This window comes from Micromonospora sp. NPDC048898 (assembly GCF_043198035.1).
In the GTDB taxonomy this organism is placed as follows: Bacteria; Actinomycetota; Actinomycetes; order Mycobacteriales; family Micromonosporaceae; genus Micromonospora.
The window spans coordinates 134,193-188,503 of record NZ_JBICUF010000014.1 but is presented as its reverse complement, the minus strand read 5'-3'; the positions used below and the strand labels follow the sequence as shown (position 1 = coordinate 188,503).

The window sequence follows — 54,311 nt, the reverse complement described above, 5'->3', positions numbered from 1 at the left end:
GTGATCCGGCAGAAGTCCCAGGGCAACCCTCTCGCCGCCGGTCTGATCGCGTTTGGGGTCGGCTGGTTGGCGTCGTCGCTGATCCCGGCCTCCCACCGCGAGCAGCAGGCCGCGACGCAGCTCAAGGAGCGGGTCGGCGAGCACAGTGGCGCGGTGAAGGAGAAGCTGGGGGAGGTGGCCAACGAGCTCAAGGAAGAGCTGCGTGAGCCCGCCCAGCAGGCCGCCCAGTCGGTGCGGTCCACCGCTCAGGACGCCGTGCACGCGGTCAAGGACGACACCAGGTCGGCCGCGTCCGACGTCAAGGACCAGGCCCAGCAGGCCCGACACCAGGTCAGCCCCTAACTCCACCCGCACGAACCCCGACGACAGCTCGCGGCCACCATCCCGGTGCCCGCGAGCTGTCGCCCCCCATCCCCAACCCCGCTTCCGCTCCCGCCCCGCCGATCTTGCAGTTTCTGTCGCGGGTTTGTCCTATTGCGGGACGTCTTGTCGCGACAGGAAGTGCAAGATCGCGCGGGTTGGGGGGTGGTGTGGGGCGGGGTTGGCAGCTCGGCGGATGCGGGTGTCGCCGTAGCGGACGCCGCCACGCAGGAACCGCTGGGCTAGGGCCAGCCAGCCGCACGCCCCGCGCTCCAGCAGCCAGAGTGGGGCCGCCAGGGCGGTGGTTGGCGGAAACACCCGGTCGCCGCCGGCGCGACGACGACCCGCCTCGGCCAGGGCGACCACCCCGGCCGCCGCGCCGAGCAGCAGCCGGGGCCGGCGCGACGCGACCGCCGCCGCCAGCCCCGGCAGGACCGCGAGCGCGGTCAGCAGGCGAGCCGGCTGGGCCAGGTCGTCGTACGCCTGGCGGACCCGTTGGCCACGGAAGTGCGCGGCGTCCGGCGGTAGGCGGCGGACGTACAACCAGGCCGGCCTGGCCTCGACGCCGCCGTACCCGCGCACCGTACGGATCAGCTCCAGGTTCTCGAAGAGCACGTCCGGGTCGTACCCGCCCATGGCGAGGAAGGTGCCGCGCCGCACCGCGAGGGTGCCCGGGTAGTCGTCCCCGAGCGCTCGGTTGAGCAGCGTCCGACCGGTGTCCCACCAGGCGTGCCAGGGCAGCGGGTCGAAGTAGTTCTGCGGTCGCACGAGGTCGACCCGGCCCAGCAGCCGGTGCACGGCGGTCAGCCCGGTCTCGTCGTACCGGACGTCGTCGTCGGCGATCACCACGTGCTCGTGGTCCGCCGCGCGGACGCCGGTGCGTACGCCGATCACCTTGCCGTTGAGCCCACGCTCGCCGGGGTCGGGCGGGACGTGCCGGACCAGCCCCCGCCAGGCGTCGGCGTGCCGCGCGAACAGGTCCGGTGCGGAGCCGTCGACCACGATCACCTCGACCCGTTCGGCCAGCCACCGCAGGTAGCCGGTCAACTCGGCCAGATCGCTGTCCGCGTGCCAGCGAAGCGGCAGCACGTACGTCATCGGCAGGTGGACCGGCGACGTGCCGGCGCGGTCGTGGCCCGCCCGGCATACGGCGCGCCGGGCGTCACCAGCTGGGCTGAACAGGGACATCGCTGGACCTCCTCGGCGGGACCGCGGTGCACCGGTGGCTGAACAGCACCTGCCCACATCCGCGCCGGTCACACCGATGGCCGGGGACGCGGGCGGCGCTCAGGCGGCGCTCCGGACGTTGGTGAGGGTCAGACCGAGGGGCGGCAACGCCGGCATCCGGTGCAGGTCCAGGGCCAGGTCCTGGACGGGTACGTCGTAGCGCATGGTGCCGGTCAGGTTGGCGACCGCCCGTTTCATCAGGTCGATGGTGATCCACTCGCCCGCGCAACGGTGCCCCGCCCAGTGCTCACCGCCGCCCTGCGGGATCAACTCGAACGGGTCCACGTGTCGGCCGGCGAACCGCTCCGGGCGGAACAACTCCGGCTCCGGCCAGAGGGTCGGGTGGTGGTTGGTGCCGTACAGGTCGAGCAGCACCCGTCGCCCCCGGGGAAAGTGGTGGCCCTGCCAGTCGAAGGAACGCCGGACCCGGGCCGCCGCGATCGGGAAGAACGGGTAGTAGCGGCGTACTTCCTGGACGAAGTTCTCGGTGGCCTCGTCGTCGTCGCGGACCCGTTTCCGCCAGCCCGGATGGTCGTGCAGGGCGAGCGCCGCGAACGCGATGTACTGGTCCACGGCCACCACCGGCCGCAGCACGTTGAGCAACTCCACCGCCGCGACCCGGCGGGGGAGCAGCCGGTCCTGCCGGTCCCGGTGCTCGGCGATCACCGCCAGGGCGCTGCCGGGCGGCGCCGGGAAGAGACCGACCCGGGTCCGTTCGATCAGGTCGGCGAGCCAGCGTTCGGTGCGGCGGCGGGCGAGTCGTCCCCGCCAGTGTGGGAGGCCGACCACCGCCGGAGCCTCGATCATGGCGTGCAGCTCGGCGGCGCGCCGCTCGACCTGTGCCGTGGGCAGCGGCACCCCGGCCCAGGCGCAGACCACCCGGGTCAGCAGGCGGCCCAGCTCGTCGTAGAGCGGCAGCGGACCGCCGGCCTCCCAGGCGGGGATCCGCGCCTGCCACTCGTCGTCGAAGAGCCGACCGAGCTGCCGGATGGCGGTCGGCGTCATGATCGACATGAACATGGCCTTGCGGTCGGCGTGCTCCGACCCGTCCAGCCCCTGCACGCCACGTCGACCGGTGAGGGTCCGCTGCACCCGTAGCGGCATCGCGGTCGCCCGTTGGAAGCGTTCGTTGTCGTAGAACAACACCGCCGCCGGCCGGCCGCGCAGACAGATCGTCGGTGCGAGCAGGATCCGGGTCTGGAAGACGTCGCTGCCGTACCGCTCGCAGCGTGCACCGATGAACCGGTAACCGGCGCGGAGCAACGCCAGGGTGCTGTCCGGGCTGCGGTCGGCCGGCATGGTCGCCATCAGGTCTCCTCACACGCGGGCGCGGCCGGTCACCCCGGCCAACTCCGTCTACCCCCGTCGCCGCCGCTGAATCCCCGCGCCGGCTGGCCCCTCCCAGGAGCGGCGGAACCTGGTTAGCTGCTGGTGGGGCAACCACGGGGAGGGCGGATGCGCGACAACAGATCGCCGCGCTGGCGGCAGGGGCGAGCGGCCGGGGCACCGGGCGCGGGCCGCGACGAGCGGTCACTGATCGGGCCGCCCCGACGGCCGGCCCGACCACACCGGTTCTTCACCGTGCACCTGGGCTTCACCGCACCGGACGCGGCCGACGCCCGTGAGCTGGCCGTGGCGTACGCGGAGGCGTTGACGCTGCTCCGCCCGGAGGTGGCGCTCGGGGCGGCGGCCCTGTCGCCGGCCGATGCCTGGCAGCGGGCCGTGCGGCTGTTCTGCGGGGCGGTCGGCCCGGACGGCGAGCGCTGCGTCGACGTGGCCGATCATCCGGGCTTCCACCACGCCCCGGGTCCAGGCGGTCTCGGCTGGGGTGACGGCGATGGGTGACCGCTGCTCGCCGCGGCGCACCGACCGCGGTCAGCGCGGGCGACGACGGCGAGCGGCACGCCCGACCACAACAGGTGTCGCCGTGCCGGTGCCCGGATCACCGGCACCGGCACGACGACAGCGCGCGGCCGATCAGTCCAGATCGAACTCGCCGTCCTGGGCGCCGGCGACGAACGCGTCCCACTCGGCCTGGGTGAAGACCAACACCGGCCCGTCGGGCTCGGCCGAGTTGCGCATGCCGATCAGGTCGTCGACGAAGGCGACCTCGACGGCGCTGTCGGAGGTGTCCCCTTCGGCCCGCTGCCAGACCGCCCGAGAGAGGTCGAAGTCGCCCTTGGGGTGCTGCGCCATGGTTCTTTCCTCCAGTGCCGAGGGTCGTGTGGTGACCGAGTGTCGATCCCCATCGGGCAGGATAAGCGGATGCCGAGCCTGACCCGTGTAGAGGCGACCGCGCGTGGCGCGGCGATTACTGTCGAGTCCTATCAGGTGGACCTCGACCTGACCGGCGGCCCGGAGCTGTTCCGCTCCCGCGTCGCGATCCGCTTCCGGGCGGCCACCGACGCCACCGCGACCTTCGCCGAGGTCAAGCCCGCCAAACTGCTGGCGGTACGCCTCAACGACCGCGACCTCGACCCCGCGCTGTTGGCCGACAACCGGCTGCCGCTCACCGGCCTGGCCGAGGAGAACACCCTCGTCGTCGAGGCAGAGATGGCGTATTCCAACGCCGGGGAGGGGATGCACCGCTTCGTCGACCCGGCCGACGGCGAGACATACCTCTACGCGGTGAGCTTCCTCGACAACGTGCAACGCATCTTCGCCGCGTTCGACCAGCCCGACCTCAAGGCTCCCGTCACCCTCTCGGTGACCGCCCCACCAGAGTGGACGGTCTCCAGCAACGCCGAGGTGGCTGCCACTCCGGCACCGGGTCGTTGGGAGTTCGCCCCGAGCGCGCCGCTGGCCACATACTTCTTCTCGCTGATCGCCGGGCCCTACCACGTGCGGCGGGCCGAGCACGACGGCGTGCCACTGGGCATCTACTGCCGCCGGTCGCTCGCCGAGCACCTGGATGCCGACGCCGAGGAAATCTTCACCATCACCCGGCAGTGCCTGGACCGGTTCCACCAGCTCTTCACCGAGCGCTACCCGTTCGGCAAGTACGACCAGGCGTTCGTGCCGGAATTCAACGCCGGCGCCATGGAAAACCCGGGCATCGTCACCTTCCGCGACGACTACGTGTTCCGCTCGGCGGTCACCGACACGGAGCGCGAGCAGCGGGCCACCACCATCGCCCACGAGATGGCGCACATGTGGTTCGGTGACCTGGTCACCATGCGCTGGTGGGACGACCTGTGGTTGAACGAGTCCTTCGCGGAATACCTCGGCACCCGGGTCACCGCCGAGGCGACCCGCTTCGGCCAGGCATGGACGACCTTCGCGATGCGCCGCAAGGCCTGGGGGTACGCGGCCGACCAGCGCCCCTCCACCCACCCGGTCGCCCCGGAGGAGGTCACCGACGCCGACGAGGGCCTGCTCAACTTCGACGGCATCTCGTACGCCAAGGGCGCCAGCGTGCTGCGGCAGTTGGTCGCGTGGCTCGGTGACGAGGCGTTCCTCGCCGGCCTGAACGCGCACTTCGCCGAGCACCGCTTCGGCAACGCCACCCTCGCCGACCTGCTGGTCAGCCTCTCCACCGCCAGCGGCCGGGACCTGTCCGGCTGGGCCGAGGTGTGGTTGCGCCGGCCGCAGGTCAACACGCTGCGCGCCGAGGTCACCGTCGACGCCGACGGCCGCTACTCCGACGTGGCCGTGGTGCAGACCGCGCCGGAGTCCCACCCGGTGCTGCGCCCGCACCGGATCGGCGTGGGCCGCTACTCGGTGGACGGCTCCGTGCGCCGCGACGACGTCGACATCGACCCCGCGGCCGACGGCGGCCGGACCGTGTTGGGGGCCCTGGCGGGCACTCCGGCCGCCCAGCTGTTGCTGCTCAACGACGGTGATCTCACCTTCGCCAAGGTGCGCCTCGACCCGGCGTCGGCGGATGCCGTCGCGCGGATGCTGCCCGGCCTGGCCGACCCGCTCACCCGGGCGATCCTCTGGGGTGAGGCACTGGACGCCGCGACAGACGGGGAGCGGCCGGTCGGCGGCGTGGTCGATCTGATGGCCGCCGCGCTGCCCACCGAGACCGAGGTGATCATCGCGGAGGACGTGCTCACCCTCAGCCGGTCGCTGGTGGACCGTTACCTCGACCCGCTGACCCGGTCCGCGGCGCTGGCCCGGGTCGCCGAGGCGTGCCAGCGGTTGCTCGACGGCGCGCCGACGGGGGAGTCGTTGCAGTTGGCCGCCGCACGGGGGTGGATCGCCGCGACCACCGACGCGGACCTGCTCGTCGGCTGGCTCGCCGGCCGTGACGTGCCGGCCGGGCTGCGGGTCGACGCGGAGCTGCGCTGGGCGGTGTTGCGCCGGTTGGTGGTGCTGGGTGCCGCCGGCGAGGCGGAAATCGCCGTCGAGGCGGCCGCCGACAACAGCTCCACGGGTGCCGAACGGGCCGCCCGCTGCCGGGCAGCCCTGCCCGACCCGGCCGCGAAGCAGGCGGCCTGGGAGATCATCGTGCGGTCCACCGAGCTGTCCAACCGCCTGCTGGAAGCGACCGCCGAGGGGTTCTGGCAACCCGAGCAGGCCGAGCTGACCGCCGCGTACGTCGAGCGGTACTTCACGGACATGCCGGCCGCCGCGCGTCGGCGTACCCCGTGGACGGCCGACCGGGTCGCGAAGCTGGCGTTTCCCCGCTACGCCGTGGCGCAGCCGACCCGGGAGGCGGCCGCGGCGCTGCTGGCCCGCGACGACCTGACCCCCGGCCTGCGCCGGGTGGTCACCGACGCCGACGACGACCTGCGCCGCGCGCTTGTCGCCCGGACAGCGGTGGCCGCCGCCGCGGCGTAGCCCACTCGACCTCACGAATATCGCGGGGTCCGGCACCTGTGGCTCAGCGCGCCGCGGGCTCCACCGGCCTTGATCGACTCGGTTTCCTTGAAGTCGCGGTGTCCTGGCCGGTTTGACGCACCGATTTCCTGAAAGGCGAGTTGACCATCGCTGCCAGCGGGCGCCGTTTCGGCATGTCGCGGTGTCTTCGGGGGTCGGGGTGGGGCGCTCGCCCGGGTCGGGGTGGGGCGCTCGCCCGGGTCGGGGTGGTCGGTCCCGGCGGTCGGCCTACGATCATCGGGTGGAGGAAGATATCCGGCGGATCGGGATCATGGGTGGCACCTTCGACCCGATCCACCACGGGCACCTCGTCGCGGCCAGTGAGGTGGCGGACCGGTTCGGCCTGGACGAGGTGGTCTTCGTTCCGACCGGGCAGCCGTGGCAGAAGGCCGACGAACCGGTCAGCCCGGCCGAGGACCGTTACCTGATGACTGTCATCGCCACCGCTTCCAACCCCCGCTTCCAGGTCAGCCGGGTCGACATCGACCGCCGTGGGCCGACCTACACCGTCGACACCCTGCGCGACCTCCAGGCCGAGTACGGCCCCAAGGTGCAGTTGTTCTTCATCACCGGCGCGGACGCCCTGCAGCGCATCCTGTCCTGGAAGGATCTGGACGAGATCTTCGAGCTGGCCCATTTCATCGGGGTGACGCGGCCCGGTTTCCCGCTGACCGACAAGCACCTCCCGGCGGACACTGTCAGCCTGATCCAGGTGCCCGCGATGTCCATCTCGTCTACGGACTGCCGCGCCCGGGTGGCCCGGGGCGAGCCGGTCTGGTATTTGGTGCCCGACGGTGTGGTGCAGTACATCGCCAAGCGAAGCCTCTATCAGGGCTGACCACGCCGGATTCCGGCCGGTTTGTACATTTAACCGACCAGAACTGCACGGTCGGGGCGTTGCCGGGTATGAGACGCTTGGAGGATCGCACGGTTGATCGAAGGAGAACGGTGACAGTTTCCGAACGCGCTCACGAGCTGGCAATCGCGGCCGCCCAGGCCGCCGCCGACAAGAAGGCGCAGGACATCACGATCATCGACGTCGGCGACCAGCTCGCCATCACCGACGCGTTCGTGCTCGCCGCCGCCCCCAACGAGCGTCAGGTGCTGGCCATCGTGGACGCCATCGAGGAGAGCCTGCTCGAGCTGCCGGACAAGGCCAAGCCGGTGCGGCGCGAGGGCGAGCGGGGTGGCCGCTGGGTGCTGCTCGACTACGTCGACATCGTGGTGCACGTGCAGCACACCGAGGAGCGCGAGTTCTACGGGCTCGACCGCCTCTGGAAGGACTGCCCCACCATCCCGTTCGTCGACCGCGACCTGGTCGAGGCCGACGCCAGCGGGTCGTCCGCCGCCGCCGAATGACCCGACTGATCGTCTGGCGGCACGGCAACACCGACTGGAACGCCGCCAACCGCGTCCAGGGGCAGACCGACGTACCCCTCAACGAGCTGGGTCGCGACCAGGCCCGCGCCGCCGCCCCGCTGCTCGCGGCGCTGCGGCCCGACGCGATCGTGGCCAGCGACCTGAGCCGCGCCACGGAGACCGCCGCGGCGCTCGCCGCGCTGACCGGGCTTCCGGTTCGCACCGACGCCCGGCTGCGCGAGCGGCACTTCGGCCAGTGGCAGGGGCTGCACCTCACCGAGGTCGCCGAGCGTTTCCCGGAGGAGTACGCGCGGTGGCGGGCCGGCGACCCCGACCCGGGCGCCGATCTCGAACCCTTGCACGATCTCGGCGAGCGGGTCGGTGCCGCCCTGCGGGAGGCAGCCGAAGCGGCCCCCGGCGGCACCGTGGTGATCGCCACTCACGGCGGCGGCTCCCGGCAGGGCATCGGTCGCCTGCTCGGCTGGGACACCACCGTGCTGCGCACCATCGGTTCGCTGGCCAACTGCCACTGGAGCGAGCTGCGGCACGATGACCGCGCGCCGACCGTCGGGCGCCCACAGGACGTCAGTGGCTGGCAGTTGCGGGCGCACAACGTCGGCCTGGTCACCGCCCCGGTCGCCGTCGACGCGATCTGAGCGCTCGCGCCTCGGCGTTCAGCGCCTCGATCGGCTAGCGTGCCGGGCATGCCCGTCGCGGTTGTCATCGACTCCACCGCCTACCTTCCGCCCGAGCTGGTGCAGGCGCACCGGCTGACCGTCGTCCCGTTGACCGTCGTGCTCAACGGCGCGGAAGGGCTGGAGGGGGTGGAGACCCAGCCGGCCGACGCGACCCTGGCACTGAGCGCCCGCCGGGTCACGGCGACCACCTCCCGGCCGGCACCCGAGCAGTTCGCGCGGACGTACCGTCAGGTGCTCGACACCGGCGCCGACGGGATCGTCTCGGTGCACCTCTCCGCCGCGCTGTCCGGCACGGTGGAGGCGGCCCGGCTGGCCGCCGCGGACGTGGACGGCCGCGTGGAGGTGGTGGACAGCCGCTCGGCGGGCATGGGGCTGGGCTTTCCGGCCATCGCCGCCGCCACCGCCGCCGAGGCCGGCGCCGACCTTGCCGGTGTACGCGACGCGGCGCTCGCCGCCATCGCCCGCACCACCGTCTGGTTCTACGTCGACACGTTGGAGTTCCTCCGCCGGGGTGGCCGGATCAACGCGGCCGAGGCGCTGTTCGGCACCGCCCTGTCCGTCAAACCGATCATGCACATGCCGGACGGGACGATCGTGCTCCGCGAGAAGGTCCGTACCGCCAGCCGGGGAGTGGCCCGCCTCGTGGACCTGGCCGTCGAGGCGGCCGGCGACGACGACGTGGATCTCGGGGTGCACCACCTGGCCGCGCCGCAACGGGCCGAGGCGCTGCGCACCGCGCTGACCGAACGGCTCGGTGGCCGGCTGCACGACACGTACGTCTCCGAAGCGGGCGCGGTCGTCGCCGCGCACGCCGGGCCGGGCCTGGCCTGCGTGGTCGTCCACCGTCGACCGGAGGGCTGAGGGGTGCCCACGTCGTCGTGTGTGGTGACCGGCGGTGGTCGCGGTGTCGGCCGGGCCGTGGCGGAACGCCTGGTGGCGACCGGTGCCACAGTCGTCGTGTTGGAGCGCGACGCGGACGCCGCCGACTGGCTGGCCGGGCATCCCGCCGCCGACCGACTCGTCGCGGTGTTCGGTGACGCCGCCGACGAGCGGGTGGCCGAGCACGCCGCCGAGCTGGCCGAACGCGCGGCGCCCCTGACCGGTTGGGTGAACAACGCGGCGGTCTTCCGCGACGCCGCGCTGCACTCGGCGTCGGCCGACACGGTCCTGGACCTGATCGGGCTGAACCTGCGCCCGGCCGTGGTGGGCGCCGCGGTTGCCGTCCGCCGGTTCCTGGCCCGCGCCGCCGGCGGCGCGATCGTGAACGTCTCGTCGCACCAGGCCCGCCGGCCCGTGTCGGGTGCCCTGTCGTACGCGACGGCGAAGGCCGCCGTGGAAGGGCTGACCCGGGCACTTGCCGTCGAGTACGGGAAGTACGGCATCCGCGCCAACGCGGTCGCGCTCGGCTCGATCGCCACCGAGCGGCACACCGAGTTCCTGGCCGCGCAGGAGCCCACCCAGGCCCAGTGGATCGACGCCGAGCTGACTCGGCTGCACCCGGTGGGCCGGATTGGGCGGGTCGACGAGGTGGCCGAGGCCGTCGCGTACCTGCTGTCACCGGCGGCGAGCTTCGTCAACGGGGCGATCCTGCCGGTGGACGGGGGGCGAGCCGTGCTCGGCCTCGACCCGGAGGCCCGCTGACAACCGGTCGTTCGTGTTAGCCTCCGTGCGCGCCCCAGATGGGCCTACCCCCCGGAGGTTCTGGCTACTTCAGCCACCACGCCGAGATCGACGCGTTGTGCGCGTCTCTCGTGCGGGATCCGGGGCGTCGGTGCCCTCGGGGCGTCGTCATCGGTGTGGCTGGGTGAACGCTGTGGGCTTCCGGTCGGGTCAACGGATCGACCGGGAAGAAGACGGTACGCATGACAGTCACGTTCAACCACACGATCATCGCCAGCAAGGACAAGAACGCGTCGGCCGCGTTCTACCGGGAGCTGTTCGAGCTGCCGGAGGCGCCGTCGTGGGGGCCGTTCGTCAACATCCTGCTGGACGGGGGTGTGCTGCTCCAGTTCGCCGAGCCACCGGTGGAGATCCAGATGCAGCACTACGCGTTTCTGGTCGACGACGAGCTGTTCACCCGGTGCCTGGCGTTCGTCGAGGGGCGCGGCATCACCTACTGGGCTGACCCGCAGCTCAAGCGGGAAGGGGAGACCAACACCGAGCACGGTGGACGGGGCTTCTACTTCTTCGACCCGGCCGGCCACGCGATCGAGATCATCACCCGGCCGTACCTGTAGGGGCGGCCTGCGTCGTTCGTCAGGGCGGGCGTCGGCTCCGGTTGCTCTGTCCACCGGGGCCGGCGCCACCCGGGTTCCGCTGGAACGCTTCGTCGGGCTCCCCGCTGTGGCCGCGTGACCGTGACTACTGGAGGATTTCGATAAGTCGGGTCAGGTCCGTCATCTCGTGTGCGACGGGTGTGTCGTCCGGGCGGGTGTGCCCGCGGTGGTTGATCCACACCGCTTGGATGCCGGCGGCGTGCGCCCCGTACACGTCGGCGCTCGTGGAGTCGCCCACGTGCAGCACGTCGTCCGCACCCAGGTTCAGCGCGGCGAGCGCTCGGGTGAACATGTCCCGGTCCGGTTTGTAGGCGCGGACGTCCTCGCTTGTCACAACGGCGGTGAAGGTCAGGCCGTGGTGCGCCATTGCCGCGTCCAGGTCGGCGCGGTCGACGTCCGACACGACGCAGATGGGCACCGTGACCCGGGAGAGGAACTCCCGGGTCCCTGGACGTAGCGGCGGCGACCGCCAGTACGTGAACTGCGCCGCGCACAGTTCGGCCGGGTCACCGGCGCAGCCCACCTCAGCCATCACCCTGGCCAGGCTGCGCATCGCGCAGTGTCGCAGCGTCCGGAACTGTGGGCCGGTGGCGACCGCCTCGTACTCCCGCGCCCACACATCCATGACCTCGCGTCCAGCGACGGATGTTGAGGCGCCGGCGGCCACCTGGTCAGCTATCGCCTGCATGATCGCGTCGTCGTCTTCGACCACAGTGCCGTAGAAGTCCAGCAACAGGCCCTTGATCACCATCGCAGCGTAGTTGTCGCCGCGGCCGGAGGGTTCGGCGAGGTCAGTGGCTGCTGGTGGCGAGCCGGATCCCAGCAGAGTCCCGGTGACCCGGTCCATCAGCCGGCGGGCCGGGGGACGTCGCAGCACCGTGCGCAGCCGACGTGCCAAGCCGACCAGCACCCTTAGCAGATCTGCGCTTGATCAGGGCGTTGTCCACAGTGGGCCGAGTTATCCACAGGGCGTTGCCGCCACACCCCACCGCCTCCGCCGTCGCCGTAGCGTCGCCCTGTGTCACACGACGTGGAGACCGAGGTACGCCAGCGCCTGCGCCGGCTGACGGACGCGCCGCTGGACGGCTCGCCACCCCAGGCCGGGGCAACACTCGCGGGCGTACCTCTGGCTGGGGTGCTGCCACCCCGGGCCGGGGTGCCGGTGGCGGAGCCGGACACGGGCGTACCCCTTGCCGTGGAAGGCTCGGTGGCACCGCGGCTGTCCGGGCCCGGCGCGTTCGACCCAGGGCGACGCGGTGTGCGGGCGCTGGCGGTCGTCGCGGCGGTGGTGGTGCTGGCCGCCGCCGGATGGGCCTGGCGGTCCCGGCCGCACGCCGAGCCGGTCGCACCAGCGAGCAGCGAGGCCGTGGCGGCCACTCCGGCGGGCGACCCCAGCGCGGCCGGCTCCGGTGAGCTGGTGGTGGCGGTCGCCGGCAAGGTCCGCAGGCCCGGGTTGGTGCGGTTGCCGGCCGGGTCCCGGCTCGCCGACGCGGTGCAGGCGGCCGGCGGCCCGCTGCCCGGGGTCGACGTGGCGCTGCTCAATCCCGCCCGCAAGGTCACCGACGGCGAGCTGATCGTGGTCGGCGTGACGCCGCCGCCGGGCGCACCGGCGGCGGCGGGTGGGGCGGCCCCGGCTGCCGGGCCGCTGAACCTCAACACCGCCACCCTGGCGCAGCTCGACGCGCTGCCCGGGGTCGGGCCGGTGCTCGCCCAGCGCATCCTCGACCACCGGGACCAGCACGGCGGGTTCAAGGCCGTCGGCGACCTGCGCCAGGTCGACGGGATCGGCGACGCACGCTACGAGCAGCTCAAGGATCTGGTGACGGTGTGAACAGCGCTGACCTGACGCCGCACGGCCAGCTGACCGCTGCCCAAGATCGGGCATCACCGCCGGACCTGCGACTCGCCGGGCTGGCCGTGGCCGCGTGGCTCACCGCGCTCGCCGGCCTGCATCTCGGCGCCCGTTCGCTCCTGCTGGTGGCCGGGGTGGCGGCCACCCTGACCGCGTGCACCGCCCTGCACCTGCTCGGCCACTTCGGTCGTCCGCGGGCCGTCGCGCGCCGTCACGGCTGGATCGCCGTCGCGGTCGGCCTCGGTGTGGTCTGCGCGGGGGCGGTCACCGCGGCCCAGCTCGCCATCCGGGACGCCCCGCCGATCCGGGCCCTGGCCGAGCAGCGCGCTCCGGTCACCGCCGAGGTGGTGGTCCGGGACGATCCGCGCCCGATCCGATCCGCCGGACGACCGGGGATGCTGTTGGTGCCGACGGAACTGGTCCGCCTCACCGGCCCGGACGGTCGACGCATCCACGCGTCGGTGCGGCTGCTCGTCCTGGCCACCGACCCGGCCTGGCATGGGCTGCTGCCCGGGCAACGCCTCACCGCCGACGGTCGGCTCGGCGTCGCGCGCGGTGGTGATCTCACCGCGGCCGTGCTCAGCTCCAACGGCCCGCCGCAGCGGCACGGTGTGTCGTCCTGGGCGCAGCGCGCCGCCGGCACCCTTCGTGCCGGTCTGCAACGGGCCTGCGCGCCGCTGCCCGACGATCCGGGCGGGCTGCTGCCGGGGCTGGTCGTGGGCGACACCAGCCGACTGCCACCCGCCGTCGAGGAGGATTTCCGGGCCACCGGGATGACACATCTCAATGCCGTTTCCGGGAGCAATGTCGCCATCGTGGTCGGCGCGGTTTTGTTGCTGGCGCGTTGGGCGCGGGCCGGTCCGTGGCTCGCCGTCGGGCTCTGCGCGGTGGCGCTGGTGGGCTTCGTCATCCTGGTCCGCCCGTCACCGAGCGTCGTGCGGGCCGCGACGATGGGGGCGATCGGGCTCGCCGCGCTTGCCGCCGGTCGTCCCCGCGCCGCGCTGCCCGCGTTGGCCGCCGCCGTCACCGTGCTGGTGCTCGTCGACCCGGAGTTGGCCGGGGATCCTGGGTTCGCGCTCTCCGTGCTGGCCACCGGTGGCCTGTTGCAGCTCGCGCCGCGCTGGCGGGACGGGCTGCGGCGACGTGGTGTGCCGCCCGGCCTGGCGGAGGCGCTGGCCGTGCCGGCAGCCGCGCAACTGGCCTGTGGGCCGGTCGTCGCCGGCATCTCCGGCACGGTCAGCCTGGTGGCGGTGCCGGCCAACCTGCTCGCGGTGCCGGCCATCGCGCCAGCGACAGTGCTGGGCGTGTCGGCGGCCATGGTGTCGCCGCTCTGGCCGTCCGGCGCCGAGATCCTCGCGTGGCTGGCGAGTTGGCCGGCCTGGTGGCTGGTGGTCATCGCCCGACAGGGCGCCCGGCTACCGGGCGGCACCCTGCCGTGGCCCGGCGGTGTCCCGGGGGCGCTGCTGCTGACCGTGTTGACCGTCGCACTGCTGATCGCGGTGCGCCGCCCCCTCGTACGCCAACTGGTGGCGGTCGTCGGCGTCGCCTCGGTGCTCGGCGCGCTTCCGGTGCGGTTGGTGTTCGCTGGCTGGCCGCCACCGGGTTGGGTCGTGGTGGTCTGCGCGGTGGGCCAGGGCGACGCGGTGGTGTTGCCGGTCGCCCCCGGTCGGGCGGTGGTGGTCGACGCCGGGCCGGAGCCGAGTGCGGTGGATGGCTGTCTGCGTCGGCTCGGCGTACGGGAGGTGCCGCTGCTGGTGATCAGCCACTTCCACGCCGACCACGTGGGTGGGGTGGCCGGGGTGTTCCGAGGGCGGCGGGTGGGCGCCGTGCTGGTGCCGTCCTCGACGGATCCGGAGAGCGGCCGGGACCTGGTCCGGGTGGCGGCGACCGCCGGCCGGGCCGCGCTGCTCACCACCGTGGCCGGTGCCCGTCACCCGATCGGAGGCGTCGACCTGCTGGTGCTCGGCCCGCCGTACCCGCTGGCCGGCACCAGGTCCGACCCGAACAACAACTCGTTGGTGGTGCGCGCCACGGTGGGCGGGGTGCGGATCCTGCTGCCCGGCGACGCGGAGACCGAGGAGCAGCACGCGCTGCTGGCGCGGGCGACGCCCGGCCAGTTACGGGCGGACGTGTTGAAGGTCGCCCACCACGGTTCGGCGTATCAGGACCCGGGCTTTCTCGACGCGGTGCGGCCGGCGGTGGCGTTCGTGCCGGTGGGCACGGGCAACACCTACGGCCACCCGAACCCGGGGATACTGGCCCGGCTGAGCAGGGGTGGCGCCCGGGTGCTGCGCACCGACACCGACGGCGACCTGGCGGCGGTCCGGGCGGACGGTGGCCTGGCCGTGGTGCGGCGGGGAATCCCACCCGGCCGGCAATCCTGAGCCGGCCAGGTGCTGGTCAGCCCACGTCCGAACCAACCCAGTGACACGAATTGCAGAATAAGCGGGTAATTGAGATAGATGTCTGGATTTGCGCTGTGTGCGGGCTGCGCCGACCGAGCGGCGAATGAGCAGGCACGATCCCGGCGTGGGCCGTGCGAATATGGGCGGCGTGACCGCCGCCAACCTCGCTCCCATTCTGCTCGTCCTCGGTGACGAGGAGTTACTCGCCACGCGCGCGGTCACCGAAGCTGTCGCGAAGGTCCGCGGTGTCGACCCCGAGGCGGACGTCCGCGAATACCAGGCGAGCGCGCTCACCGTCGGCGAGATCGCCGAGATGCTCAGCCCCTCGCTGTTCGGCGGGCGGCGACTGCTGATCCTGCGCTCCGGCCAGGACGCCCGCAAGGACCTGGTCGCCGCGCTGCTGGCGTACGCGAAGAACCCCGACCCGGAGGTCCAACTGCTGGTGCTGCACCTGGGCGCCGCCAAGGGCAAGGCGTTCGCCGACGGGCTGCGGGCGGCCGGTGCGACGGTCGTACCGGCAGCCAAGCTCAAGGGGCACCGTGAGCGGGTGGCCTTCGTCCGTGACGAGATCCGCCGGGCCGGCGGAAAGTGCACCGACGACGCGGCCGAAGCGCTCATCGCGGCGGTCGGCAACGACCTGCGCGAGCTGGCTGCCGCCTGTTCCCAACTGATCGCCGACACCGACGGGCGGATCAGCGCCGAGACGGTGAGCCGCTACTACCGGGGCCGGGTCGAGGTGACCGGCTTCACGGTGGCGGACGCCACCATGGTCGGTGACGTGCCGGCAGCACTGGAGGCGCTGCGCTGGGCCCTGCACGTCGGGGTCGACCCGGTGCCCATCGCCGACGCCCTGGCCGACGGGGTGCGCACGGTGGCCCGGGTGGCGTCGGCCGGGCGGGGCAACGCGTACCAGCTCGCCAGCAGCCTCGGCATGCCCCCCTGGAAGGTCGAGCGGGCGCAGCGGCAGGGGCGCGGCTGGACGCCGGAGGGCCTGGTCCGGGCCATGCAGGTCGCCGCCGAGTGCAACGCCGCCGTCAAGGGTGGCTCCGACGACCGGGCGTACGCCCTGGAGCGCGCGGTCTTCTCGGTCGCGGCAGCCCGGCAGGGCGGCACCAGGTGACGGGGGCGAACCGCCCGGCGTGGGCCACTGTCGCCGTCGACGAGGAGCGGTATCGGCCGCTCTACGCCCGACTCCTCGGCCTCCGGTTCGTCAACCCCGGCGGCGTGCTGTGCTTCCTCTTCTTCGAGGGCACCATCGCGCTGGCCGTGCTGCTCGCCCTCGCCGAGCTGGTCACCTGGTGGGCGGTGCTGGTGCTGCCCGCCGTGGTGGCGGCGATGGTCAAGCTCAACGACATGGTGGCCGCGATCGTGGTCCGTTCCGCCGCGCTCGTGCCCGAGCAGGAACGGGATCGTTTTCGCCGGCAGATGGAGCCGGTCGTCGGTCGAGCCCGAGTGGAGTGGGTCTCGCACAGCGTGACCGGGGTCGTCGTGGCGGTGGACGGGTCCACCCCGCGCACCGATGCGCCGAAGCGCCCACCAGCTCAAGCACAGTAGATCTTGGAGCGGAACGGCCCCTCCAGGGGCACTTTCCTTCCAAGATCTCAGGCCGGCTCTCGCCAGGAGTGAGCACCGGTCTGCGGACACACGGAAGCCCCGGACCGAGGCCCGGGGCTTTCCGAATCAGTCTGACGGTGAAGTCGTCAGGCGGAGAGCGCACCCACGCGCTTCGCGATCGCGGACTTGCGGTTCGCGGCCTGGTTGGAGTGGATCACGCCCTTGCTGACGGCCTTGTCCAGCTTGCGAGAGGCGTCCAGCATGAGCGCGGTGGCCTTCTCGACGTCACCGGCCTCGGCAGCCTCGTGGAACTTCCGGACGGCGGTCTTCAGCGACGACTTGACCGACTTGTTGCGCAGCCGGGCCTTCTCGTTCTGCCGGTTGCGCTTGATCTGGGACTTGATGTTCGCCACGCGACAGCCTCGTCTTGATAGCTCGGGTTGGTCAGCTTCTGCGCGAGATGACGAACATGCGTCACCGCTGCGCGAAGAGCCAGGTTACCAGGTCGCCCGGGACGAGCCAAAACGGCTCGGCCCGAAACGGCGTCCGCCCGGTTCGTGGGCCCACCCGGGCCCTCGCCGCTCGATCGACTCGGCTTCCTGAAAACCGGGGTAATCGCCTACGGCTGATAGCCCGACTTCAAGGAACCCGAGTCGATCAAGCGGCGACCGGGCCGCCGGGGCGCCGGGCCGTCGGGCCGCCGGGGCGCCGGGGCGCCGGGGCGCGTTACCGCCAGCCCTGACGGCGAGTCAGCCAGTCGAGCAGTTGCTCACCGCTCCACCGCTGGTGGGCGGGCAGGTGCGGCGAGGCCGTCGGCGGTGCCGCCGCGGCGCCGGTGAGGTAGTAACCGGCCAACGCGGCCAGGGTCGCGTCCAGCGCGTCCGGGGGCGCACCCGCCGTCGCCGGGTGGGCGGCGAAGAGCCGGTCCGCGTCCAGCCCGCTGGCGTACGCGGTGAGCAGCAGACCGGCCAGGTCGAACCAGGCCGGCCCGGTGCAGACCCAGGTCCAGTCGCAGAACCAGGCTCGGCCGTGCGCGTCGATCAGCACGTTGTCGACCCGTAGGTCACCGTGGATCAGGCCGGTCGCCCCGTCGGCGTACCGGGGGAGGAGGGACTCCAGCGCCACCAACTCGGGCAGCCGGCCACGGACCGGGGGCGGCAGCGCGGGGGCCGGCTCGCGACCGGCGGCGACCTCCTCCCACCAGAGGATGTCCGACCGGGCCAGGTCGGCCAGGCGCGGCAGGCCGAGCGCGGTCAACTCGGCCGGCGGGTCGGCCAGGGCGGCGGCGACCTCGGCGTACGCGGCGAGGGTCGCGTCCAACTCGGCGGGCACCCAGGGCAGGTGTGGGGTGTGGCCGTCGACGGCGTCGGTGCAGAGCACGAACCAGCCCGCCGCCGACAGGGTCCACCGGGGGCGGGGCACCGGCAGGCCGACCGGCAGCCGGTCCAGGATCGCGGCCTCTCGGGCGTACCAGTCGACCAGATGCGGTTGCTCGGCGGCGGGTGCCGCCTTCACGAAGGCCCGGCCACCGTCGGCGGTGTCGAGCACCGCGGCGAAGCCGCGGGTGAAGCCCGCGCCCGCCACCCGGGCGGTGACCACCGGCGCGCCCAGCCGGTCCGCGACCGCGGCCCGCAGCGCCGCCGGCAGCGTCGGCCACGACGGGCGCAGCGCACTCGCGTGGTAGGGCACCGGCGGCAGCGGGGGAGGGGACACCCCACCATGCTGCCCGGGGTACGTGCGCGACGCACGGCGACACTGCCAGACTGCCAAGCCATGAGGACCGAGGACTTCTGGCAGTTGATCGACGAGGCTCGGGCCGGCGGCGGGGGAGAGCCCGGGCCGGTCGCCGCCCGGGCCGTCGCGCTGCTCGCCGCGCGCGATCCGGAGGACATCGTCGGGTACGCCCGGCACCAGACCCGGGTGTTGGCCGCCTCGCACAAGGCGGATCTGTGGGGCGCGGCGTACCTGATCAACGGTGGTGCCTCGGCCGACGGCTTCGAGCACTTCCGGGGCTGGCTGATGACCCAGGGGCGGGCGGTCTTCGCCCGCGCGGTCGCCGAACCGGACTCGCTGGCCGAGTTGCCCCAGGTACGGGCGGCCTCGCTCAGTGGTGAGGAGTTCTCCGCCGAGCGGATGCTGTCGGTGCCGTGGGACGCGTACCGCAAGGCCACCGCGACCGAACTGCCGGCGGACCGTGACCCGGTGCGGACGCCGGACCTCAACGACTTCTGGGACTTCGACGACGAGGAGGAGGCCCGTCGTCGGCTGCCCCGGTTGGCCGCGCTCTTCGTCGAGCCGCCGCTGGAGTGAGGGGTCCTCGGGCCGTTCCATCGCCCGCGCAGTGGGCGCACCCCGGCGGCGTGGGAACATAGAGGGGGTCGGCGGCGCGCCGGCCTGTTCACGTCAGCCGACCAGAACGGACCGCTGTGCCACCGAAGCTCGATCCCGGCGCGAATGCTCCTGGTTCCACCGACCCCGGTCGCATCCGGAACTTCGGCATCATCGCCCACATCGATCACGGGAAGTCGACCCTGGCCGACCGGATGCTGCAGCTCACCGGCGTGGTCGACCCCCGGCAGATGCGCGCCCAGTACCTGGACCGGATGGACATCGAGCGCGAGCGCGGCATCACCATCAAGAGCCAGGCCGTCCGCATGCCGTGGACCATCCGCGACGGCGAGCGGGCCGGCGAGCACGCGGTGCTCAACATGATCGACACCCCGGGGCACGTCGACTTCACCTACGAGGTGTCCCGGTCGCTGGCCGCCTGCGAGGGCGCCGTGCTGCTTGTCGACGCCGCGCAGGGCATCGAGGCGCAGACCCTGGCCAACCTCTACCTGGCCCTGGAAAACGACCTGCGCATCATCCCGGTGCTCAACAAGATCGACCTGCCGGCCGCCCAGCCGGAGAAGTACGCCGAGGAACTGGCCCACCTCATCGGCGGTGACCCCGCCGACTGCATCCGCGTCTCCGGCAAGACCGGCGAGGGCGTTCCGTACCTGCTCGACGAGATCGTCCGGCAGTTCATCCCACCGGTCGGCGACGCCGCGGCGCCCGCCCGGGCGATGATCTTCGATTCGGTGTACGACGTCTACCGCGGGGTCGTCACGTACGTCCGGGTCATCGACGGCCGGATCAGCGCCCGCGACCGGATCAAGATGATGTCCACCGGGGCCGTGCACGAGCTGCTGGAGATCGGCGTCATCTCACCCGAGATGGTCAAGGCCGAGGCGCTCGGCGTCGGCGAGGTCGGCTACCTGATCACCGGTGTGAAGGACGTCCGGCAGTCCCGCGTCGGTGACACCGTCACCATCAACAGCCGGCCGGCGGCCGAGGCGCTGGGCGGCTACAAGGACCCGAAGCCGATGGTCTACTCCGGCCTCTACCCGATCGACGGGTCCGACTACCCGAACCTGCGCGAGGCACTGGACAAGCTCAAGCTCAACGACGCCGCCCTGGACTACGAGCCGGAGACCTCCGGTGCGCTCGGCTTCGGTTTCCGCTGCGGCTTCCTCGGCCTGCTCCACCTGGAGATCATCCGGGAGCGGCTGGAGCGCGAGTACAACCTCGACCTGATCTCCACCGCACCCAACGTCGTCTACCGGGCGATCACCGACGACGGCGCCGAGATCGTCGTCACCAACCCCAGCGAATACCCCACCGGCAAGATCGCCGAGGTGTACGAGCCGGTGGTCCGGGCCACCGTGCTGACGCCCAACGACTACGTGGGCGCGGTCATGGAGCTCTGCCAGGGCCGACGCGGCACCCTGCTGGGCATGGACTACCTCTCCGCCGACCGGGTGGAGCTGCGCTACACGCTGCCCCTCGCGGAAATCATCTACGACTTCTTCGACCAGTTGAAGAGCCGCACCAAGGGCTACGCCTCGCTCGACTACGAGCCCTCCGGCGAGCAGGCGTCCGACCTGGTGAAGGTGGACATCCTGCTGCACGGCGAGCCGGTGGACGCGTTCAGCGCCATCGTGCACAAGGACAAGGCGTACAACTACGGCGTCACCATCGCCGCCAAGCTCCGTACCCTGATCCCGCGCCAGCAGTTCGAGGTGCCCATCCAGGCGGCCATCGGCAGCCGGGTCATCGCCCGGGAGACCATCCGGGCGATCCGGAAAGACGTGCTCGCCAAGTGCTACGGCGGTGACATCAGCCGTAAGCGCAAGCTGCTGGAGAAGCAGAAGGAAGGCAAGAAGCGGATGAAGATGGTCGGCCGCGTCGAGGTGCCGCAGGAGGCCTTCATCGCCGCCCTCTCCTCCGACTCCGGCGACGGCAAGGCCGCCGGAAAGAAGTAACAGCCCGCCCCCGACCCCGGCCCGGGGTCGTCGTGGGCCATGATCCGCACAGTTACGGCGAAACTGCTGTCTCGAACTCGTTTGAGGCAGCAGTTTCCCCGTAGTTGCGCGGATCTTGACTGCTTGGTTCCGGTCGAGGTTGGGTGGCGCGGAGGCCGGAGCCTCGGGGCTGGCCGCCCGTACCACGGGCGCAGGCGTCGCCCAGTCCCGACTTCTCCGTCTCGGGTTGGTCTTGCGTGGGGTGGGCCCTGTCCTGGGCTGGCTCGCTCACCCGGGGTCAGCTTGGCCGGGTCCTCTCAGCCCTGGTCTGGTTCGTTCCTTGGTCTGGTTCGTCCATCGGCTCGTCCTGGTTGCCGGTCGAGTGCCTTCGGTCGGCGGCGCGACCGCCTGCTCCGGAAATTTTTCTGGCGCTGCCGTGAGGTGGACGGGCCGACGAGATGGGTTCCTACCTGTGTGGACGCGCTTCCGCGACAACCGACGCACCCGTGAGGCATCGACAGATGGCGTTCTTATTCGCGGTGAGTCGGTTTGGGCATTCGGCGGGTCGGGCACTTAGCGGTCACGACAGGAAGCACACATCGTGTGTCGAACATTCTTTTGAAGGAGGGCGACCGTGGAGTTCACCGTCTGGGGCATCATCACTGCGATCGTTGTTGGTCTCATCGTCGGCGCGCTCGGCCGCCTGGTTGTTCCGGGCCGGCAGAACATGCCGATCTGGCTGCACCTGCTGATCGGTATCGGCGCGGCCCTGCTCGGCACGGTGCTGGCGCGGGCCGTCGGCATCGCGACCGAGACGAGCGGCATCGACTGGGGCGAGCTGCTGGTGCAGGTCGTGGTTGCCGCGGTCGCGGTCGCTCTGGTGGCCGGCGTTGGTGGCCGCCGCCGAGTGACCCGGTAACACCAAGCACCAATTGCCGTACCACCACCACACCGCCGATGGGCGCCCGACCGACAGGTCGGGCGCCCATCGGCGTTCTCGCGGTGGGGGCGTTCTTCCGTGCGGGGTTCACCCCGCCGCGGTTCTCCTCGCCGTGCTGCCCCCGCTGCGGCGGCCAATCACCGCGTCGGGGTTCCGCGCCCGGTTGGGTGCGTCCCGCGCTCGGTCGGACGGGCCTGCGTTCTGTCGGCGTCTGCTGCGCGTCGGGTCGCCGTGATCCACTCCGCTTCCGTGAAGTCGGGGTGTCGCGGTGAGGGTGATGCCGCGGTTTTCGGTGACCTCGTGTTGATCTTGTGGTTCGGCATTGCGGAGTCGGTCGTGCTTCCTCGTCGAGGGCGTCCTGCCGCACCGGATCGCTGTGATCCACTCGGCTTCCTGAAAACCGGGGTAATCGCCCGGGCTTGATGCCGCGATATCAAGAAACTCGTGTCGATCATCGTGCGCCCGCGACTGTCGGCCCGCGGTCTGGTGACCCGTGGCCCCGTGGACCGGTGCGGCGGCCCGGCCCGGCGCGGTGGCGCACGCGGCGCGGCCCGGTCTGGCGCGGCCCGGTCTGGCGCGGCCCGGTCTGGCGCGGCCTGGCCTGGTGCGGCCTGGCCTGGCCTGGCCTGGCCTGGTCTGGCGCGGCCTGGCCTGGCGCGGCCTGGCCTGGCCTGGTGCGGCCCGGCCTGGTCTGGTGGCTCGGTCTGGTGCGGTGACCGGGGCTGGTCTGGTCGCCTGTCGGGTGGCCGGTGGGCTGGTGGGCCGGGATGGCCGGCTCGGTAGGTGGCGGTGGCTGGGGGAGGGCGGTCGGTGGAACGTGTTCTTGTCGGCCAGGTCGTGATCGTTTGGTGGCTGGAGTCGGTTTGGATTTTCCACGGGGCGGGCACTTTGCGGTCACGACAGGAAGCACACACCTCGTGTGACAGACATTCTTTGAAGGAGGGTGGCCGTGGAGCTCACCGTCTGGGGCATCATCACTGCGATCGTTGTTGGTCTCATCGTCGGCGCGCTCGGCCGCCTGGTTGTTCCGGGCCGGCAGAACATGCCGATCTGGCTGCACCTGCTGATCGGTATCGGCGCGGCCCTGCTCGGCACGGTGCTGGCGCGGGCCGTCGGCATCGCGACCGAGACGAGCGGCATCGACTGGTCCGAGTTGCTGGTGCAGGTGGTGGTTGCCGCGATCGCGGTCGCGCTGGTGGCCGGCGTGGGTCGCCGCCGCAGCGTCACCCGATAACGACCTGGCATCACCTGGCGAGGTAGCACCACCGCAGGACAGCACGATGGAAAGAGCGCCCGGCCTTGAGCCGGGCGCTCTTTCGTGGCATGTGCCCGACTTTGCGCCCCATGGTGGAGCGCCGTTCGTCGTGCCTCTGCGATACGGTCGCGACGCTTTGGCCGGCCCGCCCACTGTCGTAAAAGAATTCTCCGTACTAGGGTGCGGCGGAGAAGGTTAGTTCCAGGCGGCGCGAGGGGAGAAGTGGCGTGAACAGGTGGAAGCGGTTGGCCCCGGTCACCGCCATGGTGGCCTCGGCCGCGATGGTGCTGACCGGCTGCGGGGGTTCCGGTGAGGACGCGGCCGACGACAGCAAACTGACGGTCTGGATGATGGGCGAGGGCGGCGACGCGCAGAACGCATTCCTCGACTCCGTCGAGACCGAGTTCCGCCAGAAGCACCCCGACACCGACGTGGTGGTGCAGTACATTCCCTGGCTCGAGGCGCCCAAGAAGTTCCAGGCCGCGCTCGCCGGGGGAGAGGGCCCGGACATCACCGAGCTGGGTAACACCGAGACCCAGGGCTGGGCTGCCCAGGAGGCGCTCGCCGACGTGAGTGGTCGGATGGGCGGCTGGGCCGACGGCAAGGATCTGCTGCCGGACCTGGTGCGCAACGCGCAGCTCGACGGCAAGCAGTACGGCGTGCCGTGGTACGCGGGTGTTCGCGCGATCTACTACCGCACCGACTGGTTCGCCGAGGCCGGCGTGCAGCCACCGAAGACCTGGGACGACCTGGTCACCGTGGCCAAGGCGGTGCAGGCGAAGAAGAAGGGCACCTACGGCATCGCCCTGCCGGGCAACTCGGAGCTGCCGTTCTACTCCTTCCTCTGGGGTGCCGGCGGCGAGATCGCCAGCAACCAGGGCGGCACCTGGAAGTCCGGCTACACCACTCCGGAGGCGCAGCGGGCGGTCAAGTTCTGGACCGACCTGGTGACCGTGCACAAGGTGGCCCCGCCGGCTGCGGCGGGTTGGAACGAGATCGACGCGCGTACCCAGTTCGCCACCGGCAAGGCCGCGATGGCCTTCGCCGGCAGCTGGCAGCAGGGTGCCATCAAGAAGGACAACCCCGAGATCGAGAAGGTCTGGGGTACGTTCCCGATCCCCGGCCCGGACGGCAAGGCGGCACCCGGTTTCGCCGGTGGTTCGGACGTGGCGATCTGGAAGGACAGCGAGCGGCAGGACCTGGCCTGGGACTACCTGACCGTGCTGCTGAACAAGAAGAACGCGCAGAGCTTCGCGAGCAGCCTCGGCTTCTTCCCGGTCTACCAGGACCTCGTCGCCGGTGACAGGTACGCCAACGACAAGGTGATGGCGGCGTTCGCCACCACCATGCAGAACACCAAGCTCACGCCGCTCACCCCGAAGTGGGTGGAGGTCAGCCGGACCAAGACGGTGACCCAGGCGATGAACAGCTCGGTCATGAAGGGTCAGAAGACGGTCGAGAAGGCTACCGCCGACGCGGCCGGTGAGATGGAAAGCATTCTCAACGCCAAGTGACCACGCTGACCGAGGCGCCGGAGGCGGCCGCCGCGCGGGAGACCCCCGCGCGGCGGCGTCGCCGGGTGGACCGCCTGCCCTACCTGCTGCTCCTGCCCGCCCTGCTGATCATCGGGGTGCTGCTGCTCTGGCCGCTCGGCCAGGTGGTGGTGATGTCCTTCTACCGGCTGAACTCCGTGCGGCAACTGCGCGGCGATCGGGAGTGGCCGTGGGTGGGGCTCGGCAACTACGCCGACATCCTCTCCGACCCGTTCTTCCTGACCGTGCTGCGCAACACGGTCCTGTTCGCCGCTGCGAACGTGCTGCTCACGATGGTCCTCGGCACGCTTGTCGGGCTGCTGCTCAACCGGCTCGGCCGCAAGATGGCGACCTTCGTGGCCAGTTGCGTGATGCTCGCCTGGGCCACGCCGGCGCTGACCGGCACCATCGTCTGGAAGTGGATCTTCGACGACACGAGCGGCCTCGTCACGTGGTTGTTCAACGCGCTGCCCGACGGGCTCTCCAACGGCCTGTTCGGTCGGAGCGACTGGACCGGCTACGGCTGGTTCAACTCGCCACTGCTCTTCTTCGCCATTCTCACCCTGGTGGTGGTCTGGCACTCGTTCCCGTTCATCGCGGTGAGCGTGCTGGCCGGTCTCAAGAGCGTGCCGAGCGAGCTGCACGAGGCGGCCCGGGTGGACGGCGCCAGCCCCTGGCGGGTCTTCTGGAAGATCACCTTCCCGCTGCTGCGCCCGGTCTTCGGGATCCTGATCGTGCTCTCCACCATCTGGGACTTCAAGGTTTTCACCCAGCAGTTCGTGCTGGCCGGCGGCACCCAGGACCGGCCGACGTTCATGCTCGCCATCTACTCGTACGCCGAAGCTTTCTCCCCGCCGCCGAAGTACGGACTCGGCGCGGCCATCGCGGTGATCCTCACGCTGATCCTGCTGGTGGTCACCGGCTTCTACGTACGGATGGTGCTCAGGCAGGAGGACGAGTCGTGAAGAAGGTCGCCCTCAACGCCGCCGGGCTGCTTGTCGCACTCTTCGCGGCGTTCCCGGTCTACTGGATGATCTCCACCTCGCTGAAGCCGAGCAACGAGATCTTCTCGGCCACCCCGCAGCCGGTGCCGACCCATCCGACGCTGGCGCACTACCGGGAGATCCTGACCGGCAACCTGATCCCCGGCGTGAGCTTCCTCGACTTCTTCCTCAACAGCGCGCTGGTCGCCGTCTCCACGGTGGTGCTCAGCGGCCTGGTGGCGCTGCTCGCCGCGACCGCGGTGGCGCGGTTCCGCTTCAAGCTGCGGACCAGCTTCCTGATCATGCTGCTGGTGGTGCAGATGATCCCGCTGGAGGCGTTGGTCATCCCGCTGTTCCTGATGATCCAACGGCTGGGGCTCTACAACACCCTGCCCAGCCTGATCCTCACGTACCTCGGTTTCTCGCTGCCGTTCGCGGTCTGGATGCTGCGCGGCTTCGTCGCCGCGGTGCCCAAGGAGTTGGAGGAGGCCGCGGCCATCGACGGCGCCAGCCGGGCCCAGATCTTCCGCCGGGTCCTCTTTCCGCTTGTCGCGCCCGGCCTGGTGGCCACCAGCATCTTCTCCTTCATCACGGCGTGGAACGAGCTGATCTTCGCGTTGACGTTCATCAACGACCAGGGCAGCTACACGCTGCCGGTGGCGATGACGTTCTTCTTCGGCCGGGACGACACCAACTGGGGGCCGGTGATGGCCGCGTCCACCCTGTTCACCCTGCCGGTCATCATCTTCTTCCTGCTGGTGCAGCGCCGGATGGTCTCCGGTCTGGTGGCCGGAGCCGTCAAGGGCTGACCGTGGCCCGCCGCTGTCCGCCGCTAGGCTGACCGTCATGACGGGCAGGGTGGCGGCGGTGAACATCGGCGTGGTGACCGAGGCGGAGTGGGCCGGCGACGCGAGCGGTCGCAGCGGCATCGACAAGCGGCCGGTGGATGGTCCGGTGGCGCTGCTCACCGAGGGTGTGGCAGGTGACTTCATCGGCGAGCGGGCCGTGCACGGCGGGCCGGAGAAGGCCGTCTACGCGTACGCCGAGGAGGACGCCGCGTGGTGGGCGACCGAGATCGGCCGGTCCATCCGTCCGGGCGGCTTCGGTGAGAATCTGACCACCTACGCGGTCGATGTGACAGGCGCGGTCGTCGGCGAGCAGTGGGCCGTCGGCACGGCGGTGCTCCAGGTCACGGTGCCACGCACCCCGTGCACGACGTTCGCCGGTTTCTGGGGGGTGCCCGACCTGATCCGGCGCTTCACCGTCCGCGCCACGCCGGGGGCGTACCTGCGGGTGCTGCGCGAGGGTGAGGTGGGCGCCGGCGATCCGGTCGAGGTGGTGGACCGACCCGCGCACGGGGTGACCATCGGCGAGGTGTTCCGGGCGATCACCCTGGAGCCGGAGCTGCTGCCCCGGCTGCTCGACGTGACGGACCTGCCGGAGAAGCTCCGGGACAAGGTCCGCCGCCGCCTCGCCGCCCGGGGCTGACCACCCGCCGCACGGCTCGCCCCGCGCCCCGGTCCGGGTCGCGCCGGCCTCCGCGCCCGGTCCGGGCCGCGATCGCCCCGTGCCCCGGTCCGTGCCGCGCCGGCCTCCGCGCCCGGTCCGGGCCGCGATCGCCCCGTGCCCGGTCGGTGCGTGCCGGTCGGCGGGCAGGCCACCGGGTTCGGCCCCGAAGACCCGGATGACGGGGTCGACCGCCCGCGGTTGCCCGTATCGTCCCCTTCGGGGGTGTATGGCGGGGGGCCGGGTGGTGCGCGATGTCGATGGCGACGGACGGCGGTGCCGCCGCGGTGGCACCAACCGATCCGGACCTGCGGCGTCCGGCGTTCCTGGAGCTCTTCTTCGACCTCGTGTACGTCTTCGCCCTGACCACCCTGGCGACCATGCTGGCCGAGGACCTGACCTGGACCGGCATCGCCGAGACGCTGGTGCTCCTGCTCGCGTTCACGATGATCTGGGCGTTGACCGTGTGGACCGCCGACACCATCGACCTGACCCGCTCGTCGGGGCAGGTGCATCTCACCGGGGTGGCGGCGGCCAGCCTGCTGTTGGCCGCGGCCGCGGCCGACGCGTACGGCGATCACGCACTGCTCTTCGCGATCACCTACCTGGTCATTCCCCTCAGCACCACCGCCTACTACGTCGTTGTCGTCCCGGGCCGGACCGTGCCGCGTTCGACCGTCCGGATCCAGACCTGGAAGTCCATCGCCGGTGTCGGCTGGATCGCCGGGGCGCTCGTCGGCGGTTCGGGCCAGTTGCCGATCTGGGCGTTCGTGATCGTCGTCGAGTACGCCGCAGGCGCTCTCGGTTGGCCGCTGCCCCGGATCGGTCGCTCACAACCGCGGGACTGGCGGCTGGTCGACGCGCGGGTGGCCGAACGCTACCGGCAGTTCGTCATCATCGCGCTCGGTGTGTCGATCTTCGTGACCGGAACGACCTTCAGCATGGGCGAGTACACGCTGGAGCGCGCCTGGGCGCTGCTCGTGGTGTTCGGCACCGTGGTGTTGATGTGGCGGATCTACATCTACCGTGCCGGTGAGCTGCTGACCGACGCGATCGCCCGGTCGTCCAACCCGGCGCTGCTCACCCAGTCCGCCGCGGTCACCCATCTGATCATGGTGGCGGGAATCTCCGGCGCGGCGGTCACCAGTCACCTCGTGGTGGGCCGCCCGCTGGGCGAGACTCCACGGTCGTGGGCCGCGGTCATCCTCGGCGGCCCCGCGTTGTTCCTGCTCGGCCGGGGCGTACTCGACTTCACCGTGTTCGGGCGGATCTCGCGGTCCCGACTGGCCGGTGTGGTGCTGCTGGCGGGTCTGGCGCCGGCCACGCCCCTGCTGCCGCCGGTCGTGGTCGCGCTGCTCGCCACGACCGTGCTGGCCCTGATCGCCGTGGCGAACCTGGTCAGCACCCGGCGACACGCCCGTACGCCGGCACCGCCGATGCTGCGCTGAGACCCCTCATCGTGCCGGCGCGGTGGCCCCGACCGGCTCGCGACGTGCCGCCAACCCCTCCCCGACCAGGGTGAGCAGCAGGACCAGGTTCGCCACCACCAGGACGGTCAGCGGCGGCAGCAGGATCGTGGAGGGTGCCGCCAGGGCGCACAGCAGCACGATCGCCAGCACGGCGATGGCCAGCACCCGGGACCAGAGGATCCGGGCGGTCACCACGGCATCGAACAGCACGCTGCCGAGCAGGAACAGGACCGGTCCACCGAGGATGGCCACCATCAGCTCCACCGACGTGTGACCGAACGGCCGGTCGATGACCAGCGAGGTGCCTGTCGAGACGACCACCACCCCGGCCACCATCACCAGATGGGTGTACGAGGTGGAGGTGCCGGAGCGGACCCGCTCCACCGTCGCGAAGCCCGGTGGGGCCAGGATCCGCCGGAACCGCTGGAAGTAGAGCTGGAACAGCAGGACGGCGCTGACGAACGCGACAGCGCAGGTGGTCACCTGACCGGCGGTGAACCCGCTGCCGGCCAGCCCCCTGCCGGTGCTCAGGATCAACTCGCCGAGCGCGACGATGAAGATCGCCCGGTGCCGCTCGGAGAGGTGCATCCCGGTGAAGATCTGACTGGCCAACTCGGTACGCCCCAGCCTCGGTGTCGGCCAACCGATCCGCGCCGAGCCGAGATCGACCGCCGCGGCGAGCGACCAGAGCACCAGACGGGCCGCCTCGTCCACGAACACCCCGGCCACCCAGGGCGTCACCGTGACGCCGAACCAGAAGAAGACCCGGATGCTGCGCGCCTGGATGGGCCGGTTCACCCGGGTGCCGGGGATCAGGACGGCGTCCCGGACCAGGTGGATGCCGAAGTACGCGGCGACGAACAGCCACCCGTACCGGCCGAAGGCGTACGGTGTCGCGATCGCCATCAGCAGGGTGCCGAGCATGACCAGCAGGACTGTCGCCTGGATGATCGGCAGTCGGGGGTCGAACAGGTCGGTGAGCCACGCCGTGAGCACCCACACCCACCAGGCGGCGAGCAGGAGGACGGCGGACTGCGCCGCACCCCGAACGGTGAGGTTCTCGGCCAGGCTGGTGGCGAGCCGGGACAGCAGGAAGATGTAGACCAGGTCGAAGAAGAGTTCCAGGAAGGTCGGATATTCCGGCTCACCGCGGCGGCGGACGATCCGGGGGAGCGGAGCGGACGTCACTGCGGCTGCCCTCCTGTGCCACCCCGCACCCCGGGCGAGAGCCGCCCCCCGACCCTGCGTACCCGTCAGGCTACCGACAGCGCGGTGTCGGGTGGCCCGGAAGTGGATACGCGGCGGCCCCCCGCCAGCGTTGGCAGGGGGCCGTCGGTCGCGCGGGTGATCAGCGGAGCCAGGGGATGTTTCGGTCGAGCAGGCCGCGCTCCTTGAGCTCCCTGCGCAGCGGGATCTCGTCGTCGACGTACCCGTCCCAGTTGATGCCCCAGTAGTTGGCGGTGTGGGTGCCCTCACCGATCAGCTGGCGCTGCACCGGGGTGCGGTTGCGGTACCACTCGCCGTTCACGTCGGGGTGCAGCTCGTCCAGCGGACGGATCCACCGGTAGGTGTAGCCGACGAAGAGCATCTTGCGCGTGATCGTCGACAGGTTCGTCGACCGCGAGTGCCACTGCCGGCGGTCGAAGATGAAGGCGTCGCCCGGGTTGGCGGTGATCTCCACCGTGCCCTCCGGGTCCGGGTTCTGCACGGTGAGGTCCGCCGGCCGGGGCAGCGAGTTCTTCAGGTGGCTGCCCGGGATGACCTTGGTGGCGCCGCGGCCGGTCTCGGAGAGGTCGGACAGCACGTACGCGACCTTCAGCGAGAACATCGGCCGGGGCAGGTTCGGGTCCATCGTCTCCGGGTCGGAGTTCTGCCGGTACCCGTCCTGGTGCCAACCCCAGTACGGCTTCTCCGGCTCGGCGGCCGGCGGGGTGACGTCCAGGTGGTTGTGGTGGGTGTAGATGTTCCAGCCGGCCAGCCCCCACATGTACGGGAAGGCGATCGGGTGGGTGAGCAGCTCACCGAAGAGCTCGTCGCGCTCCAGGAAGCCCAGCAGGTGCAGGGTGCCGTCCTTCTTGGTGGTGCCCTTGGCCTGCTCCTCCGCGTAGACGCGGTCGACCGCCGCCTCCAGCGCCGCCCGGTGGTCCTCCGTCAGGACGTTTCGCAGCAGGAGGAAGCCCTGCTCGTGGAACTCCTTGCGGTCAGTGTCGCTGATCGGTTCGTAACCGGTCCGGTCGCCGTAATCGAACACCGCGTCGTACCCCTCCCCATGAGGTGAAACCTTTTCTGGCACAGGCCGCCGATCGTAACGCGCTGGCCAATGCATCGGGGAGGGCGTGTTGCGCGGGTGGCCCGGGAGGGAACCCCGCGCAGCGGGAAGGCTGCGTACGGTGAGATCTTCGTGATCAATAGAAGGTCTTGCAGGCTTTTGTCCGATTGTGCGGTCACTGCCGGTTAAGAGATCCGGCCCGATCACCCCTCGTTGAACACCTCGGCCACGACCTGTCCGCCGGAGTTCTGCTGGCCGGTCACCCGATCCCAGGTGCCGTCCCGGGCGGTCCACTCCAAATCGCCGAAGCGGACGCGCTTCACCCCGTGGTCCTGGGCGTGCGAGACCAGCCAGTGCGCGTACCGCCAGCCGTCGCGCGGATCACCCGCGGTCACCGTCAGCCCGGTCGGGTCGTTCGGGTCGACACCCTTGAGCCCCCAGTCCAGCACGAGGTTGCGGGTGAGCTGCGCGGCCGCCGCCGCCCCGTGCATCACCGGGGTACGCCCCACCGTGCAGGCGACCGCGCCGGTGGCGTCGCCCATCAGTGCCCGGCTGAGCACCTCGGAGTCGTCGGCCCATTTCTGGTAGGCCTCGGGGAAGGCCGAGCGCTGCACCCGCTGGGCGGCGTCGGTGACGCGCATCTTCTCCCAGCCGCGCACCTTCTTGAGTGCCGCGTAGAACCGGTTGGCCGCGTAGCGCGGGTCGCGGATCTGCGCCGAGGTGCCCCAGCCCTGACTCGGCCGCTGTTGGAACAGGCCGACCGAGTCACGGTCGCCGTCGGCGAGGTTGCGCAGCCCGGACTCCTGGTACGCGGTGGCCAGCGCGACCACCACGGCCCGCTCGGGCATTCCGCGCTTTGCGCCGATCGCCGCGATGGTGGCCGCGTTGGCCATCTGGTCGGCGTCCAGGGCCACGCGGCCGTCGGCCTGCACGGTGCACTTGCGTGCCGCCAGCGGCAGCCGCAGACCGCCCCCGACCTGCCGGACGACGAGCCAGATCGCGATCACGGCGACGAGGATGAGGACCACTCCACCCGCAACGGCTGCCCGAGTTCGCACCCACACCCCTTAGATCGACAAGTCTGCCAAGCGTACGTCCCCGTCGCGCCCAACGGGCCGTCCGAGCCGGCTCGGCGGCTCCGTCCTGGTTCGGGGTCGGCTCCGCCGGCGCGTTCCGATCGAGGCATTCCCGCTCCGGGCCCGCTCTCACCTGCCCGTATGGCTCTCGCGCACCCCCTGACTCAACGACAATCCGAGGGGTCTGGTGCCGGTTGTCGTGGCCCAGGAGATCTGCGTTCGCCTGGCCTGTCGTGCGCGTCACCGGTTCGGCCTCACGCGGAAGTGGTTGACCGGTCAAGGAGTTACTACGGTTGACGTGTCAATCGCTGGCCCGCCCGGTACGCGAAGCCGACCGAGTTGGTCACGGAACAAGGAGGAGTTCCATGGGAACGCTCGACGGCAAGGTTGTGCTCATCACCGGCACCGGCGGCGGTCTGGGACGCGTCGCCGCGCAGATCTTCGCGCGGGAAGGCGCGAAGGTCGTCGGGGCCGACATCCAGGTCGCCGGCAACGACGAGACGGTCGAGCTCGTCCGCGCCGCCGGCGGTGAGATGACAGGCATCGCGCCTGTCGACCTCACCGATCCGGAGCAGGTGCGGACGTTCGTCGAGGACGCCGCCGCGGCCTACGGCGGGCTCGACGTGGTCTACAACAACGCGGCCGCACTCCGCTTCGGCCCGATGCCGGACTTCTCCGTCGAGGACTGGCGCTACACCATCACCGGTGAACTGGACATTCCGTACTTCGTGTCGAAGTTCGCCTGGCCGCACCTGGTCCAGCGGGGCGGTGGCGTCATCATCAACGCCGCCTCCATGGCCGGCATGATCGCCGGTCGCGTCCCCCCGATGGTGGGTCACACCGCCGCCAACGCCGGCGTCATCGGCCTGACCCGACAGCTCGCGCTCGAGGGTGCGCCGCACGGGATCCGCGCGGTGGCGGTCAGCCCGGGGCCGATCGTCAGCCCGGCAAGTGAGCGCGACCTGGGCGACAACCAGGCGGCTCGGGACGCGATCACCGGCAGGACGCTGCTCAAGCGGTTCGCCCAACCCGAGGAGGTCGCCGAGCTCGTGGTGTTCCTCGCCTCCGACCGGGCGTCGTACATCACCGGGGCGAACTACCCGGTCGACGGCGGCGCGACCGCCTGGTGACCCGACCGGACGGCGCGGGGACGCCCCGCACGCAGGCGGCGTCCCCGCCCCCGGTCCCAGCCGGCATGACCACCGGCACCCCCGGTCCTACCCGGCATGATCAGCGGAACCCCCGTCCACGGCGGCCACCCATCGAGCCAATCTTCTGTCCCGGAAGGCCGCGACCCCCTCGCGTCCCTCGTCGGACAGGAAGTACCCGGTCGACAGGGCGGACAGCCGGGCCAGGTCGGCACGCAGCTCGGCGGTGCCCGGCCGACGCAACAACTCCTTCGCGCCGGCCAACGCACCGGGCGCGCCGCGTACCAGCGAGTCGCAGTAACGTCGCACGACGTCGTCCAGCCCGTCCGCCGGCACGCTGGCCGTGACCAGGCCGATCTCGGCGGCCCGTCGACCGTCGAAGGTGTCGCCGGTCAGGTAAAGCTCGGCGGCGGCGCGCGGGTGCAGCCGGGGCAGCACGGTCGCCGAGATCACCGCCGGGATCACCCCGATCCGTACCTCGGTGAACGCGAACGTCGCCTCGTCGGCGCAGACCGCGAGGTCGGCGGCGGCGATCAGGCCCAACCCACCGGCCCGCGCCGGCCCGCCCACCCGGGCCAGCACCGGCTTCGGGCACTCCCAGAGCGCCGCGAGCACGTCACCCAGCATGCCGGCCGGCACGGTCCCGCTGGCGTATGCCGCGGCCGTCTCCTTCAGGTCCGCCCCCGAGCAGAAGACCGGGCCGGTGTGGTCGAGCACGACCACCCGAACCGCCTCGTCGGCGACCGCGTCCGCCAGCCCGGCCAGCAACTGGGTCATCAGGCCGGTGGAGAGCGCGTTGCGGTTGTGCGGGCTGTCCAGGGTGAGGGTGGTCACCCCACGGGCCGTGGCGACCCGCACGAGGACGTCGGGAGTGGTCATGCCGGGCACACTAGTGGCCATGCCCGGCCTCCTTCCAGATGGTGAGACCGTCCCCGTCGACGGATCGCTGCCCGCCACCGCCACCGCCGCGGTCGGCGCGCGCGGCTTCGGCGTGTACGTGCACGTGCCGTTCTGTGCCAGCCGCTGCGGCTACTGCGACTTCAACACCTACACGGCGGCCGAGCTGGGCGGCGGCGCCAGCCGCGAGGGGTACGCCGACACCGTGCTGGCCGAGCTGGCGCTCGCCGCCCGGGTGCTCGGCGACACCCCGCCGCCCCGGGTCGACACCGTCTTCGTCGGCGGTGGCACACCCACCCTGCTGCCCGCCGACGACCTGGCCCGCATCCTCGACGGCATCGACCGCACCTGGGGGCTGGCCGCCGACGTCGAGGTGACCACCGAGGCCAACCCCGAGTCGGTCACCCCGGAGTCGTTGAAGCTGCTGCGGGCCGCCGGCTACACCCGGATCTCGCTGGGCATGCAGTCCGCCGCACCGGGCGTGCTGGCCATCCTGGACCGCAAACACAGCGCCGGCCGGGCCACCGCCGCCGCCCTGGAGGCGCGCGACGCCGGATTCGAGCACGTCAACCTGGATCTGATCTACGGCACCCCGGGGGAGCGGCCCGAGGACTTCGCCGCCTCGCTGGAGCAGGTCGTGGCCGCCGGGGTGGACCACGTCAGCGCGTACGCCCTGATCGTCGAGGACGGCACCCGGCTCGCCGCCCGGATGCGGCGCGGCGAGCTGGCGTACCCCAGTGACGACGTGGCCGCGGACCGCTACCTGGCCGCGGAGGCCGCCCTCGACGCGGCCGGGCTGTCCTGGTACGAGGTCTCCAACTGGGCCCGCACCGACGACGCCCGGTGCCGGCACAACCTGCTGTACTGGACCGGCGCGGACTGGTGGGGCCTGGGGCCGGGGGCGCACAGCCACGTCGGCGGGGTGCGCTGGTGGAACGTCAAACACCCCTCGGCGTACGCCGAGCGGTTGGCTGCGGGCGCGTCTCCCGGCCTGGCCCGGGAGGTGCTCACGGCCGACGAGACGCACATGGAGGACGTGATGCTGCGGCTGCGGCTCGCCAGCGGCCTGCCGCTGGCGGTGCTCGACGCCACCGGCCGTGCTGGCGCCGAGCGGGCCCTGGCCGAGGGGCTGCTGGCCGCCGACGAGTACGCGGCCGGTCGGGCGGTGCTCACCCTGCGTGGGCGGCTGCTCGCCGACGCGGTCGTGCGTGACCTGCTGCCCTGAACGGGCGCGCCGCCCCGGAGCGAGGCGGCGGTGCACCGGACCGGCCGGGGGAGCGGCCGGCCCGGGTCACTTGATGATGTTGGCCGAGAGCGGGTAGCGGTAGAGCTGACCCTCGTTGGCCTTGATGCCGGCGATGATGCCGAACACGGCACCGAGGATGAGGGCCGCCCCGACGCCGAGGAAGCCGATCACGATGCAGGACAGCACCCAGCCGACCAGGCCGACGACCGACCAGACGAGCTGGAAGTTGAGCGCCGCCACGGCGTGCGCCCGGGCCGTCGGGGACTGGTTGCCGCGGGCCAGCAGCGCCACCAGCGGGCCGATCCAGCCGAGCACACCCCCGCTGATGATCATGCCGGCCGCACCGCCGAAGTGCGCGACGAGCGCCCAGGTCTTGTCCTCGTTGTTGGCGTAGCCGCCACCGGGGGCGCCGCCGGTCGGATATCCGCCAGCGGGGTAGCCGCCGGGCGGATAGCCTCCGGGCGGCGGGTAGCCACCCGCCGGAGGGTAGCCACCCGCCGGAGGGTAGCCACCCGACGGCGGCTGGTCACCGGTGGGCGGCGGATAGCCACCGGCCGGGGGATAGTCGCCCGGGCCGGACGCCCCGGACAGTGGTGCGGTGGGTGGCTCGGCCGACGGGTACGAACTCGGCTCCGGCGGATAGTTGCCGGGGTCACCCGCGCCGGGAGGGCGAGGAGGTTCTGTCATGGGTGTCACGGTAGGTGCCCGTGGCAACGCGGCACCAGAGGGGCCACCGTTGATCATCGCGCCGGTGGGTACGCCGACGTAGACTGGCACTCGTTACAGTCGAGTGCCAGGGCGGCTCGACCGGCCCCACGGCGCCGGCAGCCGACGTGCGACAGGAGGTGCGGAGGATGGGTCTCGACGACCGGAAACTCGCCGTGCTCCGCGCGATCGTCGAGGACTACGTCTCCACCCAGGAGCCGGTCGGCAGCAAGGCGCTTGTCGAGCGGCACCAGCTCGGGGTGTCCCCGGCCACGGTCCGCAACGACATGGCCGTGCTGGAGGAGGAGGGCTACATCCGGCAGCCGCACACGAGTGCCGGCCGGGTGCCCACCGACCGCGGCTACCGGCTCTTCGTCGACCGGTTGTCCCGGGTCAAGCCACTCAGCCCGGCCGAGCGGCGGGCCATCGAGCGTTTCCTGGTCGGCGCGGTCGATCTCGACGACGTGGTGCACCGCACGGTGCGACTGCTCGCCCAGCTGACCCGGCAGGTGGCCGTCGTGCAGTACCCGAGCCTGGCCCGATCCTCGGTTCGGCACCTGGAGTTGGTGCCGATCTCCACCACCCGGCTGATGCTCGTCATGATCGCGGACACCGGGCGGGTCGAGCAGCGGCTGGTGGAGCTGCCCGGGCCGGTGCCGGCCGACGACGTCATGGACCTGCGCCGGCTGGTCAACGAAAAGCTCGCCGGCGCGCGGCTGTCCGACACGCCACCGTTGGTGCAGGCGCTTGTCGAGGAAGCGCCGGCCGGGCTGCGTCCGACCATGACCACGCTCGCCACCGTCCTGCTGGAGACGCTTGTCGAGCGGCACGAGGAACGCATCGCGCTGGCCGGCACCGCCAACCTCACCCGGGGCGGTCTGCTCGACTTCCAGGGTTCCCTGCGCCCGATCCTCGAGGCGTTGGAGGAGGAGGTCGTGCTGCTCAAGCTCATCGGCGAGACCGAGCCGAGCACGACCCGTGTGCTGATCGGCGACGAGAACGAGTTCGACAACCTGCGGGCCGCCTCCGTGGTCAGCACCGGCTACGGCCCGGGCACCACCATCCTGGGTGGCCTGGGGGTGCTGGGGCCGACGCGGATGGACTACCCCGGCAACATCGCCACGGTCCGCGCCGTGGCACGCTACGTGGGCGAGTTGCTGGCCCAGAACTGATTGGTCAGGGCCGATGCGGCCGGCTGCGGCCGCCGACCGGCACAACGCGAGACGAACATGAGGACACGGAACGCAGTGGCCAGGGACTACTACGGCATTCTCGGTGTCAGCCGGGAAGCCTCCGATGACGAGATCAAGCGCGCCTACCGCAAGCTGGCACGCCAGTTCCACCCGGACGTCAATCCGGACCCGGAGGCTCAGGAGAAGTTCAAGGACATCAACGCCGCGTACGAGGTCCTCTCGGACGACCGGAAGCGGCAGATCGTCGACCTGGGTGGCGACCCGCTCGCCCCGGGTGGCGGCGGCGCCGGCGGTCCGGGCGGTCCGGGTGGTGCCGGCGGCCCGTTCGTCGGTTTCCAGGACATCATGGACGCGTTCTTCGGTGGCGCGGCCGGTGGTGCCCGGGGCCCGCGACCACGGACCCGCCCGGGTGCCGACGCGATCCTGCGACTCGAACTCGACCTGCACGAGACGGCGTTCGGTGTCGAGGCGCCGATCACCGTCGACACCGCCGTGCTCTGCACCACCTGCTCCGGTGCCGGCACGGCCGCCGGCACGCACCTGGCGACCTGCGAGGCGTGCGCCGGCCGCGGTGAGGTGCAGTCGGTGCAGCGCACCTTCCTCGGCCAGGTGGTCTCGGCCCGGCCGTGCACCGTCTGCCAGGGTTACGGCACCACCATCCCGCACCCCTGCCCCACCTGCGCCGGTGACGGCCGGGTGCGCACCCGCCGTTCGCTGACCGTCAAGATCCCGGCCGGCGTCGAGGACGGCATGCGGATCCGGTTGGCCCAGCAGGGCGAGGTCGGTCCGGGCGGCGGCACCGCAGGTGACCTCTACGTGGAGATCCACGAGCGGCCACACGACGTCTACTCCCGCAAGGGCGACGACCTGCACTGCCGCGTCACGGTGCCGATGACCGCGGCGGCGCTCGGCACCCGGTTGACCATCAAGACCCTGGACAGCGAGGAGACTGTCGACGTCAAGGCCGGCACCCAGCCGGCCAGCACGCTGCGACTGCGTGCCCGGGGCGTGCCCCACCTGCGCGGCACCGGCCGAGGTGACCTCTACGTGCACCTGGACGTGCGCACCCCGACCAAGCTCGACCCCGACCAGGAGAAGATGCTGCGCGACTTCGCCAAGACCCGCGGTGAGGAGGTCGCCGAGTTATCCAAGCAGGGCGGCTTCTTCTCCCGGATGCGCGACGCGTTCAACGGGCACGCCTGAGGTGTCCGCGCCGCTGTTCCTGGTGGAGGCGCTGCCCACCGGCGACGCGCTGACCCTGGACGGCCCGGAGGGGCACCACGCCGCCACCGTGCAGCGGAGACGCGTCGGCGAAGAGCTGCTGCTCGCCGACGGCCGGGGTGGCACGGCCGCCGCCGTGGTCACCGCCGTCGGCCGGGGCAGCCTGGAGGTCACCATCACCTCCCGGGGGTACGCGGACGCGCCGGTCCCCCGGATCGTCACCGTGCAGGGCATCGCCAAGGGCGACCGGGGCGAACTGGCCGTGCAGGCGATGACCGAGGTCGGGGTGGACGAGATCGTGCCCTGGGCGGCGTCGCGCTCGGTGACCCAGTGGCGCGGCGACCGGGGCGTACGGGCCCGGGAGAAGTGGGTGGCCACCGCTCGGGAGGCCGCCAAGCAGGCCCGCCGCCCGTGGCTGCCGGTGGTGGCCGGTGCGCCGGACGAGTCCACCGCCACCGTCGCCCGCCGGATCGCCGGCGCCGCCGCCGGGTTCGTGCTGCACGAGGAGGCCGAGGAGCGGCTGACCACCGCCGACCTGCCCACCGCCGGTGAGATCGTCCTGGTGGTCGGTCCGGAGGGCGGCATCGCCCCGGCGGAGCTGACGGCGTTCCGGGAGGCGGGCGGCCAGCCGGTGCGACTCGGGCCGTCGGTGTTGCGCACCTCGACGGCCGGAGTGGCCGCGCTCAGCGTGCTCGCGACCCGCCTCGGCCGCTGGTAGCGCGTCGCCGCGCATCCTCAGCGAGATCTTGGAAGGAAAGGGCCCTTCCAGGGGCACTTTCCTTCCAAGATCTTGTCGGAGCTCCGTCAGCTGCGCAGGTAGGAGGCGCCGTTGAGGTCGACGATGGTGCCGGAGGCCCACTCGGCCTGCGGCGAGGCCAACCAGTGCACGGCTGCGGCGATCTCCTCCGGCTGGGCCACCCGGTCGAACGGGCTCTGCGCCCGGATGGCCGCGCCGCTCTCGCCGCGCAGGTGCTCGGTGGTCATGTCGGTCGCCACGAAACCCGGCGCGACAGTGGCGACCGTGATGCCGTACGGCGCGAGCGCCACCGCCAGGGACTGACCGAGCGCGTTCAGCCCCGCCTTGCTGGCGCCGTACGCCGGCTGGTCCGGCTCGCCGCGAAACGCGCCCCGGGACGAGACGTTGACAATCCGACCGCCACGCTCGCGCATGTGCTGGGCGGCGCACCAGGTGACGTTGCCGGCACCGGTCAGGTTGGTCTCCAGCACCTGCCGCCAGCGCTGCTGCCACTGCTCGTAGGAGGCGCCGAAGATCGGGTGCGGGTCGTCCCGGTCGCCGTACGTGCCGGCGTTGTTGACAAGCACATCCAGCCCGCCGAGCAGTTCGGCGGCCTGGTCGACCATGGCCCGGACCGCGTCCGGGTCGGTGAGATCGGCGCGGACCACCACGTGCCCGGCGCCGGGCAGCAGTGCGCGTACCTGCTCGGCCGCGTCGGCGGAGTCGCGGTGGTGGATCGCCACCCGGTCACCTCCGGCAGCGAACGCTGTCGCCACCGCGCGGCCGATCCCACGCGAGGCCCCGGTCACCAGTACCGCCCGATCCGTCATGGCGGCCATCCTGCCTCAGCCGTCGCTTCCCCGCGAACGGGCCGGAGCGCCCCCGGCCCGTCATTCCCTAGACTGCCCCGATGGGATCCGACTGCCTGTTCTGCCGCATCGTCGCCGGGGAGATCCCGGCCACCGTGGTTCGGGAGACCGAGACCACGCTCGCCTTCCGTGACATCGACCCGAAGGCGCCGGTGCACGTCCTGGTCGTTCCGAAGGAGCACTACGCCGACGTCGCCACCCTCGCCCAGGGTGACCCGGCGCTGGCCGCCGACGTGCTGGCGACGTCCGCCGCGGTGGCCGAGGACGAGGGCCTGCTCGGTGATGGTTTCCGGCTGATGTTCAACACCGGCGCGTACGGCGGGCAGGAGGTGTTCCACGTGCACGCGCACCTGCTCGGTGGTGCACCGCTCGGCCCGATGCTCGCCCGGAACCTCGCGTGACGGCCGTCCCCGACGTGCACGAGCGGCTGGGTCGGCTGGTCCGCAGGGTGCAGGCCGACGCCCGGGTGCCGGCGGTGTCGGCGGCGCTGCACCGGGCCGACCGACCGCTGTGGAGCTGCACCGTCGGCGCGACCGGCACCGACAACCCGCTGGGGCCCGGCACCCAGTTCCGGATCGGCTCGGTCACCAAGACCTTCACCGCGGTGCTCGTCCTGCAGTGCCGCGACGACGGGCTGCTGGACCTGGACGACCCGGTGGGCCGGCACCTGGACCTTCCGGCACACGGCGAGCTGACCGTCCGCCGGCTGTTGTCGCACACCGCCGGCCTGCAACGCGAGCCGTTCGGTGACGTCTGGGACAGCCTGCGCGCGCCGGACGCCGACCGACTGGTGGCCGAGCTGGACCGGGCCGAGCGGGTGCTGCCGACGGCCCGGCGGTTCCACTACTCCAACCTCGGGCTGGCCGTGCTCGGTCAACTTGTCGCCCGGCTGCGTGGCGCGAGCTGGGCGCGGTCGCTCACCGACCGGATCCTGACCCCGCTGGGGCTGGCCGACACCACCGTGACCCCGCGGCCGACGGCGGCCACCGGGTTCCTGGTCGACGCGTACTCCGACGAGGCGCACCCGGAACCGCCCACCGACTTCGGCGCGGTCGGCCCGGCCGCCCAGCTCTGGAGCACCGCCACCGACATGGCGCGCTGGGCGGCGTTCCTCGCCGACCCGGCCGCACTGGACCCGGCCGGCGCGGTCCTCGCCGCCACCACGCTTGACGAGATGCGCTGGCCGCTGACCACCACCGACGAGACGCTCTGGGGCGCGGGCTTCGGGCTCGGCCTGATCCTCGTCCCGCAGGGGGAACGGGTGGTGCACGTGGGGCACGACGGGGCGATGCCCGGTTTCCTCGCCGGGGTGTACGGCCGGCGGGGCGGCGACGGCACGGCCGGCGCGATGGGTGCCGCGGTGCTCGGCTCGTCCGGCACGGCGGCTGAGCTGTTCGACCTGCCGCACCAGTTGCTCGCCGCGGCGGTCGAGCACGACCCGGCCGAGATCGAGCCCTGGCGGCCCGGCCCGCCAGCTCCGGCGGACCTGCGGGGAGCGCTCGGCCGCTGGTGGGGCGAGGGCTTCGAGTACGTCTTCTCCTGGCACGACGGCGCCCTGCGGGCGCGCGGGGCGGCCGATCCGGCCGGACGTCCGCCGGCGATCTTCACCCCGTTGCCGGACCAGCCGGACGTGTTCCGCACGGTCTCCGGTCGGGAGGTCGGTGAGCTGCTGCGGCTGACCCGCGACGAGGCCGGCGCGGTGGTCCGGATGCACTGGGCGACGTACCGGTTCACCCGTCACCAGGAGACCTTCGACAGGTACGACTTCCGGGCCGGGCGTTGATCGCGGCCAGCGAAAATGGGCGCGGTGCGGCCCGCGTTGAACGGATACGATGGGTGTAACGTCCGCACGCCGTGCCAGCAGGGCCGGCGCCGAGATCGAGAGCAGGTGCGCAGGGCCCTTCGGCCCAACCTATGACCGGCACCCCACCTCCCGGCCCGCCCCGGGTGCAGACCAAGATCACCGTGCCTGACTCGAAGATCATGGTCAATCTGCTCGGCGCAGGCGACGAGATCCTCCGGCTCGTCGAACGCTCGGTCAGCAGTGACGTGCACGTTCGCGGCAACGAGATCACCATCACCGGTGACCCCGCGGACAACGCCCTCGCCGAGCGGGTCTTCAGCGAGCTGCTCGAACTCATCGAGAAAGGCGAGACCCTGACCACTGACGCCGTCCGGCGTACCGTCGGCATGCTCGAAGAGGGCAGCGCCGAGCGGCCCGCCGAGGTTCTGACGCTCAACATCCTCTCCCGTCGCGGGCGCACCATCCGCCCCAAGACGCTCGGGCAGAAGCGGTACGTCGACGCGATCGACACCCACACCATCGTCTTCGGCATCGGCCCGGCCGGCACCGGCAAGACCTACCTGGCGATGGCGAAGGCCGTCCAGGCGTTGCAGGCCAAGCAGGTCAACCGGATCATCCTGACCCGGCCGGCGGTGGAGGCGGGTGAGCGACTGGGTTTCCTGCCCGGCACGCTCAACGAGAAGATCGACCCGTACCTGCGCCCGCTCTACGACGCGCTGCACGAGATGCTCGACCCGGAGACGATCCCGAAGCTGATGGCCCAGGGGACGATCGAGGTCGCCCCGCTGGCCTACATGCGGGGCAGGACGCTCTCCGACGCGTTCATCATCCTGGACGAGGCACAGAACACGACGCCCGAGCAGATGAAGATGTTCCTCACCCGGCTCGGCTTCAACTCCAAGATCGTCGTGACCGGTGACATCACCCAGGTGGACCTTCCCGGCGGGACCAGCAGCGGTCTGCGGGTCGTCCGGGAGATCCTGGAAAACGTCGACGACGTGCACTTCGCCCAGTTGTCCAGCTCCGACGTGGTTCGCCACCGGCTGGTGGGGGAGATCGTCGACGCGTACGCCCGCTGGGACGCCGAGCGGGAGAACCAGCAGGCGCAGGGCGTCCACGCCGTGCCCGGGCGACCCGCCCAGGGCGGCCGGGCCGGCCGCCGCCGCTAAAGCAGAGGAAAGCAGTTGTCCATCGAGATCGCCAACGAGTCCGGTGTCGAGGTCGACACCGATGCCGTGCTCGCCGTCGCCCGGCACGCCCTCGACGAGATGGGGGTCAACCCCCTCGCCGAGTTGTCCGTGCTGCTTGTCGACATCGACTACATGACCGAGCTGAACCACCGCTGGATGGGTGGCGACGGTCCGACCGACGTGCTCGCGTTCCCCATGGACGAGGGCAGCGTCGACCACGGCCCGGGGGAGTCCGCACCCGCCGGCGGCGAGCCCGCCCTGCTCGGCGACATCGTGCTCTGCCCGGAGGTCGCGGCCAAGCAGGCGGCGACCGCCGGGCACGCCTCGGCCGACGAGCTGCACCTGCTCACCGTGCACGGGGTGCTGCACCTGCTCGGCTACGACCACGCCGAGCCGGAGGAGGAGCGGGAGATGTTCGCCCTCCAGGCCCGCCTGCTGTCGAGCTGGCGGTCGACCCGCACCCAGTGATGTCCACTCCTCCGTTACTGGCGGCCGGCGCCACCGCCGGCCTTCCCGACCTGCAGCTGATCGTCTTCGCGGCCGGCCTGGTGGTGTTGGCCGGCCTGATCGCGATGACCGAGGCGGCGCTCGCCGCGATCTCGCCGGCCCGCGCCGCCGAGCTGGCGCGCGACGGTGTGCGGGGCGCCCGCACCCTGCAGGCCGTGGCCGGCGACGTCGTCCGGCACCTCAACCTGCTCCTGCTGTTGCGGCTGCTCGCCGAGCTGACCGCCACCACCCTGGTGGCGCTTGTCGCGGTGGACAGCTTCGGCGCCGGCTGGCGGGCCGCGCTGGTCACCGCCGGCGCGATGACCGTGGTCAGCTTCGTGGTGGTCGGTGTCGCCCCGCGCACCATCGGCCGGCAGCACGCGTACGCCGTGGGTCGCGCGGTGGCGCCGCTGGTCCGCTGGCTGGGCCGGGCGCTCAACCCGCTCGCCTCGCTGCTGATCCTGATCGGCAACGCGGTCACGCCGGGCCGCGGCTTCCGGGAGGGGCCGTTCGCCAGCCAGGTGGAGTTGCGTGAGCTGGTCGACCTGGCCGAGCAGCGCGGCGTCGTCGAGCACGGCGAACGGCAGATGATCCACTCGGTCTTCGCGCTCGGTGACACCATCGCCCGTGAGGTGATGGTGCCGCGTACCGAGATGGTGTGGATCGAGGAGGGCAAGACGCTCGCGCAGGCGCTCGTGCTCTTCCTGCGTTCCGGGTTCTCCCGCATCCCGGTGATCGGCGAGAGCGTCGACGACGTGCTCGGTGTGCTCTACCTCAAGGATCTGATCCGGCGTTCCCGCGGTGGAGACCCGGCGGCCGAGCAGTTGCCGGTGGCCGAGCTGATGCGCCCGGCGACCTTCGTGCCGGAGTCCAAGCCGGTCGACGACCTGCTGTCGGAGATGCAGGCGGCCCGCAACCACCTGGTCATCGTGGTCGACGAGTACGGCGGCACCGGCGGCCTGGTCACCATCGAGGACATCCTGGAGGAGATCGTCGGTGAAATCACCGACGAGTACGATGTCGAACGCCCGCCCGTCGAACGTCTGACGGACTCCTCGGTGCGGGTGACCGCCCGCCTGCCGGTGGAGAGTCTGGGCGAGATGTTCGACACCGACCTGCCCACCGACGAGGTGGAGACGGTCGGTGGCCTGCTGGCCCAGTCGTTGGGGCGAGTGCCGATCCCCGGCGCGGAGGTCGAGGTCGCCGGTCTCCGGCTGCTCGCCGAGGGCACCACCGGCCGGCGCAACCGGATCGACACCGTCCTGGTCAGCCGGGTGGAGTCGGGCCATGAGCAGGACACCGCGGGGCGTGGCGAGCACGCCGGCCCCGGGGACGACACGACCAACTACCGAGACGACGAGAGGCAATCCGCCGATGCCTGACACACCCCCCGTGCCTGCCGCTCGGCCCGCCCCCGGCGCGCCGACACCCCTGAGCGCCGAGGACGCCAAGCTGGTCGTCCTGGCCCGGGGAGCCCGCGGCCGGGTCGCCGCCGTGGAGGGCGCCGCGGTCCGTGATCAGGACGGCCGGACGTACGCGGCGGCCAGCGTCGCGTTGCCGTCGCTGACCCTCACCGCGTTGCAGTTGGCTGTCGCGTCGGCCGTGGCGGCCGGGGCGAGCCGGCTGGAGGCCGCGGTGGTGGTGACCGAGGCGTCGACACTCGACGGCGCCGGGCACGCGGCCGTGCGTGACCTCACGGTGGACGCGCCGATCCACGTGGCCGCGCCGGACGGCACGGTCCTCGGCACGGTGGCGCAGTGAGCTCCGTGCCGGACCCGCAGGCACGGCCGTACCGGGCCGGGTTCGGTTGCTTCGTCGGCCGGCCCAACGCCGGCAAGTCGACGCTGACCAACGCCATCGTCGGCACCAAGATCGCGATTACCTCGAACAAACCGCAGACCACCCGGCACGTCATCCGGGCCGTGCTGCACCGCCCGGAGTCGCAGCTGGTCCTTGTCGACACACCGGGTCTGCACCGGCCCCGTACGCTGCTCGGCGAACGTCTCAACGACCTGGTCCGGTCCACCTGGACGGAGGTCGACGTGATCGGCCTCTGCATCCCGGCCGACGAGCCGGTGGGGCGCGGCGACCGGTTCATCACCGGCGAGCTGGCCGAGCTGAAGGCCACCGTGTTGGCGGTGGTCACCAAGACCGACCTGGTCGACAAGCGCCGTCTGGCGGAGCAGTTGCTCGCGGTGAGCCAGATGGGGGAGTTCGCCGAGATCGTGCCGGTGAGCGCCGTCTCCGGGCACCAGGTGGACACGCTCGTCGACGTGATGACCAAATACCTGCCGCCGTCGCCGCAGCTCTACCCGGACGACATGCTCACCGACGACCCCGAGCAGGTGCTGGTCGCGGAGCTGATCCGGGAGGCCGCCCTGGAGGGCGTCCGGGACGAGCTGCCGCACTCCATCGCCGTGGTGGTGGAGGAGATGATCCCCGAGGGTCAGGTCATGAAGATCTACGCCGACCTGTACGTGGAACGGCCCAGCCAGAAGGCGATCGTGCTCGGCCACAAGGCGAGCCGGCTCAAGGAGGTCGGCACCAACGCCCGCCGGCAGATCGAGGAGCTGCTGGGCGGCCGGGTCTATCTCGACCTGCACGTGCGGGTCGCGAAGGACTGGCAGCGCGACCCGAGGCAGCTGCGCAAGCTGGGCTTCTGAGCGTCCTCACCGAGGCGGCCAACCGGCCCCGCCGCCAAGCGGCCCCCCGCCCGGCTTGAGGCCGAGCGGCGCGGCAGTGCGGCCATGAGGCCGGGGAGCGGCGGTGGCGAGCGGCGCCGTCAGCGCTGGCTGATGGTGACGTTGCCGCTGCCGGCCGAACCGTCGAGCACCAGTGACGCAGCCGGGTCGTCGGCGACGGTGACCCGCGCGTCGCCGGAGCCGGTGTTGGACCGGACCCGGTAGCTGCCCGCCGGCACCAGCAGCGTGACATCACCGCTGGAGGCATGTGCGCGGGCGGCGGCGGGCTTGTCCAGCTCGACGTTGACGTTGCCGGACCCGGCCTCCGCGTCGACCGCGCCACCCAGCCGGCGTGCGGTGATGTCCCCGGAGCCGGCGCGCAGCCGGACCGCCCCGCTGGCCTCACTCACCTCGATGTCACCGGAACCCGTCTCGACCCCGACCGCGCCGGACGCGCCGACGATCCGTACGTCGCCGGAGCCCAGCCGCAGATCCACCGTGCCGACCCGGCTCAGCTCGACGTCGCCGGAGCCGGACTCGCCCTGGAGAGCCACACCCTCCGGCAGGGCCACCTCGTAGGAGATGCTGCACCTGTCGCCGCAGTCGGTGTCCAGCACCAACTCGCTGCCCTTGATCTCGTACCGGGCCTGGGGCTCGCCACCCTGGTAGCGCACCACCCGCTTGATCCGTGCCTCGCCCTCCGTGCCGTTGCCCCGGACGATCACGTCGCCCGCACCCGGCAGGACCCGGATGGTGGTGATCTTCGCCGCCTCGGTGTCGTCGTAGTCGAGCCGACGCATGGCCAGGTTGTCGCACCCGGCGAGCAGGATGAGGGTGGTTGCCAGGCCCAGAGCGACGGGTGCGGTGGCGCGACGACGGACGGCGGCGGTGGTGGGGTGCATTGCCATGACCAGCACGCTACGACCGGTGACGAGTCGGGCGCATCGGGGTTCGTCCGCGCGTCCACCCCGAACCAACCCTGATTTCACACCCCGAGGGAGAATGGCCCGATGGCCGGGTATCGCCGACAGCTCTACCGCGACGACGCGGTGGTGCTGCGTGTGCAAAAGCTCGGCGAGTCCGACCGGATCATCACCCTGCTCACCCGTCGGCACGGCCGGCTACGCGCGGTGGCCCGGGGCATCCGCCGCACCACCAGCAAGTTCGGCGCCCGGCTGGAGCCGTTCGGCCACGTCGACCTCCAACTCGCCGGCGACCCGAAGGGCAACCACGGCAGCTCGCTGCACAGCGTCAGCCAGGTCGAGGGCATCGACCTGTACGGCAAGCGGTTCCTCGGGGACTATCCCCGCTACACGGCGGCCAGTGCGATCGCCGAGACCGCCGAGCGGCTGACCCCGGTCGAGCGAGAGCCGTCGCTGCGGCTGTTCCAGCTCACCGTCGGCGCGCTGAAGGCGCTGTCCCGGGGTGAGCACGCCACCACGCTGGTCCTCGACGCGTACCTGCTGCGGGGGATGGCCCTCGCCGGCTGGGCGCCAGCGCTGATCGCCTGTGCGGTCTGCGGCACCCCCGGGCGACACCGGGCGTTCTCCGTGCCGGCGGGTGGCGCGGTCTGTCCGGACTGCCGACCACCCGGCGCGGCCCACCCCGCGCCGGCCACCATCGACCTGATGTCCGCACTGACCACCGGCGACTGGGTGCTGGCCGACGCCACCGACACCGGCGTACGCCGGGAGTGCAGCGGGCTGGTCGCGGCTCACCTGCAGTGGCACCTGGAGCGCGCGCTACGCTCGCTGCCGCTGGTCGACCGGGGTCCCTCGGCGGCCGGCACGGCCTCGCCGCCGGACGGCGCCGGGGTCGTGGTGCTCCGGCCGCGTGGCGACGTCGAGTCCGGGGCGGACGGCACGAACAGGGAGTGACCGAGTGATCCGATCGAAGAAGGCGGGCCGGCGCGAGCCGACGCCGCCGACACCGCACCCGACCGGCGCCCGGCCGCCGGCGCTGCCCACCGAGGCGGTGCCGAAGCACGTGGCTGTGGTGATGGACGGCAACGGTCGCTGGGCCAAGGATCGTGGGTTGGCGCGCACCAAGGGTCACGAGGCGGGAGAGCACAGCCTCTTCGACACCATCGAGGGCGCGATCGAGATGGGCATCCCGTACCTGACTGCGTACGCGTTCTCCACCGAGAACTGGCGGCGCTCGCCCGACGAGGTCCGGTTCCTGATGGGGTTCAACCGGGACGTGATCCGTCGTCGCCGTGACCAGTTGGTCGACCTCGGCGTACGGGTGGTCTGGTCGGGCCGGTCCGGCCGGTTGTGGAAGAGCGTCATCTCCGAGTTGCAGACCGCCGAGGAGATGTCCCAGGACAACTCGACGTTGACCCTGCAGTTCTGCGTCAACTACGGCGGGCAGGCCGAGATCGGCGACGCGGCCGCCGCGATCGCCCGCGACGTGGCCGCCGGCCGACTGGATCCGGCCAAGGTCACTGAGAAGACCGTGGCGAAATACCTCTACCACCCGGAGATCCCGGAGGTGGACCTGTTCCTGCGTCCCTCCGGGGAGGAACGGATCTCCAACTTCATGCTCTGGCAGTCCGCGTACGCCGAGCTGGTCTTCCTGGACACGCTCTGGCCCGACTTCGACCGCCGCCACCTCTGGTATGCGTGCGAGTTGTACGCGCAACGGGACCGACGCTTCGGCGGCGCACTGCCCAACCCGGTCGCCCCGGTGATCTGAGCCAACGCGCTTACTCTCCCGTCACTCTGGGTATCACCCATGTCAGAAGCCACTGACGGAGGTGAACCCACATGATCCAGAAGCGCATTGCCCAGTGGGCGGTGATGGCGGTTGCGGTGCCCCTGGCGGCTGCCGGTGCCCGCCGGCTCAGCCACACCCTGGAGGCCCGCCGTGGTCCCTCCGGGGTGACCCGGTTGCTGACCAAGGGCGCGGACCTGATGCGTCCCCAGAAGGCCAAGCGTCGCCGCTTCTTCTAAACAACCCGCCCGTCCCCGGCGCCGCCCGCACCCTCCCGGTGCGGGCGGCACCGTCGTCCCACCCCCACTCCGTCCCACCCCCACTCCGTCCCACCACCCCGCCCGGCCCTCCCCGCTCTGCCGCCCCCGCCTCCGCCTCCGCCTCCGCCTCCGCCTCCGCCTCCGCCTCCGCCCGGGGTCGATCATGGAGTTGTGGTGGCCGGATCAGCCGCATTTACGACTTATGTTCACCACCACAAGTGCATGATCGACCCCGGACGGGGCGGGGTGGGGTTCGTGCGGGGTGGCGGGGTGGGGGTGGAAGGGTGGCGGGGTGGGGGTGTGGTGCTGTTCCGGGGTGGTGGGGGAGTGGGGGCGGGTAGGGTCCGGAGGTGGTGGGACGACGGCGGTTGGGGTGGAAATGCGGGATCTCCGGTTCAAAATGATCATGGCGTTGAACGCCGCCGATCTGGGTGAGCCGATCTGTGCGCAGGTTGCCGACATCTGTGCCGAGATCGCCGAGCAGCACTGCGCCGAGTTCGGTCACACACCGCAGATCCGCACCGGTGAGATCGCGGAGCTGGCCACCGGCGAGCCGGCCCTGACCTGGGCGTCGTCGACACCCGACGCCGGGCAGCGTGCCTGGTGACCGCGCCCGCTCCCGCCGTCGACGTGCGTCGCGCCGATGATCGCTTCGCCACCCGGATCTCCTGGCTGGACTCCAAGCACTCGTTCTCGTTCTCCCGGCACTACGACCCGGCCAACACCCACCACGGTCTGCTGCTGGTCAACAACGACGACGTGGTGCGGCCGGGGGCCGGCTTCGAAACCCACCCGCACCAGGACATGGAGATCATCACCTGGGTGCTGCGCGGCTCCCTGGTGCACCAGGACTCCACCGGGCACTCCGGGGTGATCTACCCGGGCCTGGCCCAGCGGATGAGCGCCGGCACCGGCATCCTGCACTCGGAGAAGAACGACGCCTGGCGACTCGACAACCAGGAGCCGCACACCGACCCGGTCCACTTCGTGCAGATGTGGGTGCTCCCCGACGAGCAGGGTGTCGACCCCGGCTACGAGCAACTGGAGATCGAGGACGAGCTCCTCCGCGGCGGCCTGGTGCCGATCGCCTCCGGAATGGACCGCTACGACGGTGCGTCCGCGATCCGGATCCGCAACCGGTACGCGACCCTGCACGCCGCCCGTCTCGCCCCCGGCGACGAGGTCACCATCCCCGACGCACCCTTCGTGCACCTGTACGTGCCCAACGGCACAGTGACCCTGGAGGGCAGCGGCCCGCTCGGCACCGGCGACGCGGTCCGGCTCACCAGGACCGGAGGCCGGCGCGTCACCGCCGACGAACCGGCCGAGATCCTCGTCTGGGAGATGCACGCCACCGTCGCCTGACCGTCGCCCGGCCGGGAGGCGCGCACCGCCCTGCTCCATGAGCGCACATCGCCCTGCTCCGTGAGCGCACACCGCCCTGCTCCATGAGCGCGCACCACCCTGCCCCCATGACCTCGCCCGAACATGGATGTAGTGGCCTCCCGAGGGCGGAAGGCCACTACATCATGGATCGAGCACGATCACGGCGCTGCGGGGCGCCGCGCCGACTACGCCGGGGACTCGGCGCGGTCGCCGGCCCAGGTGGTGTGGAACGAGCCCTCACGGTCGACCCGCTGGTAGGTGTGCGCGCCGAAGTTGTCCCGCAGACCCTGGATCAACGCGGCGGGCAGGCGCTCGGCGCGCAGCGCGTCGAAGTACGCCAACGACGACGAGAACGCCGGGGTCGGCACACCGGCCCGGGTCGCGTCGGCCACCACCCGCCGCCAACTCGGCACGCCAGCGGCGACCGCCTCGGCGAAGTAGGGCGCCACCAGCAGCGTCGGCAGGTCCGGCTTCTCGTCGTACGCCTCGCGGATGCGGTCGAGGAAGCGGGCCCGGATGATGCAGCCGCCCCGCCAGATCGTCGCCGTGCCGCCGAGGTTGATGTCCCAGTTGTACTCCTGGCTGCCGGCGCGGATGTGGTCGAAGCCCTGCGCGTACGCGACGATCTTTGAAGCGAGCAGCGCCCGGCGGACGTCCTCGACGAACGCGTCCCGGTCGGTGACCTGCCACTTCTCACCCGCGTCCGGGAACGCCCGGCGAGCGGCCTCGCGCTGGTCGACGTGCCCGGAGAGCGAGCGGGCGAAGGTCGCCTCGGCGATTCCGGTGATCGGGATGCCCAGATCCAGGGCACTCTGCACGGTCCACCGGCCGGTGCCCTTCTGCTCGGCCCGATCCTGCACGACGTCGATGAAGGGGCGGCCCGTCGCCGCGTCGGTGTGCGCGAGCACATCGGCGGTGATCTCGATGAGGAACGACTCCAACTCGCCGCCGTTCCACTCGCGGAAGATCTCCGCGATCTCCGCCGGCTTCGCGCCCAGGCCGGCCCGAAGCAGGTCGTACGCCTCGGCGATGAGCTGCATGTCGGCGTACTCGATGCCGTTGTGCACCATCTTGACGAAGTGCCCGGCGCCGTCCGGCCCGACATGGGTGCAGCACGAAACGCCGTCCACCTGGGCGGCGATCTTCTCGAACATCGGCCCGAGCTTGGCGTACGACTCGGCGGAACCGCCGGGCATGATGCTCGGCCCGAGCAGCGCGCCCTCCTCGCCACCGGAGACGCCGGTGCCGCTGAAGTGCAGCCCCTGCGCGCGCAGCGCCTCCTCTCGACGGCGGGTGTCGGCGAAGTGGGCGTTGCCGCAGTCGACGATGATGTCGCCCTCCTCCAGCAGGGGCACCAACTCGTCGATCACCGCGTCGGTGGGTGCACCCGCCTTGACCATCACGATCACCGCGCGGGGGCGTTCCAGTGACGCCACGAAATCGGCCATCGTCTCACCGGGCACGAACGTGCCCTCGTCGCCATGCTCGGCGACCAGGCTCCGGGTGCGCGCGGGCGTCCGGTTGTGCACCGCCACCGTGAAGCCGTTGCGGGCCAGGTTGCGGGCCAGATTTCGGCCCATCACCGCCAGCCCGGTCACACCGATCTGCGCCGTCGCCTGCTCAGCCATTCGTGCCGCCACCTCTCGTCACCACTATCAGCGTTTGGAAACTTACCGTGATGTGAGCCGATCTGGACCAGTGATCCACCTCCCGTTTCTGCGAACAACATGCACGTTGCGCATGTGGCCTGGGCTCTCCGCAGTGCAGCCGGTAGGCCGTACAGGGAAACCTGTCGCCAACCCACGCCGCGCGCGTCAGCCTTCGGCGAGGCGGGCTTCGATCCGGGCGATCTTCCCGTTGAGTGCGTCGGTGACCCCGGGCCGGACGTCGGCCTTGAGCACCACACTCACCCGGGGCGCCTGCGCGGCGACCACGTCGACCGCCCGTTTCACCACCACCATCACCTCGTCCCATTCACCCTCGACGGTGGTGAACATGGCATCGGTCCGGTTGGGAAGGCCGGAGGCACGGACCACCCGCACCGCCTCGGCGACCAGGTCGCCCACGGAGTCGTCACCGCCGAGCGGGGTGATCGAGAACGCGATAAGCATGTGCCGATCGTGCCAGTAAAAACGGATGCGCGTCCGGTCGGGCGGTGGCTAGGGTACGGACATGCGTAACTGACGCCCCACTTCCGAGCCGGCCGCCGTCCCGCGTCGCGGTCCGTGCGCTCCCGGGCGTCCCGCATCTCCTCCCCGCCGTTCGGCGGCGCTGGCCCTGCCTGGCCCCGGTGAGCAGTCCCTTCTCCCTTCGACCGCCGCGCAACGGCGGTCACCAGCCGATCCGACCGACCGCCGCAGCGCGGGGCCGGCCGTGCCGGTCGGCACTGACGGAGGTCAGGATGCCCGCGAGGCGTAACCCGAAGAAGTCCCGTACGACGAAAGCGACGCCGCTCGGCATCGACCCGGCGGCCGGCCACGGCCCGCTCCCACCCACTCTCCCCGACCTGGACCGCGCGCTCGAACCGCCCCTGCCGCCGATGCCGATGGCTGTCGAGGACGCGCTGGCCGGGCCGGCGGTGCTGGCGGAATCGACGGTGCTGGCCGGGCCGGCGCTGCCGGCGGCTGTCCCGGACGAGTTGGCTGTTCCGGTCGAAGTAGCGGTGCCGGTCGCCGGGCCGGCAGCGGTCGACGCGCCGGCCGCTGTCGATGTGCCGGCGGTTGTCGACGCGCCGGCGGTGGGGGATCTGCCGAAGCCGACCGGGCGACCGAAGGCACCGACGGCCGGGCCGCCGCAGGGTGGCGGCAACCGCTCCGGCGGCGGACGCAGCCAGCAAGCTGGCCAGACCCGCCGCTACGCCTTCCGCCGCAGCTGATCGAGCCGCCCGCTGCCCCCAGCCCCACCTCGCCCCGCGATCTTGCACTTTCTGCCCCGACGAAACCGGTATAACGGCATGAAACGGCGACAGAAACTGCAAGATCGGCGGGGCGGGGCGGGGCGGGCCGCGGGACCGGCTGGGGTTTAGCTGATCAAGGGGCGGAAGGTGCCCGCGATGATGCTTGTCGTGAGGGCGGCGCCGGCCAGCACTACCGCCCCGGCGATGAGGAGCGCGTCGGCGCGGGTGAAGTGCTGACGGCGGGCGACGGTTCGGGGTGTGCCGGCGTCGAAGCCGCGGGCGTCCATCGCCACGGCGAGCCTGGTGCCCCGGCGGATCGCCCCGACCAGCAGCGCGAACGCGGTGGAGGCGAACAGTCGCAGCTTCGCCACCGGGTTGCGGCCCGCGTCGACGCCGCGTGCGCGTCGGGCCATGCTGATCATCTGCCACTCCTGACCGAGCAGCGGCACCAGACGGAACGCGGCCAGTGCCCCGATGGCGAACCGGGCCGGTGCCTTCATGTTCTGGATCAACGCGTCGGCCAGGTCGGTGGGGTCGGTGGTCGCGAAGACGATCACACCGGGCAGGGCCACCGCGAAGACCCGCAGCACCAGACCGAGGGCGGTGAGCAGCACGCCGGTGGTCACCAGGATCGGTCCCGCGTCCAGGAGGACCCGGCCGGACCGGTCGGCGGCGAAGAGCACCAGGGTGACCAGGATGCCGGCGGCACTGAGGAGCAGTGGCCAGGCCCGTCGGGCCAGCACCCGGTAGCCGATGCCGAACAGCGGCAGCACGGCGAGTTCGAGCGCGATGGCGATCGCCGGGGCGAGGGGGTCCAGGGTGGCCAGCAGCGTGAACGAGAAGATCAGCGCGGCGGCGACCTTCGCCACCGGGTTGCGCCGGGCCAACGGCGCATCGGGCGCGGCGACCGGCTCGATGCTGATCATCGGACGTCGCCCCGGCCAGGCGGGCCCGCCGGTCGGCCTGGCCGGTCGCCTGCCGTCGGCCGGTCTGGCAGGTCTGGCCGCTCGCCT

Annotated in this window: 57 protein-coding genes (1 of these 57 only partly in view); 41 read left to right on the top strand and 16 right to left on the bottom strand. The window is 71.7% G+C overall.

Annotation, left to right across the window (positions count from 1 at the left end):
* Nucleotides 1–342: the 3' portion of a DUF3618 domain-containing protein gene (locus ACGFIQ_RS28665; RefSeq protein WP_393248586.1), read on the top strand. It extends 309 nt beyond the left edge of the window; 342 of the gene's 651 nt are visible here — the last part of the coding sequence; the start codon falls outside the window, past its left edge; its stop codon occupies nucleotides 340–342.
* 129 nt (nucleotides 343–471) lie between these two features.
* On the opposite strand, the gene ACGFIQ_RS28660 is transcribed toward ACGFIQ_RS28665, so the two are convergent.
* Nucleotides 472–1,548, bottom strand: coding sequence for a glycosyltransferase (locus ACGFIQ_RS28660; RefSeq protein ID WP_393248585.1), 1,077 nt, complete (start codon nucleotides 1,546–1,548; stop codon nucleotides 472–474).
* A gap of 99 nt (nucleotides 1,549–1,647) precedes the next feature.
* Nucleotides 1,648–2,895: a cytochrome P450 gene (locus tag ACGFIQ_RS28655; protein ID WP_393248584.1), complete on the bottom strand. Its 1,248-nt coding sequence runs from the start codon at nucleotides 2,893–2,895 to the stop codon at nucleotides 1,648–1,650.
* Between the two features lie 147 nt (nucleotides 2,896–3,042).
* Here ACGFIQ_RS28655 and ACGFIQ_RS28650 point away from each other — a divergent pair, with 147 nt between their 5' ends.
* Nucleotides 3,043–3,432 carry a hypothetical protein gene (locus ACGFIQ_RS28650; RefSeq protein WP_393248583.1) on the top strand — a complete coding sequence of 130 codons (390 nt, stop codon included), beginning with the start codon at nucleotides 3,043–3,045 and terminating at the stop codon, nucleotides 3,430–3,432.
* A gap of 132 nt (nucleotides 3,433–3,564) precedes the next feature.
* On the opposite strand, the gene ACGFIQ_RS28645 is transcribed toward ACGFIQ_RS28650, so the two are convergent.
* Nucleotides 3,565–3,783 (bottom strand): DUF397 domain-containing protein, encoded by a 219-nt coding sequence (locus ACGFIQ_RS28645; protein WP_030336536.1) that lies wholly within the window; start codon nucleotides 3,781–3,783, stop codon nucleotides 3,565–3,567.
* A gap of 69 nt (nucleotides 3,784–3,852) precedes the next feature.
* Here ACGFIQ_RS28645 and pepN point away from each other — a divergent pair, with 69 nt between their 5' ends.
* The 7 genes from pepN to ACGFIQ_RS28610 all read left to right on the top strand — a co-directional run bounded on the left by pepN (nucleotide 3,853) and on the right by ACGFIQ_RS28610 (nucleotide 10,705).
* Nucleotides 3,853–6,372, top strand: coding sequence for an aminopeptidase N (gene pepN / locus ACGFIQ_RS28640; RefSeq protein ID WP_393248582.1), 2,520 nt, complete (start codon nucleotides 3,853–3,855; stop codon nucleotides 6,370–6,372).
* Between the two features lie 280 nt (nucleotides 6,373–6,652).
* Entirely contained in the window at nucleotides 6,653–7,249 is a 597-nt protein-coding gene (gene nadD / locus ACGFIQ_RS28635) for a nicotinate-nucleotide adenylyltransferase (RefSeq protein WP_393248581.1), read from the top strand.
* A gap of 110 nt (nucleotides 7,250–7,359) precedes the next feature.
* Complete coding sequence (gene rsfS, locus ACGFIQ_RS28630) at nucleotides 7,360–7,770, top strand: ribosome silencing factor (RefSeq protein WP_357077026.1); 411 nt, start codon at nucleotides 7,360–7,362, stop codon at nucleotides 7,768–7,770.
* On the top strand, nucleotides 7,767–8,426 hold the full coding sequence (locus ACGFIQ_RS28625; RefSeq protein WP_393248580.1) for a histidine phosphatase family protein: 660 nt from the start codon (nucleotides 7,767–7,769) through the stop codon (nucleotides 8,424–8,426). The genes rsfS and ACGFIQ_RS28625 overlap by 4 nt, the downstream gene beginning before the upstream one ends.
* A 48-nt stretch (nucleotides 8,427–8,474) precedes the next feature.
* Nucleotides 8,475–9,329, top strand: a complete 855-nt coding sequence (locus ACGFIQ_RS28620; protein WP_393248579.1) for a DegV family protein — start codon at nucleotides 8,475–8,477, stop codon at nucleotides 9,327–9,329.
* 3 nt (nucleotides 9,330–9,332) lie between these two features.
* Entirely contained in the window at nucleotides 9,333–10,109 is a 777-nt protein-coding gene (locus tag ACGFIQ_RS28615; RefSeq protein WP_393248578.1) for an SDR family NAD(P)-dependent oxidoreductase, read from the top strand.
* A gap of 221 nt (nucleotides 10,110–10,330) precedes the next feature.
* Nucleotides 10,331–10,705: a VOC family protein gene (locus tag ACGFIQ_RS28610; protein ID WP_393248577.1), complete on the top strand. Its 375-nt coding sequence runs from the start codon at nucleotides 10,331–10,333 to the stop codon at nucleotides 10,703–10,705.
* Nucleotides 10,706–10,829: 124 nt separating this feature from the next.
* Here ACGFIQ_RS28610 and ACGFIQ_RS28605 read toward each other — a convergent pair whose 3' ends face one another.
* Nucleotides 10,830–11,642: an HAD family hydrolase gene (locus ACGFIQ_RS28605; RefSeq protein WP_393248576.1), complete on the bottom strand. Its 813-nt coding sequence runs from the start codon at nucleotides 11,640–11,642 to the stop codon at nucleotides 10,830–10,832.
* Nucleotides 11,643–11,762: 120 nt separating this feature from the next.
* Here ACGFIQ_RS28605 and ACGFIQ_RS28600 point away from each other — a divergent pair, with 120 nt between their 5' ends.
* The 4 genes from ACGFIQ_RS28600 to ACGFIQ_RS28585 all read left to right on the top strand — a co-directional run bounded on the left by ACGFIQ_RS28600 (nucleotide 11,763) and on the right by ACGFIQ_RS28585 (nucleotide 16,555).
* Entirely contained in the window at nucleotides 11,763–12,575 is an 813-nt protein-coding gene (locus ACGFIQ_RS28600) for a helix-hairpin-helix domain-containing protein (protein ID WP_393248575.1), read from the top strand.
* Nucleotides 12,572–14,980 (top strand): ComEC/Rec2 family competence protein, encoded by a 2,409-nt coding sequence (locus tag ACGFIQ_RS28595; RefSeq protein WP_393248574.1) that lies wholly within the window; start codon nucleotides 12,572–12,574, stop codon nucleotides 14,978–14,980. Before ACGFIQ_RS28600 ends, ACGFIQ_RS28595 begins: the two co-directional genes overlap by 4 nt.
* Nucleotides 14,981–15,140: 160 nt before the next feature.
* Nucleotides 15,141–16,121, top strand: a complete 981-nt coding sequence (gene holA / locus ACGFIQ_RS28590) for a DNA polymerase III subunit delta (RefSeq protein WP_393248625.1) — start codon at nucleotides 15,141–15,143, stop codon at nucleotides 16,119–16,121.
* A complete protein-coding gene (locus ACGFIQ_RS28585; protein ID WP_393248573.1) occupies nucleotides 16,118–16,555 on the top strand; it encodes a hypothetical protein in 438 nt (145 codons plus the stop codon). Before holA ends, ACGFIQ_RS28585 begins: the two co-directional genes overlap by 4 nt.
* A gap of 146 nt (nucleotides 16,556–16,701) precedes the next feature.
* On the opposite strand, the gene rpsT is transcribed toward ACGFIQ_RS28585, so the two are convergent.
* Together rpsT and ACGFIQ_RS28575 are read right to left on the bottom strand one after the other, a co-directional pair.
* A complete protein-coding gene (rpsT, locus tag ACGFIQ_RS28580) occupies nucleotides 16,702–16,968 on the bottom strand; it encodes a 30S ribosomal protein S20 (RefSeq protein ID WP_357077052.1) in 267 nt (88 codons plus the stop codon).
* Between the two features lie 313 nt (nucleotides 16,969–17,281).
* Nucleotides 17,282–18,268 (bottom strand): phosphotransferase family protein, encoded by a 987-nt coding sequence (locus ACGFIQ_RS28575; protein WP_393248572.1) that lies wholly within the window; start codon nucleotides 18,266–18,268, stop codon nucleotides 17,282–17,284.
* A 60-nt stretch (nucleotides 18,269–18,328) separates the two neighbouring features.
* On the opposite strand from ACGFIQ_RS28575, the gene ACGFIQ_RS28570 reads away from it, so the two are divergent.
* The 10 genes from ACGFIQ_RS28570 (at nucleotide 18,329) to ACGFIQ_RS28525 (ending at nucleotide 28,502) form a co-directional block, all read left to right on the top strand.
* Nucleotides 18,329–18,865, top strand: a complete 537-nt coding sequence (locus ACGFIQ_RS28570) for a DUF4240 domain-containing protein (RefSeq protein ID WP_393248571.1) — start codon at nucleotides 18,329–18,331, stop codon at nucleotides 18,863–18,865.
* Nucleotides 18,866–18,981: 116 nt separating this feature from the next.
* Nucleotides 18,982–20,859 (top strand): translation elongation factor 4, encoded by a 1,878-nt coding sequence (gene lepA / locus ACGFIQ_RS28565; RefSeq protein ID WP_357077061.1) that lies wholly within the window; start codon nucleotides 18,982–18,984, stop codon nucleotides 20,857–20,859.
* A gap of 613 nt (nucleotides 20,860–21,472) precedes the next feature.
* The gene (locus ACGFIQ_RS28560; RefSeq protein WP_393248570.1) at nucleotides 21,473–21,757 is read left to right on the top strand and encodes a GlsB/YeaQ/YmgE family stress response membrane protein; all 285 of its coding nucleotides are present in this window, start codon (nucleotides 21,473–21,475) and stop codon (nucleotides 21,755–21,757) included.
* 530 nt (nucleotides 21,758–22,287) lie between these two features.
* Nucleotides 22,288–22,494 (top strand): hypothetical protein, encoded by a 207-nt coding sequence (locus tag ACGFIQ_RS28555; protein WP_393248569.1) that lies wholly within the window; start codon nucleotides 22,288–22,290, stop codon nucleotides 22,492–22,494.
* A gap of 233 nt (nucleotides 22,495–22,727) precedes the next feature.
* The gene (locus ACGFIQ_RS28550; RefSeq protein ID WP_393248568.1) at nucleotides 22,728–23,012 is read left to right on the top strand and encodes a GlsB/YeaQ/YmgE family stress response membrane protein; all 285 of its coding nucleotides are present in this window, start codon (nucleotides 22,728–22,730) and stop codon (nucleotides 23,010–23,012) included.
* A gap of 248 nt (nucleotides 23,013–23,260) precedes the next feature.
* Entirely contained in the window at nucleotides 23,261–24,547 is a 1,287-nt protein-coding gene (locus ACGFIQ_RS28545; protein WP_393248567.1) for a sugar ABC transporter substrate-binding protein, read from the top strand.
* Complete coding sequence (locus tag ACGFIQ_RS28540; RefSeq protein ID WP_393248566.1) at nucleotides 24,544–25,530, top strand: carbohydrate ABC transporter permease; 987 nt, start codon at nucleotides 24,544–24,546, stop codon at nucleotides 25,528–25,530. Before ACGFIQ_RS28545 ends, ACGFIQ_RS28540 begins: the two co-directional genes overlap by 4 nt.
* On the top strand, nucleotides 25,527–26,357 hold the full coding sequence (locus tag ACGFIQ_RS28535) for a carbohydrate ABC transporter permease (protein WP_357077076.1): 831 nt from the start codon (nucleotides 25,527–25,529) through the stop codon (nucleotides 26,355–26,357). Before ACGFIQ_RS28540 ends, ACGFIQ_RS28535 begins: the two co-directional genes overlap by 4 nt.
* A gap of 37 nt (nucleotides 26,358–26,394) precedes the next feature.
* Nucleotides 26,395–27,036: an MOSC domain-containing protein gene (locus ACGFIQ_RS28530; RefSeq protein WP_393248565.1), complete on the top strand. Its 642-nt coding sequence runs from the start codon at nucleotides 26,395–26,397 to the stop codon at nucleotides 27,034–27,036.
* Nucleotides 27,037–27,308: 272 nt separating this feature from the next.
* Nucleotides 27,309–28,502 carry a low temperature requirement protein A gene (locus ACGFIQ_RS28525; RefSeq protein ID WP_393248564.1) on the top strand — a complete coding sequence of 398 codons (1,194 nt, stop codon included), beginning with the start codon at nucleotides 27,309–27,311 and terminating at the stop codon, nucleotides 28,500–28,502.
* 6 nt (nucleotides 28,503–28,508) lie between these two features.
* Here ACGFIQ_RS28525 and ACGFIQ_RS28520 read toward each other — a convergent pair whose 3' ends face one another.
* The 3 genes from ACGFIQ_RS28520 to ACGFIQ_RS28510 form a co-directional block, all read right to left on the bottom strand.
* Nucleotides 28,509–29,711, bottom strand: a complete 1,203-nt coding sequence (locus ACGFIQ_RS28520) for a low temperature requirement protein A (RefSeq protein WP_393248563.1) — start codon at nucleotides 29,709–29,711, stop codon at nucleotides 28,509–28,511.
* Between the two features lie 160 nt (nucleotides 29,712–29,871).
* A complete protein-coding gene (locus ACGFIQ_RS28515; RefSeq protein ID WP_357077088.1) occupies nucleotides 29,872–30,774 on the bottom strand; it encodes a phytanoyl-CoA dioxygenase family protein in 903 nt (300 codons plus the stop codon).
* 221 nt (nucleotides 30,775–30,995) lie between these two features.
* Nucleotides 30,996–31,856 (bottom strand): hypothetical protein, encoded by an 861-nt coding sequence (locus ACGFIQ_RS28510; protein WP_393248562.1) that lies wholly within the window; start codon nucleotides 31,854–31,856, stop codon nucleotides 30,996–30,998.
* Between the two features lie 377 nt (nucleotides 31,857–32,233).
* On the opposite strand from ACGFIQ_RS28510, the gene ACGFIQ_RS28505 reads away from it, so the two are divergent.
* The gene (locus ACGFIQ_RS28505; protein ID WP_393248561.1) at nucleotides 32,234–32,998 is read left to right on the top strand and encodes an SDR family NAD(P)-dependent oxidoreductase; all 765 of its coding nucleotides are present in this window, start codon (nucleotides 32,234–32,236) and stop codon (nucleotides 32,996–32,998) included.
* Between the two features lie 87 nt (nucleotides 32,999–33,085).
* Here the strand turns inward: ACGFIQ_RS28505 and ACGFIQ_RS28500 are convergent, their stop codons facing one another.
* Complete coding sequence (locus ACGFIQ_RS28500; protein WP_393248624.1) at nucleotides 33,086–33,895, bottom strand: enoyl-CoA hydratase-related protein; 810 nt, start codon at nucleotides 33,893–33,895, stop codon at nucleotides 33,086–33,088.
* A gap of 19 nt (nucleotides 33,896–33,914) precedes the next feature.
* Between ACGFIQ_RS28500 and hemW the strand changes: the two genes are divergently transcribed.
* Nucleotides 33,915–35,138, top strand: coding sequence for a radical SAM family heme chaperone HemW (hemW, locus tag ACGFIQ_RS28495; RefSeq protein WP_393248623.1), 1,224 nt, complete (start codon nucleotides 33,915–33,917; stop codon nucleotides 35,136–35,138).
* Between the two features lie 66 nt (nucleotides 35,139–35,204).
* On the opposite strand, the gene ACGFIQ_RS28490 is transcribed toward hemW, so the two are convergent.
* The gene (locus ACGFIQ_RS28490) at nucleotides 35,205–35,846 is read right to left on the bottom strand and encodes a DUF4870 domain-containing protein (RefSeq protein WP_393248560.1); all 642 of its coding nucleotides are present in this window, start codon (nucleotides 35,844–35,846) and stop codon (nucleotides 35,205–35,207) included.
* A 167-nt stretch (nucleotides 35,847–36,013) separates the two neighbouring features.
* Between ACGFIQ_RS28490 and hrcA the strand changes: the two genes are divergently transcribed.
* The 3 genes from hrcA to ACGFIQ_RS28475 all read left to right on the top strand — a co-directional run bounded on the left by hrcA (nucleotide 36,014) and on the right by ACGFIQ_RS28475 (nucleotide 38,996).
* The gene (gene hrcA, locus ACGFIQ_RS28485; RefSeq protein WP_357077100.1) at nucleotides 36,014–37,036 is read left to right on the top strand and encodes a heat-inducible transcriptional repressor HrcA; all 1,023 of its coding nucleotides are present in this window, start codon (nucleotides 36,014–36,016) and stop codon (nucleotides 37,034–37,036) included.
* 75 nt (nucleotides 37,037–37,111) lie between these two features.
* Entirely contained in the window at nucleotides 37,112–38,260 is a 1,149-nt protein-coding gene (gene dnaJ, locus ACGFIQ_RS28480; RefSeq protein ID WP_357559521.1) for a molecular chaperone DnaJ, read from the top strand.
* A gap of 1 nt (nucleotide 38,261) precedes the next feature.
* Nucleotides 38,262–38,996: a 16S rRNA (uracil(1498)-N(3))-methyltransferase gene (locus tag ACGFIQ_RS28475; RefSeq protein ID WP_393248559.1), complete on the top strand. Its 735-nt coding sequence runs from the start codon at nucleotides 38,262–38,264 to the stop codon at nucleotides 38,994–38,996.
* 86 nt (nucleotides 38,997–39,082) lie between these two features.
* Here ACGFIQ_RS28475 and ACGFIQ_RS28470 read toward each other — a convergent pair whose 3' ends face one another.
* Nucleotides 39,083–39,844: an SDR family NAD(P)-dependent oxidoreductase gene (locus ACGFIQ_RS28470; RefSeq protein WP_393248558.1), complete on the bottom strand. Its 762-nt coding sequence runs from the start codon at nucleotides 39,842–39,844 to the stop codon at nucleotides 39,083–39,085.
* Nucleotides 39,845–39,924: 80 nt separating this feature from the next.
* Here ACGFIQ_RS28470 and ACGFIQ_RS28465 point away from each other — a divergent pair, with 80 nt between their 5' ends.
* The 7 genes from ACGFIQ_RS28465 to era all read left to right on the top strand — a co-directional run bounded on the left by ACGFIQ_RS28465 (nucleotide 39,925) and on the right by era (nucleotide 46,026).
* Entirely contained in the window at nucleotides 39,925–40,284 is a 360-nt protein-coding gene (locus ACGFIQ_RS28465; protein WP_393248557.1) for a histidine triad nucleotide-binding protein, read from the top strand.
* Nucleotides 40,281–41,666 carry a serine hydrolase domain-containing protein gene (locus ACGFIQ_RS28460; protein ID WP_393248556.1) on the top strand — a complete coding sequence of 462 codons (1,386 nt, stop codon included), beginning with the start codon at nucleotides 40,281–40,283 and terminating at the stop codon, nucleotides 41,664–41,666. The genes ACGFIQ_RS28465 and ACGFIQ_RS28460 overlap by 4 nt, the downstream gene beginning before the upstream one ends.
* 131 nt (nucleotides 41,667–41,797) lie before the next feature.
* Complete coding sequence (locus tag ACGFIQ_RS28455; RefSeq protein ID WP_393248555.1) at nucleotides 41,798–42,856, top strand: PhoH family protein; 1,059 nt, start codon at nucleotides 41,798–41,800, stop codon at nucleotides 42,854–42,856.
* A 15-nt stretch (nucleotides 42,857–42,871) separates the two neighbouring features.
* Nucleotides 42,872–43,345, top strand: a complete 474-nt coding sequence (ybeY, locus tag ACGFIQ_RS28450) for an rRNA maturation RNase YbeY (RefSeq protein WP_357077118.1) — start codon at nucleotides 42,872–42,874, stop codon at nucleotides 43,343–43,345.
* Complete coding sequence (locus tag ACGFIQ_RS28445; RefSeq protein ID WP_393248622.1) at nucleotides 43,321–44,745, top strand: hemolysin family protein; 1,425 nt, start codon at nucleotides 43,321–43,323, stop codon at nucleotides 44,743–44,745. Before ybeY ends, ACGFIQ_RS28445 begins: the two co-directional genes overlap by 25 nt.
* Complete coding sequence (locus ACGFIQ_RS28440; protein ID WP_393248554.1) at nucleotides 44,738–45,124, top strand: cytidine deaminase; 387 nt, start codon at nucleotides 44,738–44,740, stop codon at nucleotides 45,122–45,124. Before ACGFIQ_RS28445 ends, ACGFIQ_RS28440 begins: the two co-directional genes overlap by 8 nt.
* Nucleotides 45,121–46,026 (top strand): GTPase Era, encoded by a 906-nt coding sequence (gene era / locus ACGFIQ_RS28435; protein WP_393248553.1) that lies wholly within the window; start codon nucleotides 45,121–45,123, stop codon nucleotides 46,024–46,026. Before ACGFIQ_RS28440 ends, era begins: the two co-directional genes overlap by 4 nt.
* 119 nt (nucleotides 46,027–46,145) lie before the next feature.
* On the opposite strand, the gene ACGFIQ_RS28430 is transcribed toward era, so the two are convergent.
* Complete coding sequence (locus ACGFIQ_RS28430; RefSeq protein ID WP_393248552.1) at nucleotides 46,146–46,952, bottom strand: DUF4097 domain-containing protein; 807 nt, start codon at nucleotides 46,950–46,952, stop codon at nucleotides 46,146–46,148.
* Nucleotides 46,953–47,054: 102 nt separating this feature from the next.
* Here ACGFIQ_RS28430 and recO point away from each other — a divergent pair, with 102 nt between their 5' ends.
* The 5 genes from recO to ACGFIQ_RS28405 all read left to right on the top strand — a co-directional run bounded on the left by recO (nucleotide 47,055) and on the right by ACGFIQ_RS28405 (nucleotide 50,381).
* The gene (gene recO / locus ACGFIQ_RS28425) at nucleotides 47,055–47,921 is read left to right on the top strand and encodes a DNA repair protein RecO (RefSeq protein WP_393248551.1); all 867 of its coding nucleotides are present in this window, start codon (nucleotides 47,055–47,057) and stop codon (nucleotides 47,919–47,921) included.
* A gap of 4 nt (nucleotides 47,922–47,925) precedes the next feature.
* Entirely contained in the window at nucleotides 47,926–48,738 is an 813-nt protein-coding gene (locus ACGFIQ_RS28420; RefSeq protein ID WP_393248550.1) for an isoprenyl transferase, read from the top strand.
* Nucleotides 48,739–48,809: 71 nt separating this feature from the next.
* Nucleotides 48,810–48,995 (top strand): hypothetical protein, encoded by a 186-nt coding sequence (locus tag ACGFIQ_RS28415; RefSeq protein WP_179780512.1) that lies wholly within the window; start codon nucleotides 48,810–48,812, stop codon nucleotides 48,993–48,995.
* Between the two features lie 427 nt (nucleotides 48,996–49,422).
* Entirely contained in the window at nucleotides 49,423–49,623 is a 201-nt protein-coding gene (locus tag ACGFIQ_RS28410; protein ID WP_393248549.1) for a thioredoxin reductase, read from the top strand.
* Nucleotides 49,620–50,381 (top strand): pirin family protein, encoded by a 762-nt coding sequence (locus ACGFIQ_RS28405; RefSeq protein WP_357077136.1) that lies wholly within the window; start codon nucleotides 49,620–49,622, stop codon nucleotides 50,379–50,381. The genes ACGFIQ_RS28410 and ACGFIQ_RS28405 overlap by 4 nt, the downstream gene beginning before the upstream one ends.
* Nucleotides 50,382–50,587: 206 nt before the next feature.
* Here the strand turns inward: ACGFIQ_RS28405 and gndA are convergent, their stop codons facing one another.
* A complete protein-coding gene (gene gndA / locus ACGFIQ_RS28400) occupies nucleotides 50,588–52,030 on the bottom strand; it encodes an NADP-dependent phosphogluconate dehydrogenase (protein ID WP_393248548.1) in 1,443 nt (480 codons plus the stop codon).
* Nucleotides 52,031–52,216: 186 nt separating this feature from the next.
* Nucleotides 52,217–52,513, bottom strand: coding sequence for an MTH1187 family thiamine-binding protein (locus tag ACGFIQ_RS28395; RefSeq protein WP_393248547.1), 297 nt, complete (start codon nucleotides 52,511–52,513; stop codon nucleotides 52,217–52,219).
* Nucleotides 52,514–52,803: 290 nt separating this feature from the next.
* Between ACGFIQ_RS28395 and ACGFIQ_RS28390 the strand changes: the two genes are divergently transcribed.
* The gene (locus tag ACGFIQ_RS28390) at nucleotides 52,804–53,277 is read left to right on the top strand and encodes a hypothetical protein (protein WP_393248546.1); all 474 of its coding nucleotides are present in this window, start codon (nucleotides 52,804–52,806) and stop codon (nucleotides 53,275–53,277) included.
* Between the two features lie 146 nt (nucleotides 53,278–53,423).
* On the opposite strand, the gene ACGFIQ_RS28385 is transcribed toward ACGFIQ_RS28390, so the two are convergent.
* Nucleotides 53,424–54,224 (bottom strand): energy-coupling factor transporter transmembrane component T family protein, encoded by an 801-nt coding sequence (locus ACGFIQ_RS28385; protein ID WP_393248545.1) that lies wholly within the window; start codon nucleotides 54,222–54,224, stop codon nucleotides 53,424–53,426.
* Between the last annotated feature and the right edge of the window lie 87 nt (nucleotides 54,225–54,311).

What these genes read in the sequence shown, in the direction of transcription:
- ACGFIQ_RS28500 (WP_393248624.1), bottom strand. Translation starts at nt 33,895, where the DNA reads ATGACCACTCCCGACGTCCTCGTGCGGGTCGCCACGGCCCGTGGGGTG.
- gndA (WP_393248548.1), bottom strand. Translation starts at nt 52,030, where the DNA reads ATGGCTGAGCAGGCGACGGCGCAGATCGGTGTGACCGGGCTGGCGGTG.
- hemW (WP_393248623.1), top strand. Translation starts at nt 33,915, where the DNA reads ATGCCCGGCCTCCTTCCAGATGGTGAGACCGTCCCCGTCGACGGATCG.
- ACGFIQ_RS28440 (WP_393248554.1), top strand. Translation starts at nt 44,738, where the DNA reads ATGCCTGACACACCCCCCGTGCCTGCCGCTCGGCCCGCCCCCGGCGCG.
- ACGFIQ_RS28455 (WP_393248555.1), top strand. Translation starts at nt 41,798, where the DNA reads ATGACCGGCACCCCACCTCCCGGCCCGCCCCGGGTGCAGACCAAGATC.
- holA (WP_393248625.1), top strand. Translation starts at nt 15,141, where the DNA reads ATGGGCGGCGTGACCGCCGCCAACCTCGCTCCCATTCTGCTCGTCCTC.
- ACGFIQ_RS28490 (WP_393248560.1), bottom strand. Translation starts at nt 35,846, where the DNA reads ATGACAGAACCTCCTCGCCCTCCCGGCGCGGGTGACCCCGGCAACTAT.
- ACGFIQ_RS28530 (WP_393248565.1), top strand. Translation starts at nt 26,395, where the DNA reads ATGACGGGCAGGGTGGCGGCGGTGAACATCGGCGTGGTGACCGAGGCG.
- ACGFIQ_RS28410 (WP_393248549.1), top strand. Translation starts at nt 49,423, where the DNA reads ATGGCGTTGAACGCCGCCGATCTGGGTGAGCCGATCTGTGCGCAGGTT.
- ACGFIQ_RS28525 (WP_393248564.1), top strand. Translation starts at nt 27,309, where the DNA reads ATGTCGATGGCGACGGACGGCGGTGCCGCCGCGGTGGCACCAACCGAT.
- ACGFIQ_RS28645 (WP_030336536.1), bottom strand. Translation starts at nt 3,783, where the DNA reads ATGGCGCAGCACCCCAAGGGCGACTTCGACCTCTCTCGGGCGGTCTGG.
- ACGFIQ_RS28505 (WP_393248561.1), top strand. Translation starts at nt 32,234, where the DNA reads ATGGGAACGCTCGACGGCAAGGTTGTGCTCATCACCGGCACCGGCGGC.
- hrcA (WP_357077100.1), top strand. Translation starts at nt 36,014, where the DNA reads ATGGGTCTCGACGACCGGAAACTCGCCGTGCTCCGCGCGATCGTCGAG.
- pepN (WP_393248582.1), top strand. Translation starts at nt 3,853, where the DNA reads ATGCCGAGCCTGACCCGTGTAGAGGCGACCGCGCGTGGCGCGGCGATT.
- ACGFIQ_RS28650 (WP_393248583.1), top strand. Translation starts at nt 3,043, where the DNA reads ATGCGCGACAACAGATCGCCGCGCTGGCGGCAGGGGCGAGCGGCCGGG.
- ACGFIQ_RS28570 (WP_393248571.1), top strand. Translation starts at nt 18,329, where the DNA reads ATGAGGACCGAGGACTTCTGGCAGTTGATCGACGAGGCTCGGGCCGGC.
- ACGFIQ_RS28620 (WP_393248579.1), top strand. Translation starts at nt 8,475, where the DNA reads ATGCCCGTCGCGGTTGTCATCGACTCCACCGCCTACCTTCCGCCCGAG.
- ACGFIQ_RS28655 (WP_393248584.1), bottom strand. Translation starts at nt 2,895, where the DNA reads ATGGCGACCATGCCGGCCGACCGCAGCCCGGACAGCACCCTGGCGTTG.
- ACGFIQ_RS28625 (WP_393248580.1), top strand. Translation starts at nt 7,767, where the DNA reads ATGACCCGACTGATCGTCTGGCGGCACGGCAACACCGACTGGAACGCC.
- ACGFIQ_RS28430 (WP_393248552.1), bottom strand. Translation starts at nt 46,952, where the DNA reads ATGGCAATGCACCCCACCACCGCCGCCGTCCGTCGTCGCGCCACCGCA.
- ACGFIQ_RS28470 (WP_393248558.1), bottom strand. Translation starts at nt 39,844, where the DNA reads ATGACGGATCGGGCGGTACTGGTGACCGGGGCCTCGCGTGGGATCGGC.
- ACGFIQ_RS28610 (WP_393248577.1), top strand. Translation starts at nt 10,331, where the DNA reads ATGACAGTCACGTTCAACCACACGATCATCGCCAGCAAGGACAAGAAC.
- ACGFIQ_RS28465 (WP_393248557.1), top strand. Translation starts at nt 39,925, where the DNA reads ATGGGATCCGACTGCCTGTTCTGCCGCATCGTCGCCGGGGAGATCCCG.
- ACGFIQ_RS28415 (WP_179780512.1), top strand. Translation starts at nt 48,810, where the DNA reads ATGATCCAGAAGCGCATTGCCCAGTGGGCGGTGATGGCGGTTGCGGTG.
- ACGFIQ_RS28660 (WP_393248585.1), bottom strand. Translation starts at nt 1,548, where the DNA reads ATGTCCCTGTTCAGCCCAGCTGGTGACGCCCGGCGCGCCGTATGCCGG.
- ACGFIQ_RS28390 (WP_393248546.1), top strand. Translation starts at nt 52,804, where the DNA reads ATGCCCGCGAGGCGTAACCCGAAGAAGTCCCGTACGACGAAAGCGACG.
- ACGFIQ_RS28385 (WP_393248545.1), bottom strand. Translation starts at nt 54,224, where the DNA reads ATGATCAGCATCGAGCCGGTCGCCGCGCCCGATGCGCCGTTGGCCCGG.
- ACGFIQ_RS28395 (WP_393248547.1), bottom strand. Translation starts at nt 52,513, where the DNA reads ATGCTTATCGCGTTCTCGATCACCCCGCTCGGCGGTGACGACTCCGTG.
- recO (WP_393248551.1), top strand. Translation starts at nt 47,055, where the DNA reads ATGGCCGGGTATCGCCGACAGCTCTACCGCGACGACGCGGTGGTGCTG.